Source organism: Arthrobacter bambusae (genome assembly GCF_030812595.1).
GTDB lineage: Bacteria > Actinomycetota > Actinomycetes > Actinomycetales > Micrococcaceae > Arthrobacter > Arthrobacter bambusae_B.
On sequence record NZ_JAUSSZ010000012.1, the window covers coordinates 1 to 57,266 of the forward strand.

The 57,266-nt window shown below is 64.1% G+C and carries 54 protein-coding genes, 2 tRNA genes and 1 riboswitch (1 of these 57 running past the window's edge); of the genes, 10 read left to right on the forward strand and 46 right to left on the reverse strand.

What is annotated here, in order from left to right; translation table 11 throughout:
* The 13 genes from J2S96_RS15340 to J2S96_RS15400 all read right to left on the reverse strand — a co-directional run.
* A partial coding sequence (locus J2S96_RS15340) for a YraN family protein (protein WP_306865543.1) occupies positions 1 to 143 on the reverse strand: 143 nt, incomplete at its 3' end.
* Positions 144 to 256: 113 nt separating this feature from the next.
* Positions 257 to 601 carry a DUF2469 domain-containing protein gene (locus J2S96_RS15345; RefSeq protein WP_059387678.1) on the reverse strand — a complete coding sequence of 115 codons (345 nt, stop codon included), beginning with the start codon at positions 599 to 601 and terminating at the stop codon, positions 257 to 259.
* An 80-nt stretch (positions 602 to 681) separates the two neighbouring features.
* A complete protein-coding gene (locus tag J2S96_RS15350) occupies positions 682 to 1,422 on the reverse strand; it encodes a ribonuclease HII (protein ID WP_370873133.1) in 741 nt (246 codons plus the stop codon).
* Complete coding sequence (gene lepB, locus J2S96_RS15355; RefSeq protein ID WP_306865344.1) at positions 1,419 to 2,366, reverse strand: signal peptidase I; 948 nt, start codon at positions 2,364 to 2,366, stop codon at positions 1,419 to 1,421. Before lepB (J2S96_RS15355) ends, J2S96_RS15350 begins: the two co-directional genes overlap by 4 nt.
* Positions 2,367 to 3,044 carry a signal peptidase I gene (gene lepB / locus J2S96_RS15360; protein ID WP_306865346.1) on the reverse strand — a complete coding sequence of 226 codons (678 nt, stop codon included), beginning with the start codon at positions 3,042 to 3,044 and terminating at the stop codon, positions 2,367 to 2,369. It abuts the gene before it with no gap.
* A 78-nt stretch (positions 3,045 to 3,122) separates the two neighbouring features.
* A complete protein-coding gene (gene rplS / locus J2S96_RS15365; protein ID WP_306865348.1) occupies positions 3,123 to 3,482 on the reverse strand; it encodes a 50S ribosomal protein L19 in 360 nt (119 codons plus the stop codon).
* Between the two features lie 287 nt (positions 3,483 to 3,769).
* Positions 3,770 to 4,615: a tRNA (guanosine(37)-N1)-methyltransferase TrmD gene (gene trmD / locus J2S96_RS15370; protein ID WP_306865349.1), complete on the reverse strand. Its 846-nt coding sequence runs from the start codon at positions 4,613 to 4,615 to the stop codon at positions 3,770 to 3,772.
* Entirely contained in the window at positions 4,616 to 5,179 is a 564-nt protein-coding gene (rimM, locus tag J2S96_RS15375) for a ribosome maturation factor RimM (RefSeq protein ID WP_306865351.1), read from the reverse strand. It abuts the gene before it with no gap.
* 130 nt (positions 5,180 to 5,309) lie between these two features.
* Entirely contained in the window at positions 5,310 to 5,552 is a 243-nt protein-coding gene (locus J2S96_RS15380) for an RNA-binding protein (RefSeq protein WP_028267532.1), read from the reverse strand.
* Position 5,553: 1 nt separating this feature from the next.
* Positions 5,554 to 5,976, reverse strand: a complete 423-nt coding sequence (gene rpsP / locus J2S96_RS15385; protein WP_306865547.1) for a 30S ribosomal protein S16 — start codon at positions 5,974 to 5,976, stop codon at positions 5,554 to 5,556.
* Positions 5,977 to 6,170: 194 nt separating this feature from the next.
* Entirely contained in the window at positions 6,171 to 6,614 is a 444-nt protein-coding gene (locus J2S96_RS15390; RefSeq protein WP_306865357.1) for a hypothetical protein, read from the reverse strand.
* Between the two features lie 134 nt (positions 6,615 to 6,748).
* Complete coding sequence (locus tag J2S96_RS15395; RefSeq protein WP_306865359.1) at positions 6,749 to 7,621, reverse strand: VOC family protein; 873 nt, start codon at positions 7,619 to 7,621, stop codon at positions 6,749 to 6,751.
* A gap of 91 nt (positions 7,622 to 7,712) precedes the next feature.
* Positions 7,713 to 8,792 carry an amidohydrolase family protein gene (locus tag J2S96_RS15400; protein ID WP_306865362.1) on the reverse strand — a complete coding sequence of 360 codons (1,080 nt, stop codon included), beginning with the start codon at positions 8,790 to 8,792 and terminating at the stop codon, positions 7,713 to 7,715.
* 75 nt (positions 8,793 to 8,867) lie between these two features.
* Positions 8,868 to 8,975: riboswitch (TPP riboswitch) on the forward strand.
* On the opposite strand from J2S96_RS15400, the gene thiC reads away from it, so the two are divergent.
* Positions 8,944 to 10,815 carry a phosphomethylpyrimidine synthase ThiC gene (thiC, locus tag J2S96_RS15405; protein ID WP_370873134.1) on the forward strand — a complete coding sequence of 624 codons (1,872 nt, stop codon included), beginning with the start codon at positions 8,944 to 8,946 and terminating at the stop codon, positions 10,813 to 10,815. It overlaps the preceding riboswitch by 32 nt.
* Here thiC and J2S96_RS15410 read toward each other — a convergent pair whose 3' ends face one another.
* The gene (locus J2S96_RS15410) at positions 10,816 to 11,565 is read right to left on the reverse strand and encodes an alpha/beta fold hydrolase (protein WP_306865368.1); all 750 of its coding nucleotides are present in this window, start codon (positions 11,563 to 11,565) and stop codon (positions 10,816 to 10,818) included.
* Between the two features lie 78 nt (positions 11,566 to 11,643).
* The gene (ffh, locus tag J2S96_RS15415) at positions 11,644 to 13,212 is read right to left on the reverse strand and encodes a signal recognition particle protein (RefSeq protein WP_306865369.1); all 1,569 of its coding nucleotides are present in this window, start codon (positions 13,210 to 13,212) and stop codon (positions 11,644 to 11,646) included.
* A 151-nt stretch (positions 13,213 to 13,363) separates the two neighbouring features.
* On the opposite strand from ffh, the gene J2S96_RS15420 reads away from it, so the two are divergent.
* Positions 13,364 to 14,764 carry a glucose-6-phosphate dehydrogenase gene (locus J2S96_RS15420; RefSeq protein ID WP_306865372.1) on the forward strand — a complete coding sequence of 467 codons (1,401 nt, stop codon included), beginning with the start codon at positions 13,364 to 13,366 and terminating at the stop codon, positions 14,762 to 14,764.
* Positions 14,765 to 14,880: 116 nt separating this feature from the next.
* On the opposite strand, the gene J2S96_RS15425 is transcribed toward J2S96_RS15420, so the two are convergent.
* Positions 14,881 to 15,219, reverse strand: a complete 339-nt coding sequence (locus J2S96_RS15425; protein WP_028264639.1) for a P-II family nitrogen regulator — start codon at positions 15,217 to 15,219, stop codon at positions 14,881 to 14,883.
* Positions 15,216 to 16,550: an ammonium transporter gene (locus tag J2S96_RS15430; protein WP_306865376.1), complete on the reverse strand. Its 1,335-nt coding sequence runs from the start codon at positions 16,548 to 16,550 to the stop codon at positions 15,216 to 15,218. Before J2S96_RS15430 ends, J2S96_RS15425 begins: the two co-directional genes overlap by 4 nt.
* A gap of 223 nt (positions 16,551 to 16,773) precedes the next feature.
* On the opposite strand from J2S96_RS15430, the gene J2S96_RS15435 reads away from it, so the two are divergent.
* The gene (locus J2S96_RS15435; protein ID WP_306865378.1) at positions 16,774 to 18,018 is read left to right on the forward strand and encodes an MFS transporter; all 1,245 of its coding nucleotides are present in this window, start codon (positions 16,774 to 16,776) and stop codon (positions 18,016 to 18,018) included.
* A 28-nt stretch (positions 18,019 to 18,046) separates the two neighbouring features.
* On the opposite strand, the gene ftsY is transcribed toward J2S96_RS15435, so the two are convergent.
* The 7 genes from ftsY to coaD form a co-directional block, all read right to left on the reverse strand.
* Positions 18,047 to 19,270 (reverse strand): signal recognition particle-docking protein FtsY, encoded by a 1,224-nt coding sequence (gene ftsY, locus J2S96_RS15440; RefSeq protein ID WP_306865381.1) that lies wholly within the window; start codon positions 19,268 to 19,270, stop codon positions 18,047 to 18,049.
* Positions 19,271 to 19,290: 20 nt separating this feature from the next.
* On the reverse strand, positions 19,291 to 22,884 hold the full coding sequence (gene smc / locus J2S96_RS15445) for a chromosome segregation protein SMC (protein ID WP_306865383.1): 3,594 nt from the start codon (positions 22,882 to 22,884) through the stop codon (positions 19,291 to 19,293).
* 107 nt (positions 22,885 to 22,991) lie between these two features.
* Complete coding sequence (mutM, locus tag J2S96_RS15450; protein WP_306865386.1) at positions 22,992 to 23,957, reverse strand: bifunctional DNA-formamidopyrimidine glycosylase/DNA-(apurinic or apyrimidinic site) lyase; 966 nt, start codon at positions 23,955 to 23,957, stop codon at positions 22,992 to 22,994.
* 8 nt (positions 23,958 to 23,965) lie between these two features.
* Entirely contained in the window at positions 23,966 to 24,697 is a 732-nt protein-coding gene (gene rnc, locus J2S96_RS15455) for a ribonuclease III (protein WP_306865389.1), read from the reverse strand.
* A gap of 23 nt (positions 24,698 to 24,720) precedes the next feature.
* Entirely contained in the window at positions 24,721 to 24,924 is a 204-nt protein-coding gene (rpmF, locus tag J2S96_RS15460; RefSeq protein WP_234758120.1) for a 50S ribosomal protein L32, read from the reverse strand.
* Positions 24,925 to 24,956: 32 nt separating this feature from the next.
* Entirely contained in the window at positions 24,957 to 25,484 is a 528-nt protein-coding gene (locus tag J2S96_RS15465) for a YceD family protein (protein WP_306865394.1), read from the reverse strand.
* A gap of 130 nt (positions 25,485 to 25,614) precedes the next feature.
* A complete protein-coding gene (gene coaD / locus J2S96_RS15470; protein ID WP_306865396.1) occupies positions 25,615 to 26,115 on the reverse strand; it encodes a pantetheine-phosphate adenylyltransferase in 501 nt (166 codons plus the stop codon).
* Positions 26,116 to 26,161: 46 nt separating this feature from the next.
* Between coaD and J2S96_RS15475 the strand changes: the two genes are divergently transcribed.
* Together J2S96_RS15475 and J2S96_RS15480 are read left to right on the forward strand one after the other, a co-directional pair.
* Complete coding sequence (locus J2S96_RS15475) at positions 26,162 to 27,451, forward strand: aminotransferase class I/II-fold pyridoxal phosphate-dependent enzyme (RefSeq protein WP_306865398.1); 1,290 nt, start codon at positions 26,162 to 26,164, stop codon at positions 27,449 to 27,451.
* Between the two features lie 2 nt (positions 27,452 to 27,453).
* Complete coding sequence (locus tag J2S96_RS15480; RefSeq protein WP_306865402.1) at positions 27,454 to 28,242, forward strand: spermidine synthase; 789 nt, start codon at positions 27,454 to 27,456, stop codon at positions 28,240 to 28,242.
* A gap of 22 nt (positions 28,243 to 28,264) precedes the next feature.
* Here J2S96_RS15480 and rsmD read toward each other — a convergent pair whose 3' ends face one another.
* Genes rsmD through thiL form a run of 4 tightly spaced genes read right to left on the reverse strand, consistent with a single transcriptional unit; the run spans position 28,265 to position 33,201 of the window.
* Positions 28,265 to 28,831: a 16S rRNA (guanine(966)-N(2))-methyltransferase RsmD gene (gene rsmD, locus J2S96_RS15485; RefSeq protein WP_306865405.1), complete on the reverse strand. Its 567-nt coding sequence runs from the start codon at positions 28,829 to 28,831 to the stop codon at positions 28,265 to 28,267.
* Between the two features lie 51 nt (positions 28,832 to 28,882).
* Entirely contained in the window at positions 28,883 to 31,150 is a 2,268-nt protein-coding gene (locus tag J2S96_RS15490) for an ATP-dependent DNA helicase RecG (RefSeq protein WP_306865408.1), read from the reverse strand.
* Positions 31,140 to 32,165 (reverse strand): DAK2 domain-containing protein, encoded by a 1,026-nt coding sequence (locus J2S96_RS15495; protein WP_306865549.1) that lies wholly within the window; start codon positions 32,163 to 32,165, stop codon positions 31,140 to 31,142. Before J2S96_RS15495 ends, J2S96_RS15490 begins: the two co-directional genes overlap by 11 nt.
* 22 nt (positions 32,166 to 32,187) lie before the next feature.
* Entirely contained in the window at positions 32,188 to 33,201 is a 1,014-nt protein-coding gene (gene thiL / locus J2S96_RS15500) for a thiamine-phosphate kinase (protein WP_306865411.1), read from the reverse strand.
* Between the two features lie 85 nt (positions 33,202 to 33,286).
* Between thiL and J2S96_RS15505 the strand changes: the two genes are divergently transcribed.
* A complete protein-coding gene (locus J2S96_RS15505) occupies positions 33,287 to 33,802 on the forward strand; it encodes a DUF3515 family protein (protein WP_306865413.1) in 516 nt (171 codons plus the stop codon).
* Between the two features lie 51 nt (positions 33,803 to 33,853).
* Here J2S96_RS15505 and J2S96_RS15510 read toward each other — a convergent pair whose 3' ends face one another.
* Genes J2S96_RS15510 through murA form a run of 4 tightly spaced genes read right to left on the reverse strand, consistent with a single transcriptional unit; the run spans position 33,854 to position 38,201 of the window.
* A complete protein-coding gene (locus J2S96_RS15510; protein ID WP_370873138.1) occupies positions 33,854 to 35,020 on the reverse strand; it encodes a D-alanine--D-alanine ligase family protein in 1,167 nt (388 codons plus the stop codon).
* A 17-nt stretch (positions 35,021 to 35,037) separates the two neighbouring features.
* Positions 35,038 to 36,090, reverse strand: a complete 1,053-nt coding sequence (locus J2S96_RS15515; RefSeq protein ID WP_306865418.1) for an NAD(P)H-dependent glycerol-3-phosphate dehydrogenase — start codon at positions 36,088 to 36,090, stop codon at positions 35,038 to 35,040.
* Positions 36,087 to 36,863, reverse strand: coding sequence for a lysophospholipid acyltransferase family protein (locus J2S96_RS15520; RefSeq protein WP_306865420.1), 777 nt, complete (start codon positions 36,861 to 36,863; stop codon positions 36,087 to 36,089). The genes J2S96_RS15515 and J2S96_RS15520 overlap by 4 nt, the downstream gene beginning before the upstream one ends.
* 12 nt (positions 36,864 to 36,875) lie before the next feature.
* The gene (gene murA, locus J2S96_RS15525) at positions 36,876 to 38,201 is read right to left on the reverse strand and encodes a UDP-N-acetylglucosamine 1-carboxyvinyltransferase (protein WP_306865423.1); all 1,326 of its coding nucleotides are present in this window, start codon (positions 38,199 to 38,201) and stop codon (positions 36,876 to 36,878) included.
* A gap of 304 nt (positions 38,202 to 38,505) precedes the next feature.
* On the opposite strand from murA, the gene J2S96_RS15530 reads away from it, so the two are divergent.
* Positions 38,506 to 39,366 carry a hypothetical protein gene (locus tag J2S96_RS15530; RefSeq protein ID WP_306865426.1) on the forward strand — a complete coding sequence of 287 codons (861 nt, stop codon included), beginning with the start codon at positions 38,506 to 38,508 and terminating at the stop codon, positions 39,364 to 39,366.
* Positions 39,367 to 39,487: 121 nt separating this feature from the next.
* On the opposite strand, the gene leuD is transcribed toward J2S96_RS15530, so the two are convergent.
* Together leuD and leuC are read right to left on the reverse strand one after the other, a co-directional pair.
* Positions 39,488 to 40,090, reverse strand: coding sequence for a 3-isopropylmalate dehydratase small subunit (gene leuD, locus J2S96_RS15535; protein WP_306865429.1), 603 nt, complete (start codon positions 40,088 to 40,090; stop codon positions 39,488 to 39,490).
* A gap of 9 nt (positions 40,091 to 40,099) precedes the next feature.
* Positions 40,100 to 41,554, reverse strand: a complete 1,455-nt coding sequence (gene leuC / locus J2S96_RS15540; RefSeq protein ID WP_306865432.1) for a 3-isopropylmalate dehydratase large subunit — start codon at positions 41,552 to 41,554, stop codon at positions 40,100 to 40,102.
* A gap of 112 nt (positions 41,555 to 41,666) precedes the next feature.
* Here leuC and J2S96_RS15545 point away from each other — a divergent pair, with 112 nt between their 5' ends.
* Positions 41,667 to 42,386, forward strand: coding sequence for an IclR family transcriptional regulator (locus tag J2S96_RS15545; RefSeq protein ID WP_028264661.1), 720 nt, complete (start codon positions 41,667 to 41,669; stop codon positions 42,384 to 42,386).
* Positions 42,387 to 42,448: 62 nt separating this feature from the next.
* Positions 42,449 to 43,012: a DUF1697 domain-containing protein gene (locus tag J2S96_RS15550; protein WP_306865438.1), complete on the forward strand. Its 564-nt coding sequence runs from the start codon at positions 42,449 to 42,451 to the stop codon at positions 43,010 to 43,012.
* A gap of 166 nt (positions 43,013 to 43,178) precedes the next feature.
* On the opposite strand, the gene J2S96_RS15555 is transcribed toward J2S96_RS15550, so the two are convergent.
* From J2S96_RS15555 to J2S96_RS15580, 6 genes are all read right to left on the reverse strand, one after another.
* Positions 43,179 to 43,251: transfer RNA gene (locus J2S96_RS15555), tRNA-Glu, on the reverse strand.
* A gap of 155 nt (positions 43,252 to 43,406) precedes the next feature.
* Positions 43,407 to 43,478 (reverse strand) — tRNA-Gln (locus tag J2S96_RS15560).
* Between the two features lie 168 nt (positions 43,479 to 43,646).
* A complete protein-coding gene (locus J2S96_RS15565) occupies positions 43,647 to 44,360 on the reverse strand; it encodes an HAD family hydrolase (protein ID WP_306865439.1) in 714 nt (237 codons plus the stop codon).
* Positions 44,361 to 44,373: 13 nt separating this feature from the next.
* Entirely contained in the window at positions 44,374 to 45,897 is a 1,524-nt protein-coding gene (gene gltX / locus J2S96_RS15570) for a glutamate--tRNA ligase (RefSeq protein WP_306865441.1), read from the reverse strand.
* A gap of 111 nt (positions 45,898 to 46,008) precedes the next feature.
* Positions 46,009 to 46,785, reverse strand: coding sequence for a fumarylacetoacetate hydrolase family protein (locus J2S96_RS15575; RefSeq protein WP_306865444.1), 777 nt, complete (start codon positions 46,783 to 46,785; stop codon positions 46,009 to 46,011).
* A gap of 55 nt (positions 46,786 to 46,840) precedes the next feature.
* The gene (locus J2S96_RS15580; RefSeq protein ID WP_306865446.1) at positions 46,841 to 47,623 is read right to left on the reverse strand and encodes an MBL fold metallo-hydrolase; all 783 of its coding nucleotides are present in this window, start codon (positions 47,621 to 47,623) and stop codon (positions 46,841 to 46,843) included.
* A 155-nt stretch (positions 47,624 to 47,778) separates the two neighbouring features.
* Here J2S96_RS15580 and J2S96_RS15585 point away from each other — a divergent pair, with 155 nt between their 5' ends.
* Positions 47,779 to 48,468 carry an SGNH/GDSL hydrolase family protein gene (locus tag J2S96_RS15585; protein ID WP_306865449.1) on the forward strand — a complete coding sequence of 230 codons (690 nt, stop codon included), beginning with the start codon at positions 47,779 to 47,781 and terminating at the stop codon, positions 48,466 to 48,468.
* A 108-nt stretch (positions 48,469 to 48,576) separates the two neighbouring features.
* On the opposite strand, the gene J2S96_RS15590 is transcribed toward J2S96_RS15585, so the two are convergent.
* The 6 genes from J2S96_RS15590 to serA form a co-directional block, all read right to left on the reverse strand.
* A complete protein-coding gene (locus J2S96_RS15590) occupies positions 48,577 to 49,689 on the reverse strand; it encodes a branched-chain amino acid aminotransferase (RefSeq protein ID WP_306865450.1) in 1,113 nt (370 codons plus the stop codon).
* A 135-nt stretch (positions 49,690 to 49,824) separates the two neighbouring features.
* Positions 49,825 to 50,889 (reverse strand): 3-isopropylmalate dehydrogenase, encoded by a 1,065-nt coding sequence (locus J2S96_RS15595; RefSeq protein WP_370873135.1) that lies wholly within the window; start codon positions 50,887 to 50,889, stop codon positions 49,825 to 49,827.
* A 318-nt stretch (positions 50,890 to 51,207) separates the two neighbouring features.
* Entirely contained in the window at positions 51,208 to 52,767 is a 1,560-nt protein-coding gene (metG, locus tag J2S96_RS15600; protein ID WP_306865453.1) for a methionine--tRNA ligase, read from the reverse strand.
* A 77-nt stretch (positions 52,768 to 52,844) separates the two neighbouring features.
* Positions 52,845 to 53,600 (reverse strand): ABC transporter ATP-binding protein, encoded by a 756-nt coding sequence (locus J2S96_RS15605; RefSeq protein WP_306865454.1) that lies wholly within the window; start codon positions 53,598 to 53,600, stop codon positions 52,845 to 52,847.
* The gene (locus J2S96_RS15610) at positions 53,597 to 56,401 is read right to left on the reverse strand and encodes an ABC transporter permease (RefSeq protein WP_306865456.1); all 2,805 of its coding nucleotides are present in this window, start codon (positions 56,399 to 56,401) and stop codon (positions 53,597 to 53,599) included. Before J2S96_RS15610 ends, J2S96_RS15605 begins: the two co-directional genes overlap by 4 nt.
* Positions 56,402 to 56,611: 210 nt before the next feature.
* Positions 56,612 to 57,266, reverse strand: partial view of a phosphoglycerate dehydrogenase gene (gene serA / locus J2S96_RS15615; protein ID WP_306865458.1) — the 3' end only. 941 nt of this gene lie beyond the right edge of the window; 655 of the gene's 1,596 nt are visible here — the last part of the coding sequence; its start codon lies beyond the right edge, outside the window; it ends in the stop codon at positions 56,612 to 56,614.

Below are 57,266 nucleotides of genomic sequence, written 5' to 3' on the forward strand. Positions count from 1 at the left end.
AACGTGTCGCCGTCAAGGGCCACGATGTCGATTTCGCCCTCAGGGCATCTCCAGTTGCGGTCCATAATCCACATTCCCTGGGTTTGGAGAAACCCCGCGGCCAACGTTTCACCATGCCGGCCCAGCAAGTCTTTGGCTTTCATGACCACCTCCACTACCAGCCTGGAGGCGCAGGGAACTCAAAGACAGGGACCAGCTGCGCTATGTGGGAAACTCCGCCAAAGAGCCTATGTGGAGGAAAAGTAGGCCGCGGTTCCTAGTTGCCCAGGTTGCCGAGATCTCCCAGGTCGCCGTCCTTGGGCAGGGAGAGCTCCTCGCTGCGGGGCAGCTCTTCGACGTTGACGTCCTTGAACGTAATGACCCGGACGTTCTTCACGAATCGGGCCGAGCGGTAGACGTCCCAAACCCAGGCATCCTGGAGCGTCAGATCGAAGTAGACCTCGCCATCGGCACTGCGGGCCTGCAGGTCAACGTGGTTCGCCAGATAGAACCGCCGTTCGGTCTCGACAACGTAGCTGAACAAACCAACGACGTCGCGGTACTCGCGGTAGAGCTGCAGCTCCATGTCGGTTTCGTAGTTCTCAAGATCCTCGGCACTCATAGATCCATCTTGCACCATGGAGGGCGCACACGCCGCCACAGCAACCAGCCCGCCGCCGCCAAGGGCAACGAAACCGGACGCTACAGCAGGTTCCAGCTTGTCCGGTGGTAAGGCGTCGGACCGGACAAACGAAGTGCCTCGCGGTGGAAGGACGTGGCATAGCCCTTGTTCTCTTTCCAACCGAAAGCCGGGTATTCGTCATGCAGCCCCACCATGATGCGGTCCCTGGCCACCTTGGCCAGCACGCTGGCGGCCGCCACGCTGAGGCAGCTCATGTCTGCCTTCACGCGGGTGAGCACGGGCGCCTCGCACACGGGCCCCGACGTCTCGGCGTCGAACAAGGAACCTTGGTCCTGCGGCGAGAGCCAGTTATGGCTCCCATCCAGGAGGACAAGGTCCGGATGCACGCCCGAGGCGAGGACCTCGAACCAGGCACGCGTGCCCGCCAGCCGTAAGGCGCCGATGATTCCCAACGCATCGATCTCCGCCGAACTTGCGTGGCCCACTGCGGAGCCGACCGCCCACTCGCGTACCAGCGGATCCAACCGCTCGCGCTCTTCGGGCTTGAGGAGCTTGCTGTCCCGGACACCGGCGAGCAAGCCGTGGTCCCGGAGGTCGACGACGGCGATCCCCACCGACACCGGCCCGGCGAGGGCTCCGCGGCCTACTTCATCGACCCCGGCCAAAAGTGTGACCCCCGGAGCCAGCAAGCCCCGTTCGACATCCAGCGTAGGAAAGTCAGGAGCGTGCTTGGCCTGCGCCGCGGGTTTTCGGCGCGTTCGAACCGGAATTGCCGCTTCCGTCCCCGCCGGCACCATCATTTGCCCGCTGGAGCCGTAGGGGTAGCCGTGTTTTGGGGCGACGGCGCAGGCACGTTGCGGAAGACTTCGGCGTGGTTGTCGAGAATCTGCCAACGGCTAATGGGCCACGCAATCACAGTGGCTCTACCCTCGACGTCGGAGATGTCGATGAAACCACCATTGACCGATTGGTGCTCGCGGGAGTCGGCCGAGTTATTGCGGTTGTCGCCCATAACCCAAATTTTGCCCGCAGGAACCACTACATCGAAAGACTTGGCGATCGGAACCTGGGCAGGATTGATGTAGCCCTCGTTGAGAACCGTGCCGTTGACGCTGACGCGCGCGGAACTGTCACAGCAGGAGACCCTGTCCCCCGGCAGGCCGATCACGCGTTTGACCAGATGCTGATTGGTCTCGTCCGGCAGCAGCCCGACGAAGACAAGACCGTCCTGGAACCATTTGAAGGGCCCGTCCGCCTTTTTCTGGGTGGGCGGGAGCCATCCTTGCGAGTCCTTGAAGACCACGACGTCGCCGCGCTCGAGTGCGAAAGGTTGCGGAACCAGCAGATTAACGAAGATCCGGTCGTCAACGTCAAGGGTGGGGACCATGGACTCCGAAGGAATGAAGAAGGCCCGGAAGAGGAAAGTCTTGATGAGGAAGGACAACACGATTGCGATGACCACCACTGTGCCGATTTCCCTGAGCCAGCTGAGAAACGGACTGCCGTGTGTTTTGCCGGCCGTTTCGGGCCGATCGCCTTCATCCGGATCCAGCTCCGAGTCCCGCCGTGCGGCCCGGCGCGGAGACGCCGGCTCCTCAGGCTGGGCCGCCGTCGGGCCAGTCGCGCTCCCCCGCGCCGGATAGGCGTCGTCCGCTGTAACATCCGTGGCGGAAGCGGACGGTCCGTCCAGGAGCCGGGCGTCGTCGTCGTGCCGTTCCGGCTTCCCGGGAGTTGTCTCGGGCATCTATTGTCCGTTCTTCGAGGTTGTACCGGCCTGCGCAGGGCGAGGCAGTTCTGCAAATCTATCAAGCGGCCAGACAATCCGGACCGGACGCCCGATGACACGCTCCAGCGGCACCATGCCTCCGCCGGGTGCGCCGAGAAGGCTGCGCGAATCGGCCGACCGTGAACGATGGTCCCCCATGAGCCACAATCGGTCATTGGGAACTATCGCGTCGAATCGCTGCTCACTCGGCACATCACCGGGATACAGATAGGGTTCCTCAAGCGGCTGACCGTTGACTGTGAGTTTACCGTCGGTGCCACAACAAACGACGTGGTCGCCGGGAAGTCCCACGACGCGCTTGACGTACGTAGTGTCGCTTCCCGTCAAGCCCAGCCAGTGGCCGACGGCCGCCACTGCGTCGGCAATCGGTCCTTTGCCGCTGTTCAATGGCGCGAAGGTTCCCCTACCGTCGAAAACCACGATGTCTCCACGGCGGATAGGGTCGGCGGCGAAATCAGTCCGGGACACAAGGATGCGATCGCCGGTGCCCAGGATCGGCTCCATGGACTCGGAAGGGATGAAGTAGACATCGATCCACAAGGACCGGACGAGCCCGCTGATGGCTACGGCCAGGACGAGGGCGAGCAAAACAAAACGCCAGCCCTGTTTCCGGGGCTGGCGTCTTGCGTGATCCATGATTCGTTTCCTGTTGCGTTGCGGATTTCTCCGGCGCAGGCCGGACACGAATCCAAGACCCGCTGTTGGTCGAAAGACCTACTTGCCGGTGGCGAAGTCGCGCTTTTCCTTGATCTTCGCAGCCTTACCGCGCAGTGCGCGCATGTAGTAGAGCTTGGCGCGGCGGACGTCACCCTTGGTGACGAGTTCGATCTTCTCGATGATCGGGGAGTGCACCGGGAAGGTACGCTCTACGCCGACGCCGAAGGAGACCTTGCGCACCGTGAAGGTTTCGCGAACGCCGTCACCCTGGCGGCCCAGGACGAAGCCCTGGAAGACCTGGACACGGGAGTTCTTGCCTTCGATGATGTTCACGTGAACCTTGATGGTGTCACCCGCGCGGAACTCGGGAACATCGTTACGCAGCGAAGCTGCATCTACGCTATCGAGGATATGCATTAATCCACTCCTGGTGAACGCCACAGGTCATCCACTTTGGGTCACGGCGGGCAAGCCCGGGGCGCAAGGCCGGCCGGAAATTACCGCCGAAGATTTTCAAAGCCGATACCACCGCTGATTGGTGGTTCCGGGTTGTCAGGCTGTTGGTTACGCTCCCCCTGTGGCAGGCGCGAACCCAGTAGACACAAGCGTTAATTCTGCCACACCCCGTGAGTTCGGGCCAATCCTGCGATGCGGCACCGTCGCCGCGCCCGAGGCGGGGCTAAAACTGCCCGACGGCGGCAGGGTCAGTCCGCGGGGCCGCTGTCCGCGCGGCGCCGCAACCGCCCCTCGACAACTTCATACCCGAGCTCACCGAACGCCGTGCGGTCCGCACGCGTCAGGCCGCCGGCGTCGAACTCTGCGAGAAGGTCCGGGCGGCGTTCCGCCGTGCGCCGGAACTGTTCGTGGCGGCGCCACTGGGCAATTTTGCCGTGGTTGCCGCTCAAAAGGACGGCGGGCACGTCACGATCGCGCCAGGACGAGGGCTTCGTATAGACCGGGTACTCCAACAAGCCGTCCGAGTGGGATTCCTCCACCAACGATTCGGGATTGCCGACGACCCCCGGAAGCAACCGCCCGATGGCCTCGACCATGGCCAGGACTGCAACCTCGCCGCCATTGAGGACGTAGTCGCCCAAACTGACCGGACGCACTGTAAAGCGAGCTGCCGCCCATTCCATGAAACGCTCATCGATGCCTTCATAGCGGCCGCAGGCGAAAACGAGCTGCTCTTCCTCGGCTAGTTCATAGGCCAGGGCCTGGTTGAAGCGCTCCCCCGCGGGCGACGGGACAATCAGGACCGGCTTTTTTGCCGGACCGTCAGCTGAATCCCCGGTCGCGGCTTCCTGTGAGTCGGCAATACGTGCGTCGGCAATCGACTCCAAGGCCTGGGCCCAGGGTTCGGGTTTCATGACCATGCCGGCACCGCCACCATACGGAGTGTCGTCCACGGTGCGGTGCTTGTCCGTCGTGAAGGTCCTCAAGTCATGGACGTTCAGTTCCAAGAGCCCGTCTTGACGGGCCTTCCCTATGAGGGAAAGCTCGAGTGGCGCCAGGTATTCGGGAAAGATACTGACGACATCGATGCGCATTTAGGCGTCGTCCTTGCTTACCGTGTCGTCCTCGTCCGTGCCGGAAGCGGAAGCGTCGGCGTTCAATTCGAAAAGGCCCGGCGGAGGCGTGAGCAGCACGTAGCCGTCCTCGACGTTCACCTCGGGCACGATTTCCTCGACAAAGGGCACCAGGATTTCCTTGCCGTCCGAATCCTCGATGACCAGCAGGTCCTGGACGGGCATGGTGTTGAGCGCCGTCACTTTGCCCACGGTATGCGAGCCGACGCGGACCTCCAGGCCGACGAGCTCATGCTCGTACCAGCCTTCGTCGTCGTCCTCGTCCAACTCTTCCGTCTCGATGAACAGCTTCGCGCCACGGATTTCCTCCGCCTGGTTGCGCGTGGAGATCTCTTCGAAACCGAGCAAGAGGATGTCCTTGTTCCACCTGGCGCTGCTGATGGTCAAGGGACCGGCTTTTGCGGGCTCCACCACAAATTCGGTCCCCGGCACAAACCGATCGCCGGGGGCATCGGTGAGCACCTGGACGGTGACTTCGCCGCGGATTCCGTGGGGTTTGCCGATTCGGGCAACCTGGAGCTGCATGGGGTTCCTCTGATTTCTTCGCTGGGGCCGGCTTAGGGACCAGGCTAGGGGTTTTGCTCATAAAGCAGTCCGGCCCCTCCACCATAATCTGGTGAAGGGGCCGGATCTAAGACAAGTATTGCTGAGCGCGTTACCGGCGACGGTCGGTGTCGACGACGTCGACCCTGACCTGTTCGCCGCCCGCCAATGCCGCGATCACAGTGCGCAAAGCACGTGCGGTGCGACCCTGGCGACCGATCACCCGTCCGAGGTCGTCCTGGTGAACACGCACCTCAAGGGATTCCCCGCGGCGGTTGTTCTTGGCACTGACCTTGACGTCCTCAGGGCTGTCAACGATCCCACGGACCAAGTGCTCGAGCGCTTCTGCCAGCAACTTACTCAGCCTCGGTGGTCTCTGCTTCAGCGCCAGCGGGAGCTTCAGTAGCTTCCGACTGCTTGGCCTTCTTGGTGATGGCTTCCGGAATGATGACGGAACCCTTCTCCGGTGCAACGAAAGCAGGCTTCTCGACCTTGGTCTTCAGCGTGCCTTCCTGACCCGGGAGGCCCTTGAACTTCTGCCAGTCACCGGTGATCTTGAGGATCGCGGCAACCTGCTCGGTCGGCTGGGCGCCGACGGACAGCCAGTACTGTGCACGCTCGGAGACAACCTCGATGTACGAGGGCTCTTCGGTGGGGTGGTACTTGCCGATTTCTTCGATCGCACGGCCATCGCGCTTGGCGCGGGAGTCCATGACGACGATGCGGTAGTACGGTGCGCGCATCTTACCGAAGCGCTTAAGGCGAATCTTTACGGCCACTTTTGTGGTCACTCCTGTTTCTGAAACGGGGTTGAGCCCGTCGTTCTGCACCCGTGGGGCGGGCCATACTTGAGGGTTCCAAGGACAAGATGCACGCACGGAGAGAGGGGCCGCGCGGATCGAGTACCTGTCTATTGTGCCAGATGGCGGACAGTATTTCGAACACGCGGCGCGCGCATGGATTTACGGCTTGGTCACTGTTCCACGGACCACACGTAGAGACCAGCCCGTTCGGCCTTTTCGACGTCGCTCGCGAGCGCCGCCAACTGCTGGACGTAGAGGCGGGACTGTTGGGCATCAAAGGGCATATCCTCTTGCGCCGCCCAGCGTTCGGCGACGTCGTCCAGGATGCTTCCTTCTCCCTCGGTCTCGTAGCTGAGCAGCTCAGACAGGGCGCGCACCATTGCTTCGGGGACGCCCAGCAGGGCATCGCTGGCGACGTCGACCAATGCGAGCTCGTAGTCGGCCCCGGCTGCATGTACGGCGGTGCCGGCCAGGTCGCCGAGTTGTTCCACTTCGAAATCACTGATTCCCGGGATCCGTACCGCGGCGCCGGATACGTCACTGCCTTTCTCCAGGGCAGCGGCCCTCTTGAGTGCTTCATCGTGGGTGGCAACAAAAATTTCGGCAAAGCCCATGGAAGTTACTCTCATTCGTTCGTGCCAACGGGGCGGCGGCGAAGCGGCAAGGTACGCGCCACGCCGTCAGCGCCAAGTCTAACTTGCGAGGGGTCCCCGGCTGAGCGGAGCGAAGTTGGGGAGCAAGTAAGACGCTAGCGGACGGCGACCCGCAGCCGGTTGCGCCACGGGTCCTCGAAACGCAGCGCCTGGCCGGTGTGGTGGGACGCAATGCCGGCCACCTTGAGGCGATCGGCGAGCGCACCGACGTCGTCTCCTGACGGAACCTCAATGACAACCTCACCGAGACCCAGAGTGTCCTTGCGCGGACCTGCGCCGCGGCTGTTCCAGACATTCATGGCCATGTGGTGGTGGTAGCCGCCTGCCGAGACAAACAAGGCCTGCCCATGCCAGCCCGCGGTCTGTTCGAAGCCCAAGGTGTCGACATAGAAATCATGGGCGGTCTGCACGTCGCCCACTTGGAGGTGGACATGCCCGACGCCGGCGCCGGCATCATGCTGCCCTGTCACCGCCGCTTCACTCAGGTATTGCTGGAGGTAGCGCTGCGGCGGGAGCGGCAGGCTGTCCATGACGACCGAAGTGCCGTTCCACTCCCAGCCTTCGCGCGGCTTGTCGTAGTAGAGCTCGATGCCGTTGCCCTCCGGATCGGTGAAGTAGAAGGCTTCGCTGACCAGGTGGTCTGCGCTGCCGACGAAGGCGTGGGGTTCGTACTGCGCGGCCGAGGCAACAGTTGCGGCGAGCGAGGATTGGTCTTCGAAGAGCAAAGCCGTATGGAAGAGTCCCGCCTCCCCCCGGCCCGGGACCTGGAGCCCGGACGCCGGCGCGAGGTGCACCAACGGCTTGCCGAGCCTGCCGAAATACAGTCCGCCATCCTGTTCGGCGACGACGTCGAGCCCCAGCGCACGCTGGTAGTAGTCGCCCATGAGCTTCATGTCCCCCACTTTGAGCATGACGGTGCCCATGGTGAGTTCGGCAGGAAGGAGATCCTGGCTGGATGTGATGGTCATGTGAAACTCCCGGCTCTTTGTGGCGCCGCCCTTCGGCAACCTCTATATACCTAAATTACTTGAAGCTTCAATTTATTCCTAATGCCCGGCTTCATGAAACATGTCCCCTCAGCACGGTGCATTGAGGCTTCAGCACAACCTCGAGGGACGCGCGGGGGTCGTTTTCGTACAGGACGACGTCGGCGCTGGCGCCTTCGCTGATCCCGTCCGCACCCAGCCACTCCCGGGCGGACCAGCAGGCGGCATCGAGGGCGGCAGCCGCCGGAAGCCCCGCGCCGCGAAGTTCCAGGATCTCCTCGCCGATCCGGCCATGCTTGATGACGGTGCCGGCGTCGGTCCCGGCGTACACCCGCACTCCGGCGTCGAATGCCTCGGCGACGCGTTCATGCCGGCGCTCCCACAGCCGGATCATGTGGGCGGCGTAACGCGGGAACTTCGTTTCCGCCTGCTTCGCGATGTCGGGAAAAGTCGCAATGTTGATGAGGGTGGGGACGATCGGCACACCCTGGTCCAGCAGCCGGGGAATATGGTGCGGCAGCAGGCCTGTGGCGTGCTCGATGCAGTCGATGCCGGCGTCGAGCATGTCGTCGATAGTCCCTTCGGCGAAGCAATGGGCGGTCACCCGGGATCCCTCGTCGTGTGCCGCCGCGATGGCGTCCTTGACGGTCGCAGCCGGAAAGGACGGGCCGAGATCGCCCGCGGAGCGGTCGATCCAGTCCCCTACGAGCTTGACCCAGCCGTCTCCGGACCGCGCCTGCTTGCGTACCGCCTCCACAAGATCCTCCGGTTCAACCTCTTCGGCGAGCCCGGGGATGTACCGGCGTTGCCTCGCGATGTGCCTGCCTGCCCGGATGATCCTGGGCATCTCCGGCCGTTGCTGCAACCAGCGTGTGTCGCTTGCCGATCCGGCGTCGCGGATCAAGAGCGTCCCCGCGTCCCGGTCCGCCGTCGCCTGCAGGCCGGCGGTCTCCTCGTCCACGGCTCCGCCCTTCCCCAGGCCGACATGGCAGTGCGCGTCAACAAGGCCGGGAAGCACCCAGCCGTCCAGGACGAGGCGCGGCGCCGCATCAGGCCGCCGAAAGGTCAGCCGTCCGTCGACCGACCAGAGGCCGCGTCGTTCTTCTTGCGGTCCCGTGAGGACGGTGCCGCTGAACTCGATGATTTCCGCCATGATTCCACCTTAAGTCCGCGGCCGTTTCCGTCCGGTCACATCTCCCCGGGACTGCCGCGGCTGTGGTAGCTTCGTCTACGACCACACGGGGGCCCTTGCAAGGGCTGAGATCGGGCTAACGCAGCCTGCGACCGTTGAACCTGTCCGGGTAATGCCGGCGAAGGAAGTGAGTAATCATTTGAGTACCAAAGAAACACACTTGAGCCCTGCCCAAAACGAAACTGCCCAAAACGGATCGGACCGGGAAGTGACGCAGTCCCTCAAGTCGCATTCCCTGGCTTTCGTGGAGGATACCCAGGCGGGAATCCGGGTTCCGGTCACGGAAATCGCGCTGGAACCATCCCCCAACGGCGAGGCCAACGCCCCTTTCCGCGTTTACCGCACCGCGGGACCAGGGAGCGATCCCGTGGTGGGACTCGAACCGTTCCGAAGGGAGTGGATCGAAGCCCGCGGTGATACCGAGGCCTACAGCGGGCGTGAACGGAACCTGCTCGACGACGGCAAGTCGGCCGTGCGCCGAGGCGCCGCCTCCGCTGAGTGGAAAGGGGCGCAGCCGGTGCCCCGCCGCGCCGTCGACGGCAAGACCGTCACACAGATGCACTATGCCAAGCAGGGCCTGGTGACGCCCGAAATGCAGTTCGTTGCCCTTCGCGAGAACTGCGATGTGGAACTGGTGCGCAGCGAGGTCGCCGCCGGGCGCGCCATCATCCCCAACAACATCAACCACCCCGAGTCCGAGCCGATGATCATCGGCAAGGCATTCCTGGTGAAGATCAACGCCAACATCGGCAACTCGGCCGTCACCAGTTCCATTGCCGAAGAAGTGGACAAGCTGCAGTGGGCCACGCAATGGGGCGCTGACACCGTCATGGACCTGTCCACGGGTGACGACATCCATACGACCCGCGAATGGATCATCCGCAACTCCCCCGTGCCGATAGGCACCGTCCCCATTTACCAGGCCCTCGAGAAGGTCAACGGTGAAGCCAACAAGCTCACGTGGGAGATCTTCCGGGACACCGTCATCGAACAGTGCGAGCAGGGCGTGGACTACATGACCATCCACGCCGGGGTGTTGTTGCGTTACGTGCCGCTCACCGCCAACCGCGTGACGGGCATCGTTTCACGCGGCGGTTCCATCATGGCCGGCTGGTGCCTGGCGCACCACGAGGAAAATTTCCTTTACACGCATTTCGACGAACTTTGCGAAATCTTCGCCAAGTACGACGTCGCGTTCTCGCTCGGCGACGGCTTGCGCCCCGGAGCGACCGCGGACGCCAACGACGCCGCGCAGTTCGCCGAGCTCGACACATTGGCCGAGCTCACCAAGCGCGCGTGGAAGTATGACGTGCAGGTCATGGTCGAAGGACCGGGCCACATCCCGTTCCACCTCGTGCGCGAGAACGTGGAGCGGCAGCAGGAGCTGTGCGACGGCGCGCCGTTCTACACGCTTGGCCCGCTCGTCACGGACGTCGCTCCCGGCTACGACCACATCACCTCCGCCATCGGCGCCACGGAGATTGCCCGCTACGGAACCGCGATGCTTTGCTACGTCACCCCGAAGGAACACCTGGGGCTGCCCAACAAGGACGACGTCAAGACCGGCGTGATCACCTACAAGATCGCTGCCCACGCCGCGGACCTTGCCAAGGGACACCCTGGCGCCCACGAACGCGACGATGCCCTCTCCAAGGCCCGCTTCGAGTTCCGCTGGCGGGACCAGTTCGCCCTGTCATTGGATCCGGTCACGGCCGAAGCGTTCCATGACGAGACTCTTCCGGCGGAACCGGCCAAGACGGCGCATTTCTGTTCCATGTGCGGACCGAAATTCTGCTCCATGCGCATCAGCCAGGACATCCGCGACGAGTACGGCTCCGCGGATTCCCAGGCGGCGATCGCGGAAATGTACAGCGGGATGCGCGAAAAGAGCGAGCAGTTCCTGGCCTCGGGCGGCAAGGTCTACTTGCCCGAACTCGAGGTTCCGGCAGGAAAGCTCGGAACGAAGTCAGGAAACCTGAACTGATCAGGAAGCTTGGGCCGATCCTGCGCGGCTGACATCCGCAATGAAGGACCGGATCATCCGGTCTCCTTCAACTGAGTCATGGGGCCGGTGGCCTCCAGCCGCGACGCGGCGGAGGGCGCCGGTTTCCTGCAAGTAGCCGGCGATCTCTTCGTAGAGGGGCTCCCACCCCCCGGTCAGGACAAGCGTAGGGACTCCCGGCACAATATGGAGAGGCGCTTCCCACGGGGGAGCTTGGAGCCGCAGGCGTCGGGCAGTACGCCGGGCCTCCGGAGTGCTGAGTTCTGCAGCCTCCGAGGAAAACGCCCGCCGCACGAATTCGCGTTGGTAATCGTCATCGCTGAGCTCGTGCCGGATCCGGAACAACGGCTCCATCAGTGCCCGGTATGCCGCGGTGGCGGGCAATTCGGCAGTCAATGAAAGACAAGCCGGTTCCACCAGCACGAGGGACCGGACCAGGTCCGGCCGCTCCACGGCAGCCAACATGGCGGAAATCGCGCCTTGGGAGTGCGCTACGAGGTGGCCTCCGCGCGCCGGGCCGGAAGCCTGTACGGCCTCCCGCGCTCCGAGGCACTCCAAAATAATGTCCACGTCGGCGCCGACATCGGACTCCAATGGCTCGGCCTGCGCATCAAAGCCGTGGCGCTTGAGGAAGAGTGCATCGTACTCCAGCGCCATGCCGTGTTGTTTCGGCCAAGCGGCGGCGCCGAACGTGCCTGCTCCGTGGACGAACACAACGCGCTGCTTTTGCATCCCTCAAGCCTATGGCACGGGGCTGACAACCCAGCTCATCCCCGCCGGCGGCGTGGACTAGCTGGGTTGGGGAGCGTATTACTTACCGAGAAACTTGTCGAAGCCCTTGGGCAGGTTCAGCTGCGAGGGGTCGAAGTCGCCGGCAGACTGGCCGAATGCCGCGCCGGTGGGAACGGCGTTCGCACGCTTTTTCTCCGCCTCACGCAATTCCTGGGCTGCCTTGGCAGGGTTTCCGGAACGGGCCTTCTTCTTGGGCGCGTTCTTGGCTCCCTTGCGGGCGCCGCCACCACCGAGGCCGGGAATGCCAGGGATCCCGGGCATTCCGCCGCCTTGGGCCAGCTTCTTCATCATCTTCTGGGCCTGCGCAAAACGCTCCAGGAGGCCGTTGACCTCCGAAACGTGCACACCGGAACCGCGGGCGATGCGGGCGCGGCGGGAGCCGTTGATGATCTTCGGCGCCAGGCGCTCGTGCGGTGTCATGGAGCGGACAATTGCCTCTACGCGATCGATTTCGCGCTCGTCGAACTGCTCGAGCTGCTGGCGGATGTTCTGCGCACCCGGCATCATCATGAGCATCTTCTTCATGGAGCCCATGTTGCGGATCTGCTGCATCTGGGCGAGGAAGTCGTCCAGGGTGAAGTCTTCCTGGTCGGCGAACTTCTTCGCCATCCGGGCTGCTTCTTCCTTGTCCCAGTTCTTCTCGGCCTGCTCGATGAGGGTGAGAACGTCACCCATGTCGAGGATGCGGGAGGCCATGCGGTCCGGGTGGAACAGTTCGAAGTCGTCCAGGCCTTCGCCGGTGGACGCGAACATGACCGGCTTGCCCGTGACGGACGCGACCGAGAGGGCGGCACCGCCGCGGGCGTCGCCGTCGAGCTTTGACAGCACGACGCCGGTGAAGTTGACGCCCTCATCGAAGGCAACCGCCGTGTTGACTGCGTCCTGGCCGATCATGGAGTCGATCACGAACAGCACTTCGTTCGGGATGATGGCCTGGCGGATCCGGCGGGCCTGGTCCATCATTTCGGCGTCGACACCGAGGCGTCCCGCGGTGTCCACGATCACGATGTCGTGCAGCTTCTGGCGGGCTTCGTCAACGCCGGCGCGCGCGACGGCGACGGGGTCACCGGTGGGAACATCCAGATCCGAGGTGGTGCCCGGGTGCGGCGCGAAGACGGGAACGCCGGCGCGTTCACCGACAATCTGGAGCTGCGTCACGGCGTTGGGCCGCTGAAGGTCGGCAGCAACCAGCACGGGGCTGTGGCCCTGGGCCTTGAGCCACTTGGCAAGCTTGCCGGCGAGGGTGGTCTTACCGGCGCCCTGCAGGCCGGCGAGCATGATGATGGTGGGTCCGGTCTTCGCCAAACGGATACGACGGGTCTCGCCGCCGAGGATCTCCTGGAGCTCCTCGTTGACGATCTTCACGATCTGCTGGCTCGGATTCAGGGCCGCGGAAACTTCGGCGCCCAGGGCACGTTCACGGATGCGGGCGGTGAACTCCCGGACCACGGGAACGGCAACATCGGCGTCCAAGAGGGCACGCCGGATCTCCCGGACCGTGGCGTCGACGTCGGCCTCAGAGAGGCGGCCTTTGCCACGGAGATTCTTGAAGGTTGCTGTCAACCGGTCAGAGAGTGAATTGAACACGCGCCGTGCACTTCTTTCAATGGTCTACGAATGGCGGCCATTCCGACACACCAATATCTTGACGATTCCTGCCCCAAACAAATCTGACTCAACTGAGGGACTCGACTATCTAGGGTACCAAGACGCGCCTGCAAGATGGCATGCTGGCACAGTGACCAGCAAAACAACAGTAAATACGTTGCTCATCCTAGGCGCCTCCGGAGATCTGACGGGCCGATTGCTGTTGCCTGGCCTTGCCAGGCTCGTGGCCAACGGCCTGGCGGACGGCCTGAAGCTTGTCGGAGCCGGTTCCGACCCGTGGACGCCCCAGCAGTGGACCAAACGTGTGGGCGATGCGTTCAAGGAGGCCGCCAACGGTGCAGGTGCCGCGGGCAGGAAAGCCATCGCGGCCTTGGAGGAAAGCACTGAATACCATCAAGTGGATGTGACGGCGGAAGGCCAGCTCGCGGCGCTCCTGGCCGGGCTCGAAGCACCGATCGCCGTGTATTTTGCTTTGCCTCCGCACATCAGCCAGAAGGCCTGCGAGGTCCTCACCGCCCAGGACCTTCCTCCCGAAACAAGCCTGGTGATGGAGAAACCCTTCGGGTCCAGCTCCGAATCCGCCCGGGAACTGAACCAGACCCTCGCGGCTTTGGTCCCGGAAGACCACATCCACCGTGTGGACCACTTCCTTGGCAAGGCGACCGTCTTCAACATCCTGGGCCTGCGCTTCGCGAACAGATTCCTGGAGCCTGTATGGAACCGGGACCACATCGAGAAGGTCGAGATCATCTTTGACGAAGACCTCGCACTCGAAGGGCGTGCGCGCTACTACGACGGAGCCGGCGCCCTCAAGGACATGATCCAGAGCCATTTGCTCCACATCATGGCGCTGCTGGCCATCGATGCGCCCGCCACCATCGGCGAGCGTGATCTCCGCGACGCGATTTCCACGATCCTGCGTGCGAGCAGCATCAACGCGCCATACAAGAAGTCCTCACGCCGGGCTCGGTACACAGCCGGCCGGATCGGCGATCGGGACGTGCCGGACTATGCCTCGGAAGAGGGCGTGGACCCAGCCCGGGAGACGGAAACGCTCGCCGAAGTCGAAGTGGGAATCGACACGTGGCGCTGGAAAGGCGTCCCCTTCATCCTGCGGTCAGGAAAGGCTCTGGGCACCGCGCGGAAAGAGGCCATCGTCACCTTCCGGCCCGTTCCACACCTGCCGTCCGGATTCGAGGGCGTGGACGCTCCGAACCAGCTCCGCATCGGCTTTGGTCCTGACACACTGCAGCTCGACATTGACGTCAACGGTCCTGGAAACATCTTCTCCCTCGATCGCGTGACGCTCAACGCGGAATTGAATGCTTCCGATCTGTTGCCTTATGGGGAAGTACTGGAAGGCATCATCACCGGCGATTCCCTGCTATCGGTCCGCGGCGACACCGCCGTCGATTGTTGGCGGATCATCGAGCCCGTGATCAAGGCCTGGGCCAAGGATTCGGTGCCGCTCGAAGAGTACAAGGCCGGCGGGCCCGGTCCCTCGGACTGGCCCACCGCCGTCGGGGGCTAGCCAGCCGGCCGCGCCACCGCCGTTGGGGGCTAGCCGGCCGCGCCACCGCCGAAGCGCACGCGCACGAAGGGCCGGGAACCTTCCCAGGTGCCCGGCCCTTCGTGTGCGTTGGTGCCTTAGATGGCCGCTGCTCCCCGCTCGCCCGTGCGGACACGGACTGCCTCGTAGACGTCTACGGTCCAGACTTTGCCGTCACCGGCGCGGCCGGTGTTGGAGGAAGCAATCAGGACATCGAGGATGTCGTCTGCCTGCTCGTCCGTGGCCAGGACCTCGACGCGGATCTTGGGAAGCAGGTCCACGTTGTACTCGGCTCCGCGGTACACCTCGGTGTAACCGCGCTGCCGGCCGTAGCCGCTGGCCGCGCTGACCGTCAGTCCCTGTACCCCGTATGCTTCGAGGCCCTCGCGGATGGCGTCGAGCTTCTCCGGGCGGACGATCGCCGTGATGAGTTTCATGCTTGGACACTCTCCTTGCCTGATACGGGTGCTTCGTCAGTCGCTTCGGACGACGCCTTGCCGGTGATGAGGTCGTGAAGGGGCTGGAAGCTTCCGCCGTGGCCACCGACGCCGAACTCGTATGCGGTTTCGGCATGCAGGCTGAGGTCTGCACCGGCGATCTCCTGGCGTTCGGAGATCCGGAAGCCCATGAGCTTGTGGATCGGGTAGGCGATGATGAACGTCATGACGCCGGTGAAGACGATCGAGCACAGTGCCGCCAGGGACTGTGCCACCAACTGGGTGGTACCTCCGCCGTAGAACAGGCCCGCGGGACCCTGCGTCGGCGTGGCGAGGAAGCCGATGGCCACGGTGCCGATGATGCCGGACACGAGGTGGACGCCGACAACATCGAGCGAATCGTCGTAGCCGAGCTTGAACTTGAGGCCGACAGCGAGGGCCGAGGCAACGCCGGCGGCAACACCGAGGGCGATGGCGCCGAGCGGGGATACGTTGGCACAAGCCGGGGTAATGGCAACCAAGCCGGCGACGACGCCCGAGGCCGCACCCAGGGAGGTGGGGTGGCCGTCACGGATGCGCTCCACGATCAGCCAGCCGAGCATGGCCGCAGCCGGCGCGACGAGCGTGTTGATCCAGATCAGGCCAGCCTGCTGCACGGTTGCCGCAGCACCGGCGTTGAAGCCGAACCAGCCGAACCAGAGGATGGCTGCGCCGAGCATGACCAAAGGCACGTTGTGGGGGCGGTGGTTCGGGTCCTTCCCGAAGCCCTTGCGGTTGCCGATGATCAGGACGAGGATGAGGCCAGCCACACCGGCGTTGATGTGCACCACGGTTCCACCCGCGAAGTCGATGACGGGAGCGAAGGTCTGGCCGAACCAGCCGGTTGACGAGAAGAGGCCGCCGCCCCAGACCATGTAGGCCAGGGGTGCGTACACGAGGGTGGCCCAGATCGGGGTGAAGAGCGTCCACGCCGAGAACTTTGCGCGGTCCGCGATGGCGCCGGAGATGAGGGCGACGGTGATGATCGCGAAGGTTGCGGCGTATCCGACATGGAGGAGGTCTGCCGGATCGGTGAAGTTATGCAGGCCAAAGTGGCTGAATGGGTTCGCGAAGATCTCGAAGAAGTTGTCCGTGTTGCTCGTGGACATTGAGGCGCCCCATAGGACCCATACGAGGGTCACAGTGCCGATGGCGATGAAGCTCATCATCATCATGTTCAAGGCGGCCTTGGCACGGGTCATGCCGCCATAGAAGAATGCCAGGCCCGGGGTCATGAACAGCACGAATGCTGATGCGACCAGGAGCCAAACGAGACCGGCGGTGAAGTCCATGTCTGCGTCCTCTCTGCTTTAGATGCGGGCTGAGCCGCCTGTCCCAACGCATTTGCGTTCTGCATAAGAGTTTTGCGGGACAGTGTTTCACCTGCGAAGGTTTTAGATTGCGGGGCTGTTACAAGAACTTCTCGAAGGTAAATGGTGCGTATCACCCTTGTTACGGATATGTTTCGTCAGTTCCATCTCTCCGCGTTCCGACTACCCAGAGGACTCCGACGCCATGACCGCAAGCCCCGAATCCCCCGCCGATCAAGGGGCGAGGGCCACGAAGGCTGGACTGCCCCGGGACATCAAGGTGATGTTGGCGGCAGCGTTCCTGATTGCCCTGGGTTTTGGCCTCGTAGCTCCCGTGCTCCCGCAATTCGCGACGACCTTCGACGTCGGCGCAACGGCAGCCGCGGTGATCGTGAGTATTTTCGCCTTCATGCGCTTGGTGTTTGCCCCGGCCGGAGGTGTCCTGATGGGCCGCTTCGGCGAGCGTCCCGTGTACATCGCGGGGTTGCTGATTGTCGCGGCGTCGACCGCGGCTTGTGCCTTCGCCCAGAGCTACTGGCAGTTGCTGGTGTTCCGGGGCCTTGGCGGAGCAGGCTCTGTGATGTTCACGGTAGCGTCGATGGGCCTGTTGATCAGGCTCGCCCCCGCGGAAAGCCGCGGACGGGTCTCCGGGGCGTACGCCTCTGCCTTCCTGATCGGTAGCGTCCTGGGCCCCGTGGTTGGCGGACTGCTGGCCGGATTCGGGCTGCGCGTCCCGTTCCTCGCTTACGCAGCCGCGTTGGTCCTGGCGGCCTTGGTGGTGCGCACGCAGCTGACAGGCAGCTCGAAGGCAACGAACCAAGGCGGCGCGGCGGGTCCCGCGATGCGCATGAAGGAGGCCTTGGGCGATTCTGCCTACCGGGCCGCCCTGTTCTCCAGTTTCAGCAACGGCTGGGCGACTTTCGGCGTGCGCATGGCCACTGTGCCGTTGTTCGCGGTGGTTGTCCTGGCTGGAGGATCGGCCGCGGCGGGTTGGGCGCTGGCGGTGTTTGCGGGGGGAAATGCGCTGGCGCTTACCTTCTCCGGCCGCATGGCCGACAGCTACGGCCGCAAACCCATGATGCTGTTGGGTTTGGCCGTCACCGGCCTGGCCACCGCATCCATCGGGTTGACCGGCAATCTTCCCGCGTTTTTCGCGGCGTCCGCCGCGGCCGGTTTCGGCTCCGGTTTGCTGAACCCGGCCCAGCAGGCCGCCGTCGGGGACATCATCGGTCGCGGCCGCTCCGGCGGCAAAGTGCTGGCGGCCTTCCAGATGTCATCCGACGCCGGAGCGATCGTGGGGCCCGTCCTGGTTGGCTTCCTGGCCGACGGATTGGGCTACGGCTGGGCCTTCGGCGCAACCGGCGGCATCCTCCTTCTCGCCGCGGTGGGCTGGTCAGTGGCCCGCGAGCCGATGGCTCGCGGCCCGGAACCCATCGACTCCCCCACGTAATGCCCAGGCTCGTTGGGCGGGATGCGGCTTAGTTCAGCAGGGCGTCGACGAAGGCTTCGGGCTCGAACGGCGCAAGGTCGTCCGGACCCTCGCCGAGGCCAACAAGCTTGACTGGAACGCCGAGGGCCTTTTGGATCGCGACGACGATTCCGCCCTTGGCGGTGCCGTCCAGTTTGGTGAGCACGATTCCCGTGATGTTGACCACTTCGGAAAAGACCTTGGCTTGGTTCAGCCCGTTCTGGCCGGTGGTCGCATCGAGGACAAGCAGGACCTCATCCACCTCGGCAAGCTTCTCGACGACGCGCTTGACCTTGCTCAGCTCGTCCATCAGGCCGACCTTGTTTTGCAAGCGGCCGGCGGTGTCGATCATGACGACATCCACTTCCTGCTCAATGCCGGACTTGACGGCTTCGAAGGCGACAGATGCGGGGTCCGCGCCGACGACGTGCGACCTGACGGTCGCGACACCGACACGCTGGCCCCACGTGGCAAGCTGCTCCGCTGCCGCGGCACGGAAGGTGTCAGCCGCGCCCAGCAGGACATCCTTGTCTTCAGCGACGAGAACGCGCGCCAGCTTGCCGACGGTGGTGGTCTTGCCGACCCCGTTGACGCCGACGACGATCATGATGGCCGGGTGGGCTCCCTTGCGTTCCACGTTCAGGCTGCGGTCCATCGTGGGATCCACAAGCTTGATGAGTTCCTCGCGCAGGAGGGCTTTGACGTCCTCGGGGCTACGGGTGCCTTGGACCTTCACACGCGCACGCAAAGCGTCGACGAGCTCCATTGTGGGCTCGGTGCCGAGGTCGGCAAGGAGCAGTGTTTCTTCGACTTCGTCCCAGACGTTGTCGTCGATCTTGTCGCTCGAAAGCAGCGCAAGGAGCCCCTTGCCGAGAATGCTGTTGGATTTGACCAACCGCGCACGAAGCCGGTTGAGGCGACCCTCGACAGGCGCTGGGGTCTCCACCTGGATAAGTTCCAGTCCCGCGGCGTCGTCCTGAACGTCGGTCTCTGGTGCGTCAACGTCGGCGGGTTCGACGACGCTGCCGGGCGCTGCGCGATCCGGCGCGGTCCCGGGGCCGTCGTCGAGGACAGTTCCGCCGCCTGCCTGCACCTTGTCAGCGGGGTCGTTGGCGTCGCGCGTTCCAACGTAAGTCGAGGAGGACTTCCGCGCCTTGAGCAGGACAGGAATCAGCCCTCCGACCACCACGATGGCAGCGACAATGGACAAAATAATGGGGAGGAGATCATTCACTCCCCTAGCTTCTCACAAAGCTAGACCTCGGCACCGAGCCTCTGGCTAATGACGGTGGAGACGCCATCGCCCCGCATCGTCACTCCATAGAGGGCATCCGCGACTTCCATCGTCCGCTTCTGGTGCGTAATGACAATCAGCTGGCTGGACTCGCGCAGCTCTTCGAAAATTGTGATGAGCCTGCCCAGGTTCGTGTCGTCCAGAGCGGCTTCCACTTCATCCATGACATAGAACGGCGAAGGCCGTGCCTTGAAAATCGCCACGAGCAACGCCACGGCCGTCAGCGAACGCTCGCCACCTGAGAGCAAGGACAACCGCTTGATTTTCTTGCCGGCGGGCCTTGCCTCCACTTCGATGCCGGTGGTCAGCATGTCATCGGGGTCCGTCAGCACCAACTTGCCTTCTCCACCGGGAAAAAGCCGGGCAAAGACGTGGTCGAACTGTTTGGAGGTATCGGCGAAGGCCTCGGCAAAGACCTGCTGGACCCGGTTGTCCACTTCCTTGATGATGTCCAGAAGGTCTTTGCGGCTTGATTTGAGGTCTTCCAGCTGCGTGCTCAGGAATTGGTGGCGCTCCTCGAGTGCGGCAAACTCCTCAAGCGCCAAGGGGTTCACCTTCCCAAGGGCGGCGAGGTCGCGTTCTGCCTTGCGGAGCCGCTTCTCCTGCTCGGCGCGGACAAAGGGAACGCCTTCGATGATGGCGTTTCCGTCCTCGTCCACCGGCGTCCGGAGTTCGGCCCACTTGTCCGCCGAGGACGCGGGTACGGGAACGGGCTGATCCGGACCGAAGTCAGCCACGAGTTGTTCCGCTGACAGGCCGAGCTCCTCGATGGCCCGGGTTTCCAACGCTTCGATCCTGAGCTTCTGCTGGGCTCGCGCGAGTTCGTCGCGGTGGACGGAATCCGTCAGTCCTGTCAGCTCCTGGGCCAACGCCTCGTTACTGCTCCGGACATCGGCGAGTTCCTTCTCGCGCTGCTCACGGACTGCCTCGGCGAGGGAGCGGGCGCGGGCGGCCAGGTCTACTGAAACGTCGACGAAGCGTACGGCTTGTTCGACGGCGGAAACGACGGCGGATGCCCGCTCGGCCTGGGCTTTGCGGCGCAGGGCCCGGCGCGCGGCCTCCTCGCGTGCCCGCCGTTCGCTGGCGGCGGCCCGTTCGAGGGACGCGGCCCGGTTGCTGGTCGCTGCGAGCTGTTCCTCGGCACTTCGCAACCCCAGCCTGATCTCCATCTCCCGGGACCGTGCTTCGCTTGCAGCCCTTGACAAGGCATCGCGGTGCTCCGTGGAAGGCTCTTCCTCCTGGGGAGCTTCCTGAGCCGCGGCCAGGCGTTCCGCCGCAAGCTCAAGGGATTCCTCTGCCACGGCCATGTTCAGTTCGGCCTTGGCCAGGGACTCCGCCATTCGATCGCGCTCCGCGACGGCGCTGCGCAACTGGGAATTCAGGTGGCCAAGCCGTTCCGCGACGGCTGCAAGGCGGGCATCCGAGTCGTGAAGTTTGTCCAGCGCCGCATTTGCCCGCTCCTGGGCATCGGCCCGGCGGGCTTCGGCTCCGGCCAGGGCGAACTTGCCTCGCTCGAGGCGGGCGGTGAGCTCCAGGAGCCGTGCGTCGGCGTCGTCCACTGCGGCTTGGACTTCAAGAAGCGACGGCGCCGTGGCCGATCCGCCGTCCACCGTCAGGGCCGTGAAGACGTCGCCTTCGAGCGTCACGGCCGTAAGCCGAGGATTGCCGGCAATGAGGCTTTCCGCCATGTGCAAGTCGTCGACGACGGCTGTGAGCCCCAAGAGGGCCACTGCGCCCCTGGCTTCGGGGGAGTCAGCCGTCACCAACTCGGCGGCCCAGCGTGCCCCGTCGGGCAGCGTCGGCAGTTCCCGCTGGCCCGGCCCAGGACTTTCGGAGCGCACCGCGCCCGCCACCAGGAGCGCGGCGCGTCCGGCGTCGGCATCCTTCAACAGTTGCATCGCGGCGACGGCTCCCGTCATGTCGGCCACCACGACGGCATCCGAAGTGCTGCCAAGCGCTGCGGCCACGGCAGTCTCGTACCCGGGCTCCACTGTCAGGAGGGAAGCCAGCGACCCCAGGACTCCGGGGTGGTCCGAAGACAGGACCCGTGAAGAGCCGTCCTTGCGGTTGAGTCCAAGCTGCAGGGCGTCACGGCGGGCGGTGAGGGCATCACGTTCGCGGACTTCGTCCCGTTCGGCGGCTTTCAACGTCTCGATCTCCGCGTTGATCCCGTCAAGGAGGGCGGCGGCGTCCTCGTATTCGGCGTCGAGGCTTTCTTCACCGTCTTCAACGCCGGCCACTTGCGATTCGAGAGCAGTAAACTCACTTTGCGCGTGGCGACGGCGCTCCTCGCCGGCGGAAAGCGAGTCCCTGAGCCTGCCCCGTTCGGCCTCGGCTGCTTCGGCCCTGGAACGTGCGGCCGCCAATTGTCCTACGAGTTTCGCGAGGCCTTCACGGCGATCGGCTGCCGCCCGCAAAGCGGCCGTCAGGCGCTTGTCCTCGGCCGCAGCCAGGTTCTCGGCTTCCTGCTTGGCCGCCGTGGCCTCGAGCAGTCTTGCTTGCTTCGCCAGAATGTCGTGCTCCAGCTCCGACTGCTCCTGCCGGACCCGCGCGGCCTGCCGGTCCAGGTGGTCAGGGTCGCGGCCGGAATCCGGGACAGCATCCGAGGCACCGAGGAGGCGGCGGCGCTCGGTAGCGAGCGAACCCAGCGCGCGAAGACGGTCCCTGGTTGCGGACAGCTGGTACCAGTTGTCCCTGGCCGCATTGAGCCTGGGTGTGGCCTCGGCCGCGAGCTGCTCAAGACGCATCTGGCGCTGACGGCCCGCGTCGAGCTCCGCTTCGACTGCCACGCGCCGCTCTTTCAACGCGGCTTCGTCGGCGACGTCCTTCTCCAAGGCCCGGGTGAGCTGGACAAGATCATCGGCCAACAGCCTTGACTTGGCGTCCCGGACGTCGAATTGCACGGTCTGGGCGCGGCGGGCGACTTCGGCCTGCTTGCCCAGTGGCGTGAGTTGACGGCGGATTTCCGCCGTAAGGTCACCAAGGCGCTGCAGATTCGCTTGCATGGCCTCCAGTTTGCGGACAGTCTTTTCCTTGCGGCGCCGGTGCTTGAGAATGCCTGCGGCTTCCTCGATGAATCCCCTGCGGTCCTCGGGAGTGGCGTGCAGGACCCGGTCCAGCTGCCCTTGGCCCACGATCACATGCATCTCCCGGCCAAGGCCTGAATCGGAGAGCAGCTCCTGGATGTCCAAGAGGCGGCATGGCGAGCCGTTGATGGCGTACTCGGATCCGCCGGTCCGGAAAAGGGTGCGGGATATGGTGACTTCGCTGTATTCGATCGGCAGGGCGCCGTCGGCGTTGTCGATCGTCAGCGCAACGTGCGCGCGGCCCAGAGGGGGCCGACCCGATGTGCCCGCGAAGATGACGTCTTCCATCTTGCCGCCGCGCAGGGTCTTGGCACCTTGTTCGCCCATGACCCATGCCAGCGCGTCAACCACATTGGACTTGCCCGAACCGTTGGGGCCGACAACGGCCGTGACGCCCGGCTCGAAGTCGAACGTCGTGGCCGACGCGAACGACTTGAATCCCCGGACAGTCAAACTTTTCAGATGCAAGGTGGTTCGGATCACTTTCAATGGCGGCAGTGGCTGCTTTACGGCCTAAATCTACTGCCCGACGGCGGAAATCCCCGGATTTGCGGGGGTTTAACCGCGAATCCGTGCTACCAGCGGCCGTTGCGCGGCTTCGGCTGGCAGATGGGGCACGTGTACGAGGAGCGGTTCATGAATTGCTCGCGTTTGATCACACCCGGGAGTCCGACGGCTGAACAACGCCTGCATGGCTCGCCCGCCCGGCCATAGGCGTCCAGGGACCGGGCGAAGTATCCCGAAGCTCCGTTGACATTGACGTAAAGCGAATCGAAACTCGTCCCGCCGGCCGCAAGGGCGTCGGTCATGACTCCCTTCGCGGCGTCGATCACCCTCAGCGCATCGGCCCGCTTAAGGGTGTCTGTTGGTTTGGCGTAGTGGAGTTTGGCCCGCCACAGTGCTTCGTCGGCGTAGATGTTGCCTATGCCGGAGATGACGCCCTGGTCCAGCAGGGCACGCTTGAGCCCTGTCTTGCGGGCTCGGACCTTCCGGTAGAAGCCGTCAAAGGAGAAGTGCGGGTCCAACGGATCCCGGGCAATATGCGAGGCCTCTTCGGCAATTTCCGGAAGGGGCGTCTCGCCCTGGCCGCCGGGACCGCCGTCGGACGTCGGGACAAGGGAGGTGACAAAAAGCCCGCCGAAGATCCGTTGGTCCACAAACCGCAATTGCCCGGGCATACCGTCGGAACTGCTGAGGTGGAGACGGACTTTGAGGTGCTTCTCATCGGGAACCCCGGGATCCTGCATGAGCAGCTGCCCGCTCATGCCAAGGTGCGCCATGAGCGCCACCCGGGGCATCATTTCGCCGGTCACGGCCTCGCTGCGGGGTTCTTCGGTCCGCAGGGGCATCCACAGGAACTTGCCACGGCGGACGACGTCCAAGACCGTGGAGTTCTCGAGGTTGCCGATGAAGTCTTCTGTGCCCAGCGCGTGGCGGCGGATGGAACGCGGGTCCAGCACTTCCACGGACGTAATCGTCCGGCCGCGCACCCAACGCGCCAGCCCGCGGCGGACCACTTCGACTTCGGGCAGTTCAGGCATGTGGAAAGTCAGGCGCGGTGCGCGGCATCAGCCTGCGAGCCGGCTTTGCTGTTGAGCGTGACCTTGCTGTTCAGGGCGCGCCATGCATCTGCGGCGGCTTCCTGCTCGGCTTCTTTTTTGGAGTGGCCCGTGCCTTTGCCGTAGGCAGTGCCGCCGATCTGAAGCACTGCTTCGAAGCTGCGTGCGTGGTCCGGGCCGGAACCTTCGACGGCATAGTAGATGGACCCGAGCTGACGGCTCGCGGCAAGCTCCTGCATGCTGGTTTTCCAGTCGGTGCCGGCTCCAAGGGCCGCGGCATCCTTGAGCAACGGGCCGACGAGCCGCATGACCAACTGCCGGGCGGTCTCCATGTCGTTGGAAAGATACGTGGCGCCAATGAGCGCTTCCATGGTGTCCGCAAGAATTGAGGACTTGTTCTTGCCGTCGGTGAGTCTTTCGCCCTGACCGAGGTAGATGAATTCGCCGATGCCAAGGTCGCGGCCGATTCCTGCCAGCGCACGGGTGCTGACGACGGCGGAGCGCCGCTTGGCAAGTTCGCCTTCCGGCAACGCAGGGTTGTCGCGGTACAGCGAATCGGTCACGGAGAAGCCCAGAATGGAGTCGCCCAGAAATTCGAGGCGCTCGTTGGTGGGTATCCCGCCATTTTCATACGCGTATGAACGATGTGTCAGAGCAAGACGAAGCGTCTCGGCGTCAATGGAGACACCGAGACGCTTCAGAAGCTCTTCAGTTGAAGACATCCTTTGTCAGCCTTGTGGCGGATTTAGGCGTCTGCGACCTTGCGGCCCTTGTATTCAAGGAACAGCGCAGTCCCGGCAGAGTCGGTGACGACCTTTGCCTGGTGCGGCAGGCTGTAAACAACCTGTCCGTTTTCGACGGTCTTGACCAAGTTGGGGGCAGTTGCCTTCCACTGGGCACGGCGGGCGCGTGTATTTGCGCGAGACATTTTCCGCTTGGGAACAGCCACGGCTATCTCATTTCTCTTTTAGTCAACACTTACTAATCAGTTTGCCGGTCGGTCTTAGCCAGTTCAGCTAGGGCAGCCCAGCGAGGATCCAGGTCCTCGTGGTGGTGCCCCGGCTCGTCTTCCAGACGCACTCCGCATACTGAGCAAAGGCCCTGGCAGTCTTCCCGGCACACCGGCTGGAACGGCAGCATGGTTACAACCGCGTCCCGCAACACCGGTTCAAGATCGATTAGATCGTGCTCGACTCGACGTTGCTCTTCATCGTCTTCTTCGTCCGACAGCTCAACGCCCTCATAGAAGAAAAGTTCTTGCACATTGACCTCAAGGTCATACGCAAGGGGATCCAGGCATCGTCCGCATTCGCCCTTGACTTCAGCGAGCACGGTTCCAGATACCAGAATTCCTTCGTGTACGGCCTCAAGCCTCAAGTCGAGCTCGATATCCGAGCCTTCCTGAACGCCAATGAGTGCCACGCCAAGATCACTTGGCGCGGGTACATGTTCCGTGAGCGTCCGCATGCTTCCTGGACTACGTCCGAGGTCCTTGACGTCCAGCGTCAAAGGCGAACTTGCATCTCGCTTAATGAGAACTCCTGTAGAACATATGACCGACGTACCATCTTAGCCTGAACGCGCGAACGGACTCAAACCGGACCAATTGAACGCGTTCTGCCCGAGGTACCGATCCAGCTTACCCGTTGCGAGGCTGCTCCGCTGCCGACTCGCCAGCCGGGAGCCTCTTGAGCACGGATTTCGGCACGAAATCGGAAACATCACCGCCCAAGAGAAATATTTCCTTGATAAGCGTGGAGGACAAGTGCAGGTAATGGGCCTCCGCCGGGAGAAAAACAGTCTCGACTCCGGACAATTGGCGGTTCATGGTGGCCATGGGAAGTTCATAGTCAAAATCCGAGGACGAACGCAGGCCCTTCACGATCGCCGAGATTCCCCGGTGCCTGCAGTATTCGGCCAGCAGCCCCTCACCCATGGGCTCCACGATGATGCCGCGCAGGGAAGCAAGGGTCTGCCGTGCCATGTCCATGCGTTCTTCCAGGCTGAAGCGGTACTTCTTCGCGTAGTTGGTGGACACCGCGACGACGACTTCATCGAACAAGCCGGCGGCCCTTGCGATGACTTCCAGATGTCCGTTGTGGATGGGGTCGAAGGAGCCAGGGCACACTGCGCGTCTCATGGTTCGAACCTACCGCATCCGGGGCCGCCGGCACTATGGCGATACCATGGCTGGAACGGCGGGCCGGACGAGCCCGAAAGCCAGCACCCAGGAAGGCAACAGCACAGTGACGAGCCCGGCCTCTCTCAGCGAGAACACGTCCGTCGCCCCTTGGCAGCGAGCCGCCAGCGGAGCCAACCTGCTTTCAGCCGACGGCAGCCTCGGAGCGACCATCTTCGAAGAGATGACCACGCTTGCAGTCTCCACCGGCGCGATCAACCTGGGCCAAGGATTTCCCGATGAGGACGGCCCCGCGGAAATCAAGGCAGCAGCGCAGGCAGCCATCACGGCGGGAGCCAACCAGTACGCGCCGGGCAAAGGCCTCCCTGAACTTCGCGAGGCTATCGCAGTGCACCAGGAACGATTCTACGGGCTGTCCCCGGACCCGCAGACCGAAGTCATCGTGACCACCGGGGCCACTGAAGCCATCGCAGCCTCCCTGCTCGCATTCGTCGAACCGGGCGACGAGGTCCTGACCTTCGAGCCCTTCTATGACTCTTATGGCGCCATCATCGGTCTCGCCGGCGCCAGGCACGTGACCGCTCCCCTGCTGGCGCCTGGCTTCCTTCCGGACATGGACGCGATGGAATCGGCGTTCAGTGAGCGCACCAAGGTTGTGCTCCTCAACAACCCGCACAATCCCACTGGCGCGGTCTTCCCCCGCGAGGTGCTCGAACGCATCGTCGGGCTCGCTCGCAAATACGATGCCGTGATCCTCAGCGACGAAGTCTACGAACACCTCACCTTCGGCGTGCAACACCTTCCGATCGCCGGTATCCCAGGCGCGGCAGAACGCAGTGTCACGATTTCCTCGGCCGGCAAGACGTTCTCGTTCACCGGTTGGAAGATCGGCTGGCTCAGCGGACCTGCCCACCTCGTGGCAGCGATCCGCACAGTCAAACAATTCCTCAGCTACAGTTCCGGCACACCCTTCCAGAGTGCGATCGCCACAGGCCTTGCCCTGCCCGACGAGTTCTACACCGGCATCGCGTCCGCTCTCCAGCACAAGCGCGACATCCTGGCCGAGGGACTGCGGGCCGCCGGCTTCGGCGTCTACACGCCGCGGGGAACATACTTCATCAACGTAGACACCGCACCGCTCGGCATCAGCGATTCCGTGGACCTGGCGCGAAGACTACCGGAACTCGTCGGGGTGGCCGCCATCCCCGTTCCCGTGTTCTGCCATCCGGAAGGCGCGGAAAGGACCCGTAGCCTTCTCCGCTTCGCATTCTGCAAGAGGACCGAAGTATTGGAAGAAGCGGCTGCCAGGCTGGCCACCCTGCGGGACAAGCTCTGATCGTGTCGACCGGGCAAAACCACGAGGGGCGGCGTTTCCTTCGGACCACCGGCCAACATGCCTCGATCGAAGCCGACTCGCTGATCGACGGTGCCTACATCCTGCGCATCGGCGATGCCGAGCAATCCCACGTCAATCTCGCCGAACCCGCTGAAATCTTCTACGAGTACCTGCGCAGGATAGGCCATGTGGTTGATCTGGCCGCGCCAGGCGGCCAAGCCATCACCGCCCTTCACCTCGGCGCGGGGGCCTTGACGCTGGCCCGCTACATCGAGGCGACGAGGCCTGGTTCCGAACAGCACGCCGTCGAGCTCGAACGCGAATTGCTCGACTTCGTGTTGCAGAAGTTACCCATGCCGGACGGCACCCGCTTGGAGACGCATATCGGCGACGCACGCGAAACCCTCGCCGAGCTGCCCGCCGAACTCGAGTTCGACGTCGTGATCCTTGACATCTTCTCCGGACCCGAGGCTCCGGCCCATATCGCTTGCCAGGAGTTCTATGAAGAGGCCGCGGCGCGGCTTCAGCCCGCTGGAGTGCTCATCGTCAACGTCGGCGACGAAGCGGCCCTGACTTTGGTGCGCAGCCAGGTCGCCGCGATGCGTCGGGCGATGCCCGACGTTGCCGCCTGCGCCGAAGCCGGCATGTTCGCCGGCCGCTACCCCGGCAACATCATCCTGGTGGGGACCCGCGGGCCGTGGCCAGCCGAGTGGACAGCGGAACTCCTGGCCCGCGGGCCGCACCCCGCAGCGGTGCTGAGCGGAGTGGAGCTGGACCGGATTACAGGCTAACGCCTCATCCGGGCCCGGGTGGCTAGACGGGCTCGGCGAACCAGAGCTTGGTTTCCCCGTACTTCTTGTCGGCAAAGCGTTCGAGGGTGTCCGGCCAGTCAGGTTCCGGGGACCGTGAGGAACGCTCGACGACCACCACGGCACCTTCATCGAGGTGGAAGGCCAGCTTGGCGAGTACCACTTTCAGGGAGGACTCATCCAAAGGATAGGGCGGATCCAGGAACACCAGGTCCCAGAGAACGTCATCCGCCGCGCGTTCCAGGAAGGATTCCACTTTGGAACGATGGACGGACACGACCCTGCGTCCCAGCACTTGGTTGGCCATGTCGGCGTTTCGCTGGCAGACCTCGGATGCCCTTGCATCGAATTCCACGAGTTCGGCTGAGCGCGCGCCCCGGCTGGCACTTTCGATGCCGAGCGAGCCAGAACCGGCATAAAGATCCAAGACACGGGCATCGTCTATGGCGTCGAGAGCCTCGAGCCGGGAAAACAAGGCCTCCTTGACGCGATCCGTCGTAGGCCTGGTGGCGTTTCCCGGGACGCTGACCAGCGGGTTGCCACCGGCCACGCCGGCAATGATCCGGCTCACCGGCAAACTCCCGGGGCGGCGCACACGAGGGTGCCTTCAGGCCTGGATTCCTTAGCCGCGTTCAAGGAACGCCTCCTTTTCGGGGTTGAGATATTCGTCGATCGCGGCAGCCAGTGCCTGTTGGCCCTCAAGCCCTGGGTAGTTCGCCACGAGCCGCTGCGCATCGGTACGGGCGCGGGCGATCACATCCTCGTGCTCCAGGACCCGCAAGAGCTTGAGGGTGGAGCGCCCACCGGATTGCGAAGCGCCCAGGATGTCGCCTTCCCGGCGCAGCTTGAGGTCTTCCTGGGAAAGTTCGAAGCCGTCGGTAGTGGAAGCAACGGCGTCAAGCCGCCTGCGGCTCGGATGGCCGGGCTCGAGCGTCGTGACCAGCAGGCACGTGCCTGGAAGCCCGCCTCGGCCGACCCTCCCACGCAGCTGGTGGAGTTGCGAAATACCGAAGCGGTCAGCATCGAGGATCACCATCAGCGTGGCGTTATGGACATCCACGCCCACCTCGATGACCGTGGTGGACACCAGCAGCTGGGTCTGGTTGGCAGTGAACGAGGCCATGGTTTCGGACTTAAGCACCGGATCCTGGCGTCCGTGGAGGGGCGCCACCCGGACCCCCCGGAGTGCGGGCTCCTGGCTGAGCGTTTCGACGACGGCGGTCACGGAGGCGAGCTCCCGCGCGGGGCCCTCTTCCGAGAGTTCGGCGTCGCTTGGTTCCGCCTCGCCCGGGCTGAAGTCGCCGTCGTCGTCGTCTCCGATCTTCGGACACACAACGTACACCTGGTGGCCGGCGTCGATCTCTTCCCTCGAGCGTTTCCAGATCCGGGCGGCCCAGCCAGGGTTTTCCGCAAGCCCGACGACGTGGGTGGAGATGGGTGCCCGGCCCGCTGGAAGCTCGTCCAGCACGGACGTCTCAAGGTCGCCGAAGACAGTCATCGCAACGGTGCGCGGAATCGGAGTGGCGGTCATGACCAGCAGGTGGGGCGGCCGGTTCGCCTTGGCACGCAGGGCGTCGCGCTGTTCCACTCCAAAGCGGTGCTGCTCATCCACCACAATCAGGCCGAGGTCCTGGAACGAGGTTTTGTCACTGAGCAGCGCGTGGGTACCGATCACAATGCCGGCGTTGCCCGAAGCCGCGTCCAGCATGGCCTGCTTGCGGGCAGCTAACGGCATGGAGCCCGTCAGAAGGGTGACCTGGACGGGACCCGGGCCGCTTTCTGACAATCCGGGCCCACCCAGCATCCCGGCGCCTCCGAACAAACCGTCGCGGGCCAGCGGGCCCAGGGTCCTCCGGATGGAATCGAAATGCTGTGCCGCGAGAACCTCGGTGGGGGCAAGCAGTGCCGCCTGCCCGCCGGCATCAACCACTTGGAGCATGGCACGCAAAGCCACGATCGTCTTTCCGGAGCCGACTTCGCCCTGCAGCAAGCGGTTCATCGGCGAGTCCTGTGCCAGCTCGTGGGAGAGGGTCTTTCCCACCGCGGCCTGGCCCGCGGTCAGCGTGAATGGCAGCTGCCGATCGAAGGACGCAAGGAGTCCGGCGGGCACGGGGCGCCGGGCGGTTGCCTCTTCGGCAGCCAGCTGGGCCCGGCGCCGCGCGAGCGCAGTCTGCAAAACCAGTGCTTCCTGGTAGCGGAACCGGTCACGGGCGCGCTGCCAGTCTGCTGCCGTTTCCGGCGAATGGATGAGCCGATACGCTTCCCCGATCCCCAGGAATTTCTCCCGGGCGGCAATGTCGGCAGGCAGCGGATCCTCAATGCCGTCCATATCGATGGTGTCCAGGAGCGTGGTGATGACCTTATGGATGGACCAACTGGTGAGCTTCGCGGTGGCCGGGTAGACGGGAATAGGCATGGCGGCCAGCTTTTCCGGATCGACGGAACCGGCCAATTCCGGATCCTCGTCGAGCAAGACGAAGTCCGGATTGGTCATGCCCAAGGAGCCGGCGTAGCGGCTGACCTTGCCGGAGAACATGACCCGGCGCCCCGGCTGGAGCTCAGTGCGGGCGCGGAAACCATTGAAGAAACTGATCTTCAATGTTCCGGGAATCTGCTCACCGCTGGCCTCGTCGCTGACCACCACGTCCGTCAATGATCCCCGCCTTGCCCGCATTTGCCGGGTTGAATTGGACAGGACCCGGGCGATGAGTGTGGCCTCTTCATCCAACGGCAGTTTGCTGATCGGCGTCAGCTCCCCGCGGTTCAAGTAACGGCGCGGAAAGTAGTTCAGCAGCTCCCCGACGGTGTCCAGGCCAAGGTGTTTCCCGATGACGGAGGCGGAGCGTTTGCCGATCCTGCGCTCGAGGGGAAGATGAAGCTCAGTATTCATGCCCGTGCTGGCCTGCCGGAAAGCCTGGGTCACGCGGCATCGAGAGCTGGCTGACCGAGATGTCGGTGGGGTCGCCTAGTGAGCGTATGACGGCCACAGCGGGCTCAGCCTCCGGAACATGGACATGCACGCGCCAGCGGTAGCTGGCTTCTGCGGCGTCCTCATCGTCATTGTCGTCCCCGGCGTCGTTCCGTCCTGCCGGGGCGCCCACCTGGCTCATGATCACGGAGTCGCCGAGTTCGTCCAAGCGCTGACGGAGCGTGGCCGCAGCCAGCGGTGAAAGGCTGATGGTGCACATGACCTCGACGCCGTCGTCGTCAGGCATTCCGGCGTGGATGTGCGGATCCTGCAGGTCATAGCCGTGCAGCCCGTCCAGGAGCTCATCCTGGAGTTCTTCGCCGAGCACAGCCGAACGCAGGCAGTCCAGGATCAGCAACATCCCTACCCCACCCGCGTCCACTACACGGGCGGCGTGCAGCGGGGCGAGTTGGTCCTCGGTTCGCACTACCGCATCCAGCGCGGCATTCACGGCGGCATCAAGGGCCAGGCCCAGGGCTTGGTTGCTGTCATCGCCGTTGTGCGCAGTATCGCATTCGCCCGCTGCCCTGGCGGCAGCTTCGAGAACGGAGAGCATGGTGCCCGGTACCGGCTCGCTCAAGGCCGACCAAGCCCGGATCTGGGCCCGGTTCAAGGCGGCGGCGAGCAGGGGCGCGCTGAGGCGCGGGTGCCCGGCCAGCGGCTCAGCCATGGCACACAAGAAGACAGCAAAGAGTGTTCCGGAGTTTCCGCGGGCCTGCTCCATGGCCACCCGTCCGGCCTCCGACAGAACCGCACCTACATCGTTTACGGGTTCGTCCACGGTGGAGCGATCAGCGAATGCAGCCGCAGCGGCGCGGACCGTGAGGTAGAGGTTGGTGCCGGTGTCGCCATCTGCCACCGGGAAGATGTTGATGGCGTTGAGGCGGTCGCTATGGTTCCCGAGCGTCGTCTCCGCTTTGCCCAGCCACCGCTTCATGGCGTGCGTATTGGCGGCAATTTTAGTCTGCAAAGTGATCCCATCCCACGGTGTCAGCGGGCATTCCCGCTATCCGGACGCCGCTGTGCTGTCCTTCGGCGACGGCCTGGATCGAGCCTATCGCAGTGAAGCCGGAAGGTAACTGAACATTTGCTGGAAATGTAGCCAGCAGGCCATGGTCTTCTCCGCCAGCCAGGACCCAGTCCATGGGATCGCGGACAAGAGGAGCCGAGGCAGCTTCCAGGGCCGCGGCAAGGGTCTTGAGCGCAATAGGGTCGAGGTCGAGCGCGACGCCGCTGGCCTCGGCGAGGCGCGCGCCGTCACGCAAAAGCCCGTCCGAGATGTCCATCATGGCCGTTGCTCCTGCCTTGGCACCCTGTGGTCCAGCGGCGAGGGGTGGCAGGGGCCGGCACTGGCAGTCCATGAGTGCGCGCTGGGCGGCGTTCAGCTCGCCCACGGGTATGGCGCTTTCAAGCAGGGCCAGGCCCGCTGCGGCGCGGCCCACAGTTCCGGCAAGGGCCAAGATGTCCCCAGGACGGGCCCCGGAGCGCAATACAGCAGGGAGCCCGTGCATTGTCCCGACGACGGCGACGGTCACCGCGATTTCGCTGCCGCGGCCCAGGTCTCCCCCGGCAACTGAGCAATCGCCGGCCCCCAAACCGACGATGCCGGCCGTGAGGCCATCCGCGAAGTCCTCGACCCAGCGCACCGGAGTGCCGGGCGGCATGGTCAAGCTGACGACGAGGGACACGGCGGTACCACCCATCGCGTTGATGTCGCTGAGATTCTGCGCCGCCGATTTCCAGCCGACGTCATACCCCGTAGTCCGGTATCCGTTGTTCCATTCCAGGCGAAAGTCCTGGTCCTGGGTCTGGGTATCGATGGAAATGAGGGTCCGGCCATCCGGGGCCGCGACAACCGCGGCGTCGTCCCCCGGCCCGAGCAGCACGCTGCTGCTGTGGTTCAGGCGCGGAAAAATGCGCGCGAGGAGCTCACCTTCGGAGAGCTCACCGACAATCTGCTGTTCTATGGACACAGCTCTACGCTATCGCGAACCGCCGACAGCAAAGGGGCCGTCCCGTGGCGCGAGCGGCCTGCTGCAGCCGCGATAGGCTTGATCAATGCAACAAACGAAATCCGCTGTGTACGTCCGCGCCCTCTGTTCACTGACAGCCGCGGCGGTTTCGGTCCTTGGCCTTGCAGCCTGCTCCCCCGTCGTTGACGTCCAGCCCGCGGCGGACGCCGCGAATGCCGCGTGTGCTCCCATGATGGTGGCGCTCCCTGACACCATCGGCGACGCCGCACTGCGGAAGACCAACAGCCAGGCCACGGCGGCTTGGGGCGACCCGTCTGTGTTGATTCTGCGTTGCGGTGTCAACGTGCCCGGTCCCACCACGGACCGCTGTGTCACGGTCAACGACGTCGACTGGGTCATCAAGGAAGGCGACCCGGTATGGACCCTGACCACTTATGGCCGCCAGCCCGCCACCGAAATCCTCCTGGACCCGAACAAGGTCAGCTCCGCCACGGTCCTTGCCGACTTGGCACCGGCGGCTTCGAAAATCAAGGCCGTCCGCAAGTGCGTTGGCCAGCCTGAGCTGCTGCAGAAGCTGCCCACGAGCACCCCCGGCAAGTAGCGAACCCCGGCCGGGGTTCAGAGCCGGCCAGTTATCAGCGCAGGCCGGTTTTCAGCGCAGGCCGGTTTTGCGATTGAGGGCCAGGTAGATGAGCTCGTCAATCAAATCGGCGTAGCCCAGCCCGGAAGCCGCCCACATTTGCGGATACATGCTCTTGGGCGTGAACCCGGGCATGGTGTTGATCTCGTTGATGATGAGTTCGCCGTCCGGGGTGTAGAAGAAGTCCACGCGGCTGAGGCCTTCGGCACCCACGGCATCGAACGCGGCCGCAGCGAGCTCACGGACGCGCGCAATGGCTTCCTCCGGAATATCGGCAGGGCAGCTGAGGGCTGCGGCGCCGTCCTCCACATACTTGGCGTTGAAGTCGTAGAACTGGTGTTCACCCGGGGCCACGGCGATTTCCCCCGGCATGGAGGTTCGAGGGGCAGCAGTGCCGCGTCCTTCAAGGACGGCGCACTCGATTTCGCGGCCAACAATGCCGGCCTCGATCACCAGCTTGAGGTCGTGCCGGCGTGCTTCTTCGATGGCGGCGTCCAAATCATCCATCGAATCCACTTTTGAAATCCCCATTGAGGAACCGGCGCGGGCCGGCTTCACGAAGACCGGAAAGCCGAGGCGGTCCACGCGCTTGCGCACGGCTTCGGCGTCGTTGATCCATTCACGGTCAGTGACGGCGACGTACGGTCCCACCGTGAGTCCGGCGGCCTCGAAAACGACCTTCATGAAGTGTTTGTCCATGCCGACGGCGGATGCCAGCACTCCGGCTCCCACGTAGCGGGTATCCGAGAGCTCCAAGAGACCCTGAATTGTGCCGTCTTCGCCCCAAGGCCCGTGCAGGAGCGGAAACACGACGTCAACGGAACCCAGTTCCTCGGGCACCTCATTCGCGGACGTGACGACCAGTTGATGGGCTCCACCAACCTCGGCCAGGGTCACGGTCTTCCCGGAAGGCGGCACCTCAGGCAAGGCCGAGGCGCTCAGCGACCATTGGCTGATGTCAGCGGAGGGGATCACCCACTGGCCCGACTTGGCTATCCCGATGGGGACGACGTCGTACTTCTCCTTGTCGATGGCGCCCATCACGCCGGCCGCTGTCACGCAGCTGACCGCGTGCTCGCTGGATCGGCCGCCAAAGAGCACGGCGACACGAGGGCGCCGATGTTCGGCAGGCTTCGCGGACTCGGCAGTTCCGGCAGAAGCAGCAGTTCCGGCGGACAGGGGTTCTTCGGTCACAGTCAGTAATCGCCTTCGGACTTCAGGGAGCGGGCCAGGAGTCTGGGCCCGAGTTCATCAACGGACATCTTGCCTTCAAGGACGGCCACCACGGCCGCGGTGATCGGCATGTCGACACCGAGTTTTCCGGCTAGTTCGTAGACAGCGTACCCGGATTTGATGCCTTCCGCGGTCTGCGTCATCTGCTCGGTAACCTGTTCAAGGGTCAAACCTTCGCCAAGCAATCGTCCCGCCGTGTGGTTCCGGGACAAGGGCGACGAGCAAGTGGCCACGAGGTCTCCGAGCCCTGCAAGGCCTGCCATCGTGTGCGCCTCGCCGCCCAGGGCAAGGGCCAGTCGCGAGGTTTCCGCGAGGCCGCGCGTGATGACCGAGGCCTTGGTGTTGTCGCCCATTTGCTTGCCTTCGCAGATACCGACGGCAAGGGCAATCACGTTTTTCACGATTCCCCCGATTTCCACCCCGACCACGTCATTGCTCGTGTAGGGGCGGAAGTAGGGTGCGGTGCAGTAGAGCGCGAACGATGCAGCCGTCGCTTCGTCGCTGCAGGCCACCACGGAAGCCGTCGGTTCCTGGCGGGCGATCTCCATTGCCAGGTTGGGTCCCGAAACAACGGCAACCCGTTCCTGCGGAATGTCCAGTTCTTCGGAAATGACCTGGCTCATGCGCGAATCCGTGCCGAGTTCGAGGCCCTTCATGAGGGAGACGACCACGGCGCCGGGGGCCACCAGTGGTTTCCATTTGCGCAGTTGGAGCCGAAGCGACTGGGCCGGCACGGCCAGAATCACGATTCCCGCGTCCGCAAGGACCTCGGCCACATCTGTTGAGGCCGTGATGGAATCGGGCAGCACAATGTCCTTCAAGTACTGGGCGTTACGGTGCTCCGTGTTGATCTGCGCGACCACCTCATCCCGCCGACCCCAAATCCGGATGTTGCGCGGCACTCCACCGGCGATCGCAGCGTCCGCCAGGACCTTCGCGAACGTCGTACCCCACGATCCCGCGCCAAGCACGGCGACAATACCGGTGTCGGCGACGAGTTCCTCCCCGGAGGTCACTTCTGTCCGTCCGAACCATTGGTGCCCGACGTTCCTTCAGTCGCTTGGAAGCGGCCATGCTTGGACTGGTTGTGGGCAGTGGGGTCCCAGCGTTCCTTGGGCGCTTCTTCCCCGCGCAAGGTAGCTAGAAGGTCCGTGATGGCATCCATGATGATGTCGGTCGCCTCAACCAGGGTGGCCCGGTCCAGTGGCCGGCCCTGGAAGGCACTGAGGTCCACCGGATCGCCAACCAGGATGCGGGAGGTCTTCCGGGGGAAGACGTGCAGGCGTTTGGCGTACCTCGGGAACACCTCATGGGCACCCCAATGGGCAATGGGTACCACGGGCGCACCGGTCTGGATTGCCAGGCGGGCAGCTCCCGTGTGGCCCTTCATCGGCCACAGATCGGGATCGCGCGTCAGGGTGCCCTCGGGGTAGATGATGATGGCCCCGCCCGCATCCACCACTTCCTGGGCGGCTTGCAGCGAGCGGTTCGCTCCCGTCGTCGAGCGCTCCACCGGAATCTGGTTCGTGGCGCGCAACAGGCTGCCGACGACGGGGGCCTTGAAGAGGCCGGCTTTCGCGAGGAAATGCGGCGGACGCTTCATGTTGTAGAGCATGTGCCCCACGACGATGGGATCGATCTCGGTGCAGTGGTTCGGGGCCGCGATGAAGCCACCGGCGGGAAGCTTTTGCGTCCCCTCCCACTTCTTTGCCATGAGTATGTTCATGATCGGGCGGGCAACACCCGCGAGAACAGCGAACATGGCACGGCTCTGGGCCGATTCCTTCAAGGTGTCCCCCAGTTACTTGGATTCGGTGAGGTCGAAATCGGCGCCCAGCCCGGCGAGCTTCTCAGTGAAGCGCTCGTAGCCGCGGTTGATGATGTCGATCCCTGTGACCCTGGACGTACCGGTCGCGGCAAGAGCCGCAATCAGGTGGCTGAATCCGCCGCGGAGGTCGGGAATGTCGATGTCGGTGCCCCTGAGCGGAGTGGGTCCTGAAACGACGGCGGAATGCAGGAAATTGCGCTGGCCGAATCGGCACGGCACGCTTCCGAGGCATTCGCGGTGGACCTGGATGGTTGCGCCCATTCGGGTCAGTGCGTCGGTGAAGCCGAATCGGTTTTCGTACACGGTTTCGTGGACGATCGACACGCCTTCGGCCTGGGTCAAGGCGACCACCAGGGGCTGCTGCCAATCGGTCATGAAGCCCGGGTGAACATCGGTTTCAAGGACGAGCGGGCTGAGCTTTCCGCCGGGGTGGTAGAAGCGGATGCCGTCCTCGCGGATATCCATTCCGCCGCCCAGCTTCCGGTAGGTGTTGAGGAAAGTCATCATGTCCCGCTGGGAAGCACCTTCGACGAAGATGTCTCCGCGCGTCACCAAGGCAGCTGAAGCCCACGACGCCGATTCGTTGCGGTCTGCCAGTGCCCGGTGGTCGTAGCCGCCCAGGTCCCGAACGCCCTCGATCCGGATGGTGCGATCCGTCTGGACACTGATGAGGGCGCCCATCTTCTGCAGCACAGCGATGAGGTCGATGACTTCCGGTTCAGTGGCGGCACCGCTGAGTTCGGTGATGCCCTCGGCGCGCGTGGCACTCAGCAGGACCTGTTCCGTTGCTCCCACCGAAGGGTACGGGAGCGAGATCTTGGCGCCGTGCAGGCCCTTGGGAGCGGAAATGTGGATGCCGCCCGGGCGCTTTTCGACGACCGCGCCGAACTGTCGGAGGACGTCCAAGTGGTAATCGATCGGTCTGTCGCCGATCTTGCAGCCGCCGAGATCCGGAATGAATGCTTCGCCGATGGCATGGATCAACGGACCGCACAGCAGGATGGGGATGCGGGAGTCCCCGGCGTGGGCATCGATCGCGGTACTGGATGCAGTCTTCGCGTTCTTGGGGTCCAGGGTGAGATCGCCGGTGGCAGGATCCTTCTGGACAGTCACCCCATGAAGCTGCAGGAGGCTGGTGACGACCTCCACATCCTTGATCTCGGGGACGTTCCGCAGCACCGAGGGTTCGTTGCCGAGGAGGGAAGCCACCATGGCCTTGGGAACAAGGTTCTTGGCGCCTCTGACGGTGACGCGACCGGTCAAAGGGACGCCGCCGCGGATTGTCAGAACACTACTCATCTATACCGGTTTCCTCACGAATTGATGCCCCCACACTTACGAAGGCTCCAGCTAAGCATAAAAGCTGACGTTACCGATTCGAAATGGAGGGGCGTGGCGTGGACGGGTTTCGCGGTGCCGGGCGTGGCTCGAGCGGACGCGGGAACCTTGATATTCGCAGGACTTTTCCACATACGACGACGGCGGGCTGGGCACCGGCCGCGGTGCCCCCAAGGCTGGAGCCATGCCACCTTTCCTGCCCGATCCATGGATAACCCCGCATTCCGACCCGAATGACGACCACGGAGGGCGCACGGTTGCAAGAATGGCCCGGCGCAACGAACTGGTACGGATCCGCCGGGGCTTGTATCTTCCGGCGAGCCGTTGGATGGAGCTGGAGCCGTGGGAGCAGTTCCGCGTCAAAATCCAGGCCGTGAACGACGCTGCCCGCAAGCCGCCGCTCTTCTGCGGCCAATCAGCAGCCTCAGTGTGGGGCCTTCCGCTGATTGAGGTGCCTGACGAAGTCGAGACACTGGTCATGCCAGGTCCAGGCGGCGGCAGGTCCCGGAATGGCATCCGCCGCCGCCTGGCCGTTCCGGATGAGTGCGACGTTGTGGTGCTGCACGGCCTCCGGGTTACTTCCATGGAACAGACCATCGGGAACCTCGCCGCCATGTTGCCCCTCACTGGCTCCTTGCCCGCAACGGACCGCGCAGCATCGTTCTGGAGGCAATCGGGACGGCCCCCGGAGGAATTCGGCGAAAGAGTCCTCTCCCGCCTCCGTGGTCTGAGCAATGTCAAACAACGGCGAGTGCAGCGGGTACTTGCGGCAGCTGATCCCGCGTCCGGTTCGCCAGGCGAATCGCTGAGCCGTGCGGTGATGATACTGGCCGGACTTCCTCAGCCCGAGCTGCAGGCGGTGCATCGCGACGCACAAGGACTGATCGGATACTCGGACTTCTACTGGCCGGACCATGGAGTCGTGGGAGAGTTCGATGGCTGGGCGAAATACAGTCAGGGCGAGTTCCTGGCCGGACGCAGCCCGGAAGACGTACTGAAGGCCGAAAAGATCCGGGAGGACCGCCTGAGGGCAACGGGATTGACCGTGGTCCGATGGATGTGGCCCGCGGCGAAAGACGGTGCCGAACTGTTGTCTAAGCTGCGCAACGCGGGGATCAAACCATGAAAAGATCCCGCCGACACCCGAACCGCACACCAAAAGGACCGGCGCACCAGTTCCTTCGGGTGCGCCGGTCCTTACAAGGTGCGCCGGTCATGAGATGGTGCGGCAGCTACCGGGTTCCTGGCTACTGGGTTCGCGCCGGCAAAGTTCTTGGTTTGAAGGAAGGCCTCGTGGCCTCGTAAGCCGTGATGTCTTCCTCGTGCTGGAGGGTCAGACCGATGTCGTCCAGGCCTTCCAGGAGGCGCCAGCGGGTGTAATCGTCGATCTCGAAGGGTGCAACCACGTTTCCGCACTCAACGGTCTTGGACACAAGATCCACTTTGACCTCGGTGCCGGGCGCGTTTTCGAGGACTTTCCAGATCAGCTCGATGTCATCCTGTGCCACCTCGGCGGCAAGGAGGCCCTGCTTTCCCGAGTTGCCGCGGAAGATATCCGCGAACCGGGAGGACAGCACGGCCTTGAAACCGTAGTCCTTCAGTGCCCAGACCGCGTGCTCGCGCGATGAACCCGTACCAAAATCGGGTCCCGCCACGAGTACCGAGCCGGCATTGAAGGGCTCCTGGTTCAGGATGAAGGAAGCGTCCTTGCGCCATGCGGCGAACAAGGCGTCCTCGAAGCCGGTACGGGTAATCCGCTTCAGGTAGACCGCCGGAATGATCTGGTCAGTGTCAACGTTGCTCTGGCGGAGCGGGACACCGATGCCGGTGTGGGTGATGAACTTTTCCATGGGATCCTCCTAGACCGCGGTGCCGGTCAGCGTGGTGGTGGCGGTGGCGGACTCGAGGTCCGAAGGCGAGCTCAGCGTTCCGCGTACTGCCGTGGCGGCTGCAACGACCGGCGAGACCAAGTGAGTGCGGCCGCCCTTGCCTTGGCGCCCCTCGAAGTTGCGGTTCGAGGTTGACGCGCAGCGCTCCCCCGGTTCCAGCTGGTCCGGGTTCATGCCCAGGCACATGGAGCAGCCGGCGAAGCGCCATTCGGCGCCGAATTCCTTGAAGACCTTGTCCAGGCCCTCCGCCTCCGCTTCAAGACGCACGCGCGCCGAGCCGGGAACCACGAGCATCCGGACCTTGGGGTCCTTTTCCCGACCGCGGATGACATCGGCGGCCGCACGGAGGTCCTCGATGCGGGAGTTGGTGCAGGAACCCAGGAAGACCGTGTCCACCCGGATGTCCTTCATGGGTGTCCCGGCTTCAAGGCCCATGTACTGCAGGGCCCGCTCGGCCGCCAGCTTGGCGTTCTCGTCGGCGAAGTCCTCGGGGAACGGCACTGTCTCGTTGAGCGAAATGCCCTGCCCCGGATTGGTCCCCCAGGTCACGAACGGCTCCAGGGTGTCGGCGTCGAGGTCCACCTCGACATCGAAAGTGGCGTCGTCGTCGGTATGCAGCGTGTTCCAGTATTCGACGGCGGCATCCCAGTCCGCGCCCTGCGGGGCGTGCGGGCGGCCCAACATGAACGCGTAGGTCGTCTCGTCCGGGGCGACCATGCCCGCCCGGGCGCCGGCCTCGATCGACATGTTGCAGATCGTCATTCGCGCCTCCATGGAAAGCGCACGGATCGCCGAGCCCCGGTACTCCAGGACGTAGCCCTGGCCGCCGCCAGTACCGATCTTGGCGATGACAGCAAGAATGATGTCCTTCGCAGAGACGCCCGGACGGAGGGTGCCTTCAACGTTGATGGCCATGGTCTTGAACGGCTTGAGGGACAACGTCTGGGTGGCCATGACGTGTTCCACCTCGGAAGTGCCGATGCCCATGGCGAGAGCTCCGAAGGCGCCGTGGGTTGAAGTGTGGGAATCGCCGCAGACAACCGTCATGCCGGGCTGGGTGAGGCCCAGCTGGGGGCCGACGACGTGCACAATGCCTTGTTCGGCGTCTCCGAGTGAGTGCAGGCGGACTCCGAACTCCTTGCAGTTGTTGCGCAAGGTCTGGATCTGCGTGCGGCTGGTCAGATCGGCGATCGGCTTGTCGATGTCCAACGTCGGAGTGTTGTGGTCCTCCGTGGCGATGGTGAGGTCCGGCCGGCGCAACTGGCGGCCCGCCAAGCGAAGGCCCTCGAACGCCTGCGGCGAGGTCACTTCATGCACGAGGTGCAGGTCGATGAACAGAAGGTCGGGCTGGGCGTTGGCTCCTTCGCCGTCGCCCTTGCGCACCACGTGCGCATCCCAAACTTTCTCGGCCAGTGTCTTTCCCACGGCCTGCTCCCTTCACTGCGGTTGGCTTGACTACTTCAACTGAACATCAGTGATCCGAACTGCGCCAGCGAAACAACTTGCATCTCAGATATTGAGACGGCAATATCATTACATGGACAATTCTAGTGGAGTCGGCGTCATCGATAAAGCGGCCCAGGTGCTCGACGCGCTTGAGGCAGGGCCAACCACCCTGGCTCAACTTGTGGCCGCAACAGGGCTCGCCCGTCCCACGGTGCACCGGCTGGCGCTGGCGCTCGTCCACCACCGCCTGGTGAGCCGCGACATCCAGGGCCGCTTTGTCCTCGGCAGCCGCCTTGTCGAGCTCGCGTCGGCGGCAGGCGAAGACCGGCTCATCGCATCCGCCGGTCCCGTCCTCATCCAGTTGCGCGACGCCACCGGGGAAAGCGCTCAAATATTCCGCCGCCAGGGCGACTGGCGCGTCTGTGTCGCCTCGGCTGAACGCCCGATCGGCCTACGCGACACGATTCCCGTAGGCACACAGCTTTCCATGAAGGCCGGCTCTGCCGCCCAGATCCTCCTGGCGTGGGAAGACCACGACCGTCTCCTGGACGGACTTCAGAACGCCCGGTTCACGCCGACGGTCCTGGCCGGAGTACGACGCCGGGGCTGGGCGCAGAGCCTCGGCGAACGCGAGCCCGGGGTCGCCTCCGTTTCGGCTCCGGTCCGAGGTCCTTCCGGCCGCGTCATCGCCGCGGTGTCGATCTCGGGCCCTATTGAGCGCCTGACCCGCCAGCCGGGACGCCTGCACGCCGAGGTCGTCTGCAACGCCGCCCGGGTACTGACCGAAGCCCTGCGCAAAAACAACGACTGACACCTTGCCGCCGGATTCCCGCCCACGGCCCTCCCGTAGATGGGCGCGGGTAAGGTAGGCGCATGAACAGCTTTGCCGTGTTCCTGCGTGGAATCAACGTGGGCGGGATCAACATCAAGATGGCCGACCTCAAAGCAGCACTCATGGCGTGCCCCTTCACGGACGTCAAGACCCTGCTGGCCAGTGGCAACGTGGTGCTCCGGAGCGAGCTCGACGCCGCGGGAGTCAAGGAGCAGTGCGAAAAGTGCTTGAGGGACGCTTTTGGCTACGATGCCTGGGTAGTGGTCCTGTCCGCCGAGCGGGTTGCCGAACTGGTGGAAGCGTGCCCTTATCCGGCCGACGACAAGACCACACACAGTTACATCACCCTCGCCTCGGACACGGCCATGTTGGACGAACTGTTCGACGCCGGCACAGCCCTCGGCGCCCCCGGCCAGGGCGGCGTAGAGCATGTCCGGCTGGGGCCTGAGGCCTCGGCGTGGCTCGCCCCGGTGGGAGGCACGCTCGACAGCCCGTTCAGCAAGCTTTCGGCAAAGCCCCGCTACAAGGCAAGCACCACCACACGGAACCTGCGCACGCTCATTAAAGTCAGGGAAGCCGCAGAAGCCCTTCAGAAAGACGCCTAGCCCGCCGCACGATCTCCCCACCTTTGCCCAGGGAGAGCCCGGCGACACGGCGCGTTGCCCCATTTCAGGGCTTTCATGCGCGAAACCCGGGGAGAAAGATACGGCGCCCCAATATCGTGAAAAAGAAAAATCCCCCGGAACCTGTTGGTTCCGGGGGATTGATTTGTGACCCCAGCGGGATTCGAACCCGCGTTACCGCCGTGAGAGGGCGGCGTACTAGGCCGCTATACGATGGGGCCTTGTACTTTCAACTGCAGCACTTCAATTACTGCAGATTTGAACACCGCTTCCGGCATTCAAGCTGAATGAGTATTTCACACATTCAACATTGTTTCAAATCGGCGAACCGTTTTGAAACTCCGAATTACCGCACAAATATGCGGAATATTCAGAGCTGGGATACCAGGACTCGAACCTAGAATGACGGTACCAGAAACCGTAGTGTTGCCAATTACACCATATCCCATTGGCGCTTTTAGGCCGGATCCGACGGCGTAAACCTTCGCTCCGTGCCCCTCAGCACGAGTAATTACTTTACCCGAGACTTCCGATGCGCACAAATCGAACGCCCACGCCGCGGGCCCGCCCGATCCGCGCTTCAGGGCGGCCGTGTGGGCGTTCAGCTGGAGGAGCCTCAGGCGAGCAGCCGCGTCAAGGAGTCTATTTCCCGGCCGGGAAAGTCGGAGGCGGGCTCACCGGCCCGGTTCAGCCAGACCCCCAGCAATCCGGCGGCAGTGGCGCCGTCGGCGTCGAGCAGGCGGTTGTCTCCCACAAAAAGGGTCTCAGCCGGAGTGGTGCCCAAGCGGCGGACCCCTTCCAGGTAAATGGCGGGGTCAGGCTTGGGCACGCCCACGGTGTCGGTTCCAACAAGGACCGACACCCGAGCGAGTCCTGCACTGTCGAGCTTGACCCGCTGGTAGTCATGGACGTTGTTGCTCACGGCTCCGTAGGGGATGCCCGCGGCGTCCAAGGCATCGAGGACCGGCAGGACGTCGCCGAACGCCCGGACATAACTGGGCTGCAGGCGCGAATAGTCATTGAGCCACGTATGGGAGTCCTCGCCCGCGAGTTCAACGCCGAAATGCCCCAGGGCTGCCCGGCCACGCAACAGCCTCTGCTCGTTGAACGTCAATTCTCCGGCGAGGTACCGGTCGTAGAAATGCGTCGTCTCGTGCGTAAAGATCCGTCCGAACTTCTCCCACCCGGCCTGGTCCAGGCCGGGCAGGAGGTGTTCGCTCACGTCACGCAAGGCCGTGGTCATGGCGTACTCGAGATCCACGAGGGTGTCGTCAATGTCGAACAGGACACCACGGACCGTCCCGAATGACTCGTGAAGTGCGTTGATCACGGCGTGCCTGGAGCTAGCCGCGGAACGAGCGCAGGCGCGCGAGCGAGGAATCCTTACCCAGGATGACCATCGATTCGAACAGCGGCGGAGAGATTCGGCGACCGGAAATTGCCGTGCGCACGGGTCCGAACGCAAGGCGCGGCTTAATGCCAAGATCTTCCACCAAGGCCTGCTTGAGCGCTGTCTGGATGCTCTCTGCCGTCCAGTCCTCGAGGGGTTCCAGCGCAGCCAGCGCGGCGTCCAAAACCTCGGCCAGGTTCTCAGGGAGTCCCTTGCGTGCGTCGTCCGCGATGTCGATCTCGTCGTCGTTCTTGAACAGGAAGGCGAGCATCTCCGGAGCCTCGCCCAGCAGCGTGATCCTCTCCTGGACCAGCGGTGCGGCCTCGGCAAGGATCTCTTCCTGGCGCGGAGTCAGGATCTCCCCCACGAACCCTGCGGCACGCAGGTACGGCACGAGCCGCTGACGGAAATCCTCCGGGGTGAGCATCCGCACGTGGGTGCCGTTGATGGCCTCGGCCTTCTTGATATCAAAGCGCGCCGGGTTGCCCAGGACATCGTGGATGTCGAAGTTTGCTACGAGCTGCTCCACGGTAAAGATGTCCTCGTCGGCGCTCAGGGACCAGCCCAGGAGGGACAGATAGTTGAGCAATCCTTCCCGAATGAAGCCGCGCTCACGGTGCAGGAACAGGCTGGATTCCGGGTCGCGCTTGGAAAGCTTCTTGTTGCCCTGCCCCATGACGTAGGGAAGGTGGCCGAACTCCGGCATGTACTCGGCCACGCCGATGGCGTAGAGGGCGCGGTAGAGGGCGATCTGCCGCGGGGTGGAGCTGAGCAGGTCTTCACCGCGGAGGACGTGGGTGATACCCATGAGTGCGTCGTCGACGGGGTTCACCAGCGTGTACAGCGGGGCTCCGTTGGCACGCACCACAGCGAAGTCGGGCACGGATCCCGCTTTGAACGTGATCTCCCCGCGCACAAGGTCGTTGAAGGTCAGGTCTTCGTCCGGCATACGCAGGCGCAAGACGGCATTGCGGCCCTCGGCCTTGTACTGGGCGAGCTGCTCCTCGGTGACGTGGCGGTCAAAGCCGTCGTAGCCAAGCTTTGGATCCCGGCCAGCGGCGCGGTGCCGTGCTTCGATCTCCTCGGGAGTCGAGTACGACTCGTAGATGTGACCGCCGGCTTTGAGCTTGGCGATGACGTCCTGGTAGATGTCGCTGCGCTGCGACTGGCGGTACGGTTCGTGCGGGCCGCCAACCTCGACGCCCTCGTCCCAGTCAATGCCGAGCCACTTCAGGGCGTCGAGCAATTGGTGGTAGCTTTCCTCGCTGTCGCGGGCCGTGTCGGTGTCCTCGATCCGGAAGATCAGTTTGCCGCCGGTGTGCCGCGCATAGGCCCAGTTGAACAGGGCCGTACGGATCAGCCCAACGTGCGGAGTTCCCGTGGGCGAGGGGCAGAACCGGACGCGGACCGGGGTTTCGGCGTTCACGGCGGGGATCGAAGACGAAGAGGAGGAGTTCGACGCAGCAACAGTAGTCATAGTGGTTCCAACTTTACCGCGTGGAAATGGCCCGACTTCCCGCCTTGACGCGCGACGGCGGCCGCCCGCCAAAGGTGCGGGTGCCGCCGTCGGACGTGCCGCGTTGGTTGCCTAGCGCCGGACTACCGGGTTGGACAAGCGGCCGATGCCTTCGATCTCGATCTCGTAGCGGTCGCCTTCCTGGACCAGGCCGACGCCGGCCGGAGTCCCGGTCATGATGACATCACCCGGAAGGAGGGTGAAGGCCTGCGACACGATCGATACCAGTTCCCGCACGCTGCGAATCATCTGGTTGGTGCTGCCGTCCTGGCGGAGTTCACCATTGAGCCAGCCCTTGATGGCCAGGTCCTCGGGGTCCAGTTCCGTCTCGATCCAGGGACCGAGCGGGGCGGAGGTGTCAAAGCCCTTGGCACGCGCCCACTGCAGGTCGGTTTTTTGGACGTCACGTGCCGTGAGGTCGTTTCCGCAGGTGTACCCGAAAATGACGTCGTCCACGCGGTCCTCGGGCACGTCTTTGCAGATGCGGCCGATCACCACGCAGAGTTCGGCTTCAAAGGAGACTTCCTCCGAGAACTCCGGCAACACGATGGGGTCGCCGGGACCGACGACGGCGGTGTTCGGCTTCAGGAAGAGGAGCGGATGCTGCGGGACCTCGTTGCCCAGTTCGCGGGCATGCTCGGCAAAGTTGCGTCCGACGCCGATCACCTTGCTGCGCGGAATGATCGGTGCCAGGAGGCGCACGTCTTCGAGCTTGTGACGGACCGAGGTCCGCTCGACGCCGTTGAAGAAGGGGTCGCCGTGGATGACAGTGATGACCTCACTGCCTGGCTCACCTTCGACGACGCCGTAGACGGGATCAGAATCAACAACAAACCGGGCGATACGCATGGTTTCTAGCGTACCGTCCGCGGGCGGCCACTCTGCGCGCTGCGGGAGGTGTCTGCTAGCTGCGCAAAAAGTCCAATTGCGCCGCTACCGAAGTTTCGGCTGCCCACCGCACGGAGGGATCGACGTCGGGGTACACCGCGTCGGTGACGGCCTCGACCTCGGCTTGGGCCCCGAGCCGCGCCAAGGCTTCACGGATCTGATTCAAGCGCATCTCCCTGTGCGCCCGGTATTCGCGGCACACGGCGTCTACAGCAGGCAGGACCGGTCCGTGCGCGGGCAATAGCGTTGCCGGCCCAAGCCCTTCGAGCGTGTCGAGGCTGGAAAGGTAGTCCCCCAACCTTCCGTCGGGATAGTCCAGGACTGTGGTGCCGCGTCCCAGGATGGTATCGCCCGTCAGCACGGAGCCATCCGGTCCGTCGTCGGGCAAGTGGAAGCAGACTGAGTCCGAGGTATGGCCCGGTGTGGCCAGCACACGGATCTCCACGCCTGCAGCCCGGATGACCTCGCCGCCGCGCAACGGTTCACCTCCGTGGCAGTGCTCCGGATCCGCCGCGCGGACGGGCGCGCCAGTGAGTTCGTGGAAGCGCGCAGACGCCTCGGAGTGGTCCTTGTGGCGATGCGTGACGAGAACGAGCTCCACCGTTCCCGCAGCGGCCAAGGAAGCGAGGTGTGATTCGTCGAGCGGTCCGGGATCGACCACGACGACCCCTGCGGAGTCCGGAGCGGCAATGACGTAGGAGTTTGTGCCGTCGAGGCTCATCGGACCCGGGTTGGGCGCCAGCCGCGAGCGGGTGAGGGGACTGCTGTCCTGGAACGAGGCGTCACTGACCGTATTCACTTCTCCATCTTGGCACACCCCACGGGCGGGACCCGGGAACGGGGAGCCCGTTGCCAAAAGGCCTGCGCGGCGCACGACGTAGCATGGTGCCAGGAACCGGAACGGACGTGTGGAGAGTTGCGGAGGAGGGGGTCGAGTTGCTGGGGAGTCGCAGGATGGGAAACAGGCCTCCTTGGCGGTCGACGGCGATCGCCACCGCCTGCCTTTGCGTCCTTGCCGTCCTCAATGCCTGTTCCTGGGACACCGGCCCCCGGCCCGGCGCGGCCACGCCCACGCCCACCGTGGTGATCATAGGAGACTCCCTCAGCACGGGACACGGCACCTCCCCCGCCGATGCCTGGCCCAACTTGGTGGAGAACGACCCCGGCTTTCAAAGGTTCCAAGCGCGAATCGTCAACGCCGCGCAGGATGGCAGCGGCTATGTCAGTGTTGGCAACAACGGATCGACCTTCGGTTCGCAAGTGGACACAGCAGTAACCGACGGGACCCGTTTGGCTTTGTTCTTTGGTTCCGAAAATGACATGGGAACCAGCCCCGGAGAAACCGAGGCTGCGGCCGCACGGGCATTTGCCTCAGTCAAGCTCCGCGCTCCCCACGCCCAGATAGTGGTGGTCGGCCCGCCGTCGTACACGGGCACACCCGAGGCGGAAAGGCTCAACATCCGGGACCAGGACAAGGCCGCTGCCCTGAAGGCCGGTGCCGAGTTCGTGGATCCGATCGATCTCGGCTGGATCATGGACGATGCCGCGGACCTCATCGGTCCTGACGGCGACCACCCGTCGGCCGCGGGCCAGCAGTACCTGAAGGCCAAGATGGAAGCACTCATCGAAGCCCGGATCCAGTAAAGGACCGCCCCGGAAACACCCCCGACCGCGTTTTAACGAACCGCGTTTAACGACGACGGCGACCCGCCCACCGCAGTGGGAGGCCGCCGTCGGGCGCCCTGTTGGACCCTAGGCCAGGCGGGTGAGCCAGCCGTGCTTGTCCTCGACCGCTCCGGTCTGGATGCCGAGCAACTGCTGGCGGATGGCCATGGTGGTTTCGCCTGCCTTGGCGTCCTCGGAGCCAATGAACTCGGTCTTGTCCTTGAGGACCCCGATGGGGGTGATGACTGCCGCGGTTCCGCAAGCGAAAACCTCCGCGATTTCGCCGGATGCCACGCCGTCGCGCCATTCAGCGAGTGTGATCTTGCGCTCGGAGACCTCGCGGCCCATGTCCTTGGCCAGTTGGATGATGGAGGAGCGGGTCACGCCTTCGAGGATGGTTCCGGTGAGCGCGGGAGTGGCGAGCGAGCCGTCCTTCATGACGAAGAAGACGTTCATGCCGCCCAGTTCCTCGACGGCGTCGTCGTTGAACTGATCCAGGAAAAGGACCTGCTTGCAGCCATTTTCCTCGGCCTCCATCTGCGCGATCAGCGAAGCCGCGTAGTTTCCGCCGCACTTGGCCGCACCAGTGCCGCCACGGCCTGCCCGGGCATACTCCCGCGAGATCCAGATGGATACCGGCTTGAGTTCGCCGCCGAAGTAGTTGCCGGCCGGGGATGCGATCACCCTGAAAGACACCTCGCGCGCTGCGCGGACACCCAGGAACGCCTCCGTGGCGATCATGAACGGACGCAAGTACAGGGATTCGCCGTCTCCGGACGGAACCCATTCCTTGTCAGCTTGCACGAGTTCGCGGATGGCGCCGAGGAAGTATTCCTCCGGCAGTTCCGGGAGTGCCAAGCGGCGGGCCGACTTGTTCAGGCGGGCGGCGTTGGCCTCCGGGCGGAAGGTCCAAACGGAGCCGTCAGCGTGGCGGTACGCTTTGAGGCCTTCGAAGATCTCCTGGCCGTAGTGCAGAACTGCCGCGGACGGGTCCAGTGAGATAGGTCCGTAGGCCTCGACACGGGCATTGTGCCAACCGCCCTTGCCCTCGGAGTCAACGCTGTAGTCGACAATAACGGTGTTGTCGGTGAAGTAGTCGCCAAATCCCGGGTTTGCCAGGATCGCTGCACGCTCCTCAGCAGACTTCGGGGTCTCCGAGAGCTGCTGGCTGAATTCGACGCCGTGGGCAGTCTGAGTCATGTTTCCTCCAGTCGGCTACCAGGCAGAGCGAACCATCTCGTGGAGGATATGGTTCAGCGACGGACCACGGCAGCAGGTAAATAATCCAAGTAAAGCTTACGCCCGGGTACGGGGCCTAAAGTGCCAGCACAGGGGCTAAAGTGCGGCCGCGATGGCGTCGCCGATGGCCGCGGTGCTGCGGCTCTCGCCAGTGCGGCCTTCGATGTCGGCGACGACGGCGGCTTCGATCCTGCGCGCGGCGGCGGTGTAGCCGAGGTGGTCCAGCAACAGGGCGGCCGACAGGATGGCGGCGGTCGGGTCCGCTTTCTGCTGGCCTGCGATATCCGGGGCGGAGCCGTGGACGGGTTCGAACATTGAGGGCGCCGTGCGGTCCATGTTGATATTGCCCGAGGCCGCCAGTCCGATTCCGCCGGTGATGGCCGCGGCAAGGTCGGTGATGATGTCTCCGAAGAGGTTGTCGGTGACAATCACGTCAAAGCGGGAGGGGTCGGTGACCATGAAGATGGTCGCAGCGTCGATGTGCAGGTAGTCGTGTGTGACCTCGGGGAATTCCTTGGCCACGGCCTCGACGGTGCGCTTCCACAAGTGGCCTGCGAAGACCAGGACGTTGTGTTTGTGGACCAGGGTGACATGCTTGCGAGGACGCTCGCTGGCACGGCGGAAGGCGTCCCGGACAACCCGCTCGACTCCGTGGGCAGTGTTGAGCGACACCTCTGTGGCCACCTCATGGGGGGTCCCTCCGCGCAGCGTGCCCCCGTTGCCGACGTACGGACCCTCGGTTCCTTCGCGGACCACGATGAAGTCGATGCTGCCGGGATTGGCCAGCGGGCTGCCCACCGTGCCATAGAGCCGCGACGGGCGCAGGTTCACGAAGTGGTCGAGGCTGAAGCGGAGCTTGAGCAGCATTTCGCGTTCGATGATGCCGGAAGGAATGCGGGTGTCCCCCGGGGCCGCGCCGACGGCGCCGAACAGGATGGCGTCGCGGGTGCGCAGATCGGCCAAGACCTCGTCCGGGAGGGTCTCACCGGTCTCCAGCCAGTGCTGGGCTCCGAGCTTGTACTCGGTCTGCTCCAAGGTGACGCCTTCTTCGGCGACAACCTTGTCCAGGACCTTGAGGGCTTCGGCAATGACTTCGGGGCCGATACCGTCGCCGGGAATGACAGCCAGGTTGATCGTTGCGGCGGTTTGCGTTGCGCTCATGTTTTCAGACTGCCAATCCATCCACATTCTGGTCAAAATCGTCTCACCAATCGAGATGCCCAGCACTCCCCCGCCGACCCTCACACTCACATATAGGGCATTTTCCGTCGATCCCCGCTCACATATGAGTGGGAAACGACGGACGCTCCTTCAGATCCGCGCGGCTGGCCGAGCGGATCTGAAGGAGCGTTTGCGTCAGGCACCAGATATGCGACCGGGCGTCCGCCTAAAGCGCGACTTAGGTGACCGGGCATCCGCCCGAAACACGACATAAGTGACCGGGCGTCCGCCTAAAGCGCGACTTAGGTGAGCGGGCGCCTAGGACTCGGCGGGCTCCTCGTAACGCGGGAAGACCGGGGCCGGGGCCGGAAGCTCGGTGCCGGGGACGATCGGCGCAGCGATGGCGGCGAACTGGCGGGCCTCGCCTTCCGGCTGTCCCAGCACCTCAAGCAGTTTGGCGGCCGACGTCGGCATGACCGGCTGGACAAGGATCGCCACGATCCGGACAACTTCCAGCGTGACGTACAGGACCGTGTTCATGCGCTCGATGTCGGTCTTGCGGAGAACCCACGGGGCCTGCTCGGCGAAGTACGCATTGGTGTCGCCCAATACAGCCCAGATCGCTTCGAGGGCACGGCTGAATTCCTGCTTCTCGAAAGCGGCGCGTGCCACGTCCAGCAGTCCGCCGGCCTGGGCCAGCAGCGCGGAGTCCGCGGCCGAGAAATCGCCGGGTACCGGCACCTTGCCTTCACAGTTCTTGGCCACCATGGACAGCGAACGCTGGGCCAGGTTGCCGAAGTTGTTGGCGAGGTCGGCGTTCATTCGGCCTACGATCGCCTCGTGGTTGTAGCTGCCGTCGGCACCGAAGGGCACTTCGCGGAGGAAGAAGAATCGCACTTGGTCCAGGCCGTACTGCTCCACGAAGTCCTTGGGCGCCACCACGTTGCCGAGGGACTTGGACATCTTGACGCCATTGTTGGTCAGGAAGCCATGGATCATGATGCGCTTCGGCAGTTCCAGGCCGGCGCTCATCAGGAAGGCGGGCCAGAAAATCGCATGGAAACGGGAAATGTCCTTGCCAATGACGTGGACGTCCGCGGGCCAGAACTTACGGAACGCCTCCGATTCGGCATCCGGGTAGCCTACCCCCGTCAGGTAATTCGTCAGGGCGTCAACCCACACGTACATGACGTGCTTGTCGTTCCCCGGCACCGGAACGCCCCAGTCGAATGTCGTCCGGCTGATGGACAGGTCCTGCAGGCCCTGCTTGACGAAGCTGATGACCTCGTTGAAGCGGTACTGGGGCGCGCCGAATTCAGGCTGCTCCTCGTACAGCGCCAGCAACCTGTCCTGGTAGGCGGACAAGCGGAAGAAGTAGCTCTCCTCGGCGGTCCAGGTCACTTCGGTGTCTGTACCGAGGGAGTAGCGGACGCCGTCGTCCTTCAGTACGGTCTCGTCCTCGGTGTAGTACGCCTCATCGCGTACCGAGTACCAGCCCTCGTACTTGGACAGGTAAATGTCCCCCTTGGCTTCCATCTTCTTCCAGATGGCCTGGGAAGCCGCGTAGTGGTCAGCGTCCGTGGTTCGGATGAAGCGGTCGTAGGAGATGCCCAAAGCAGCGTGGGCTGCCTTGTAGATGTCGGCATTCCGGTCCACGAGTTCCTTGGGCGTGATGCCTTCCTTGTCCGCAGCCTGGGCAATCTTCATGCCGTGCTCGTCCGTCCCGGTCAGGAACATCACGTCGTAGCCATCGAGGCGCTTGAACCTGGCCATCGCATCGGTGGCGATGTACTCGTAGGCATGCCCGATATGCGGCTCGCCGTTCGGGTAGGTGATGGCGGTGGTGATGTAGAACGGGGGTTTATCTGGAGACGTCACTCTACGAAGTTACCTTCTCTTGGAGATGGAAGACCGGACCGGCCGCATGTGACGGCCGGTCCGGAGGGCATCGGTTACTAGTTCAATTCGGTCAGCGTATCGCTGAGCCTGACAAGCTCGTGGTCGTGCGACGCCACCAGCACGGCGATCCCGTCATTGGTGGTGTCCTTCAGGATGCTGATGATGCGGTTTGCCGAGGCACGGTCCAGGCTGGCTGTCGGCTCGTCCACCACCAGGACCCGGGTGCCCAGGATCAGCGCCCGGGCGATCGCGACACGCTGGCGCTCACCGCCGGAGAGCTGCGCCGGACGATGGCGCATCCGCCGGCCCAGGCCCACCAAGTCCAGCAAGTCCTTGGCCATTTCGGTGCGCTGCTCCACCTCGCCGTCGGGAACGGCCGGCAACAGCACGTTCTCCAGAGCGCTCATGCCGTCGATCAAGGCGCCGCCCTGGTCCACGTAGCCGATGAGGGCGCGGCGGCGGTCGGCGATCTCGTCGTCGCCCATTTTCTCGAGGGAGTCGCCTTCCCAGAGGACACGGCCCGACGTCGGAAGCGTGAGTCCCGCTCCCACGGTCAAAATGCTGGTCTTGCCTGAGCCGCTCCGCCCGGCGACGCAGTGCATCTCACCGGCGTGCAAGCTCAGGTTGAAGTCCTCGACGACGGTGACCGGCTCGGCGCCTCCCTTGTCGCCGCCGTAGCGGATGGTGATGTTGCTCAACTGCAGGGGCATGCCGTGATCCGTAGCCCGCACAATGGTGTTGGCACGGGTCTGGAACGACTCGTCGGTGGATTCCGTGGTCGCGGTCAGATCGGGTTTGAGATTGTCAGTCATTTGACCACTTTCGTTGCAATGGGAATCCAGCAAATTACGGCCAGCACCCCGGCCAAGGCGGCCCAAAGTGCGGCATAGGGAGCAAGGAGCAGGCCTAGGCCCAGCGCCCCCAGGACGCCCAGGATCAAGGCCGCGGCTCCCACCAAGGCATTTTCGAAGAACCGGACCTGGCCCAGCATGTCCGGGTTCCAGCCCATGGCCCGCAGCGTGCCGAGCTGCTCGCGCCTCGCCTGAAGCTCGAACCGCCCTGTGACCAAGGTCAGCACAAGGCTGACGAGCACCCCGCCGACTGCAAGGATGACGCTCGGCAGCGCAATAGTAGCGGAGGCAAGCCCGCTCAGGGCACTGGATCCTGCTGCGCGCGGGATGTCAATGAGCAACGCGATCAGGGCACCCACGGCCGCGCCGAACACGCCCACTGCGACGGCCAGCGCCACCGAGCTGAAGCGGTGGGTGACCAGTTGGCGGTATGCAAACGTCAGCGGCGAATCCACCGCGATCAGGCGTTCATCGTGTTGCGGTTCCTGGTCCACGACGTCCCGGTGCCGCAATTGCTGGGCCGCAATGAAGGCAGCGGCGCAGTAAATGAACAGCACGGACGCGGAAACAATGACTGTAGCCAGGTTCCAGCTCAGAAGGCTCAGCGCGATCCCTGCTACGGCAACGATCGCCGCGCCGATGCCGAACTCCTCGAGGACCCAGCTGCGGATCTTTCTTTGGGTCCAGCCCATGGCGCGGAGGATCCCGGCCTCGCTGCGTCGCTGTCGGATGTAGCTGACTGTCGAAGCACCGGTCAGGAGAGTTGCCCCGCACAGCGTCAGGAAGAGGAGGGTGATGTTGGTGCCTGTCAGGGAGCCGGAAACGGCGTCGGCCGCATCCTGGCGAACCCACGACTGCTGCACGGTGCCCAGCGCGGATTCCTTGCCGGCGTCGTCCTTGGAGTATCCCGGCACGAAGATATTGGCGTCTTCACGCGCGGAGCCGGCCACCACGGTGGCTTCGAGGCCCATGTCGCGGATCTGGGCCGCGAGCTTGTCGACCTCCGGCTGGGCTTCCTTCCAGTTACCAGGCGCACTGGCACGGACCCGGATGGCATCGATCACGTTTGCGTTGGAATCGTAACCGCGCGCGGCGGCAAGGCCATAGTAGTCGGTGATCGCACCGGCGGACTGGCTGACCAAGCCCGTGGCGCTCAACGAAGGCTTGAGGCCTTTCGCTGCGACGTCATTGCCGGAAGCGTCCTTCTGGAGGGTCATCGGGGCCGGGTCGTAGCCGCCGAGGGGAAGCTTGTTGACGTCGCCTGCTGCTTTCTGGATCTGGGCCGGGTCAAACGTCCCGTAGACCATCGGCAGCGGAGTAGCGGGCTTCGATCCCGTGGAAAGGTTCTCCCGGTACGAGCGCTCATCGACAGGCTTGCGCTGGCTCTGGTCCACCATCGCGCCGAAGGCCGACTTCTCGGGCAGCTTGTTGACGGTAACCCAGTCCCCCGGGGTCGCGGACTTGCCGACGGCTCCATTCGCGGCGGTTTCGCCGTCCTTGTACTTGGGTGCTGCGGCGAAGTCCGTGCTCCACTGGGCAGGTTGGTACAGGCCTTGGCTGAAGTTGCCCGTGTTGCCGAGCAACTGGCTGTGGTCCGTGGATCCGGGCCATTCCAGGGCGAACGGTGACTTTGACACGAAGGGCAAGTAGTCCTTGTCCAAGGAACGCGAGACGGTGCCGACGTCATTGATGACCTTGCCCGAATCATCGATTTCCTGGATCTTGACCGAATACTTCAGGTCCAGTGAGGTTCCCTGCCGGACGATCAATGGAATGGCCTGCGAGGCATCCGTGATCTGGCCGGACAGCTTTGCCTGCTGGTACTGGGTCATGAGGGGTGCCCAATATTTGAGGTTGACGCCCATGAAATCCGGGCCCTGTTCGAGTTCCTGCTGCGTAGGGCTCTTCGCGAACAGTTGTTCGAAGTAGCGGCCGATCGCGCCGGCGTTGCGGGTATCGGCCGGGGGCGCCTTTTGAAGGGGCGCGAGGAAATCTCCGGCCGAGCCCAGGAGGGCGCGCTCCGCGGTCGGATCGACGGCGACGACCGATTCAGTGACCTGTGGGGCCATGGGCAGCGCCACCGAAAGGTTGAAGAGGTTGTGTTCCGAGCCGCCGGCAGGAGCAGGGAACTTGATCCCGGTCTCACCTGCCGGGCCGGCGATGCGGATGCTCTTGCCCCCGGGAGTCTGCTGTTCTACGACCTGGCCCTTGCCGAGCGTGCCTTCAGCACTGGTCTGGAAGAGGGTCTGCTGGGACACTCCGTCCGAGCTCACGGCAGTGGCGGTCAGGCGGTATTTCTTGGGCTGCGCGGAAAGCACCGACTCCGGGGCCGGCCAGCTCTTGGAGTCCGTTCCGGTCGGATCTCCCGCCGTGGCTCCGCCAGCCAGGCCCGCGTTGTAGCCAAGGTAATCCATGGCGTCGAGCCGCGGGGTTTCCAGGTTCTGCGTCACCCGGGAAACGAGGCTGATGGGCGCCGCGACTGCCGTGCCGCTCAGTCCGCGGATCTTCTCAAGTTGCGGGAAGCTGATGCCGCCCTGGCCGTTCGCGATGTCCGGCTGGAGGAGCGCCCCGCCGTCCTTGGTATTGGGGGACTTGGCCTGGACCAGGATGTCGTACAGGCCGCGTGAGTTCTCATCCACTGTCCGGTTCAACGCGGCCTGCGATTGGCTCTGGATGAATACGGACAAACACATGGCGACGATCAAAATGGCCGCGGTCAGCAAAAGCACACGGCTTCTGATGAACCTCTGGACGGCGTTCATAGGGCTCCCTGAGTCCTGGATTGCGGGTGTGCACACTGCTTTCCCTGGACCCATGCCAAGGCAAGAGGGATCCACCGGGTGCGTGCAAAAGTCATTGGCCGGCCTGCCGCCGGTTCCGAATTTCGGACCAAGCCATTGTAGGCAGACCGGCCAATATTATGCGTCCGATGTGAACTGGGGCACAGTTTTCCGGTTCACGCGCTGGGGATGCTAGTCCTCCAGATCCACTTCCCGAACCATGTCGGCGCCGATGCCGGCCTTTATGGCTTCAAGGACCTGCTGCGGGACCGAAGTGTCGATCGTGAGCAGCGCCAGGACCTGGCCGCCTTCGCTCTGGCGGGCCACCTGCATGCCACCGATGTTGATGTTGTTCATGCCCAGGATGTGGCCGATGGTGCCAATGACCCCGGGACGGTCCGCGTACGAAACGACCACCAGGTGCTCGCTGATCGGGATTTCGACGTCGTAACCGTTGACGCCCACAAGCTTCTGGACCTGCTTGGGTCCCGTGAGTGTTCCGGCAACGGAGATCTGCGAGCCGTCGCTGAGTGCACCGCGGATGGTCAGGACGTTGCGGTAGTCCTCGGCTTCCGCCGTCGTGATCAGCCGGGTGTTGATGCCGCGCTGCTCGGCGATGACGGGCGCGTTGACGTAGGAGACCTGCTCGGTCACGACGTCGGCGAACACGCCCTTGAGCGCTGCAAGCTCGAGGACCTTCACGTCCAGGCTGGAGATTTCGCCGGCCACCTCGACGTCGATCTGCGTCAGGGATGCATGGGTCAAGGCAGTGAAGATCCGGCCAAGCTTCTCGATCAGCGGGATTCCGGGGCGAACGTCGGAGGCAATGACGCCACCGGCGACGTTG

Coding starts and splice junctions, on each gene's coding strand:
- J2S96_RS15345 (WP_059387678.1), bottom strand. CDS start 601: ATGAGTGCCGAGGATCTTGAGAACTACGAAACCGACATGGAGCTGCAG.
- J2S96_RS15350 (WP_370873133.1), bottom strand. CDS start 1,422: ATGATGGTGCCGGCGGGGACGGAAGCGGCAATTCCGGTTCGAACGCGC.
- lepB (WP_306865344.1), bottom strand. CDS start 2,366: ATGCCCGAGACAACTCCCGGGAAGCCGGAACGGCACGACGACGACGCC.
- lepB (WP_306865346.1), bottom strand. CDS start 3,044: ATGGATCACGCAAGACGCCAGCCCCGGAAACAGGGCTGGCGTTTTGTT.
- rplS (WP_306865348.1), bottom strand. CDS start 3,482: ATGCATATCCTCGATAGCGTAGATGCAGCTTCGCTGCGTAACGATGTT.
- trmD (WP_306865349.1), bottom strand. CDS start 4,615: ATGCGCATCGATGTCGTCAGTATCTTTCCCGAATACCTGGCGCCACTC.
- rimM (WP_306865351.1), bottom strand. CDS start 5,179: ATGCAGCTCCAGGTTGCCCGAATCGGCAAACCCCACGGAATCCGCGGC.
- J2S96_RS15390 (WP_306865357.1), bottom strand. CDS start 6,614: ATGGGCTTTGCCGAAATTTTTGTTGCCACCCACGATGAAGCACTCAAG.
- J2S96_RS15395 (WP_306865359.1), bottom strand. CDS start 7,621: ATGACCATCACATCCAGCCAGGATCTCCTTCCTGCCGAACTCACCATG.
- J2S96_RS15400 (WP_306865362.1), bottom strand. CDS start 8,792: ATGGCGGAAATCATCGAGTTCAGCGGCACCGTCCTCACGGGACCGCAA.
- thiC (WP_370873134.1), top strand. CDS start 8,944: ATGCCGGCGAAGGAAGTGAGTAATCATTTGAGTACCAAAGAAACACAC.
- J2S96_RS15410 (WP_306865368.1), bottom strand. CDS start 11,565: ATGCAAAAGCAGCGCGTTGTGTTCGTCCACGGAGCAGGCACGTTCGGC.
- J2S96_RS15425 (WP_028264639.1), bottom strand. CDS start 15,219: ATGAAACTCATCACGGCGATCGTCCGCCCGGAGAAGCTCGACGCCATC.
- J2S96_RS15430 (WP_306865376.1), bottom strand. CDS start 16,550: ATGGACTTCACCGCCGGTCTCGTTTGGCTCCTGGTCGCATCAGCATTC.
- J2S96_RS15435 (WP_306865378.1), top strand. CDS start 16,774: ATGACCGCAAGCCCCGAATCCCCCGCCGATCAAGGGGCGAGGGCCACG.
- mutM (WP_306865386.1), bottom strand. CDS start 23,957: ATGCCTGAACTGCCCGAAGTCGAAGTGGTCCGCCGCGGGCTGGCGCGT.
- rnc (WP_306865389.1), bottom strand. CDS start 24,697: ATGTCTTCAACTGAAGAGCTTCTGAAGCGTCTCGGTGTCTCCATTGAC.
- coaD (WP_306865396.1), bottom strand. CDS start 26,115: ATGAGACGCGCAGTGTGCCCTGGCTCCTTCGACCCCATCCACAACGGA.
- J2S96_RS15475 (WP_306865398.1), top strand. CDS start 26,162: ATGGCTGGAACGGCGGGCCGGACGAGCCCGAAAGCCAGCACCCAGGAA.
- J2S96_RS15490 (WP_306865408.1), bottom strand. CDS start 31,150: ATGAATACTGAGCTTCATCTTCCCCTCGAGCGCAGGATCGGCAAACGC.
- J2S96_RS15495 (WP_306865549.1), bottom strand. CDS start 32,165: ATGAAGCGGTGGCTGGGCAAAGCGGAGACGACGCTCGGGAACCATAGC.
- J2S96_RS15505 (WP_306865413.1), top strand. CDS start 33,287: ATGCAACAAACGAAATCCGCTGTGTACGTCCGCGCCCTCTGTTCACTG.
- murA (WP_306865423.1), bottom strand. CDS start 38,201: ATGAGTAGTGTTCTGACAATCCGCGGCGGCGTCCCTTTGACCGGTCGC.
- J2S96_RS15530 (WP_306865426.1), top strand. CDS start 38,506: ATGGCCCGGCGCAACGAACTGGTACGGATCCGCCGGGGCTTGTATCTT.
- leuD (WP_306865429.1), bottom strand. CDS start 40,090: ATGGAAAAGTTCATCACCCACACCGGCATCGGTGTCCCGCTCCGCCAG.
- J2S96_RS15545 (WP_028264661.1), top strand. CDS start 41,667: ATGGACAATTCTAGTGGAGTCGGCGTCATCGATAAAGCGGCCCAGGTG.
- J2S96_RS15550 (WP_306865438.1), top strand. CDS start 42,449: ATGAACAGCTTTGCCGTGTTCCTGCGTGGAATCAACGTGGGCGGGATC.
- gltX (WP_306865441.1), bottom strand. CDS start 45,897: ATGACTACTGTTGCTGCGTCGAACTCCTCCTCTTCGTCTTCGATCCCC.
- J2S96_RS15575 (WP_306865444.1), bottom strand. CDS start 46,785: ATGCGTATCGCCCGGTTTGTTGTTGATTCTGATCCCGTCTACGGCGTC.
- J2S96_RS15585 (WP_306865449.1), top strand. CDS start 47,779: ATGGGAAACAGGCCTCCTTGGCGGTCGACGGCGATCGCCACCGCCTGC.
- J2S96_RS15590 (WP_306865450.1), bottom strand. CDS start 49,689: ATGACTCAGACTGCCCACGGCGTCGAATTCAGCCAGCAGCTCTCGGAG.
- J2S96_RS15595 (WP_370873135.1), bottom strand. CDS start 50,889: ATGAGCGCAACGCAAACCGCCGCAACGATCAACCTGGCTGTCATTCCC.
- J2S96_RS15605 (WP_306865454.1), bottom strand. CDS start 53,600: ATGACTGACAATCTCAAACCCGATCTGACCGCGACCACGGAATCCACC.
- J2S96_RS15610 (WP_306865456.1), bottom strand. CDS start 56,401: ATGAACGCCGTCCAGAGGTTCATCAGAAGCCGTGTGCTTTTGCTGACC.